Below are 57,671 nucleotides of genomic sequence, written 5' to 3' on the forward strand. Positions count from 1 at the left end.
AAAAATAAACTGATTTTTGGTTATTTTTTATAATATATATTTTTAATAATTTTTACTTCATCTAAATAAAAACAGTATCTTTTATTTTAAGTATTTTGATTTTTTAATAAATAAATTTTAAAAAAAAATTTATCTATTGTTATTTTTTCTAAATATACTTTTAAAAAAAATAAAATATAACTTTTTTATTTTTTAATCTTTTTTCAACCTATTAAAAGTTTATTTTTAATAAAATTTATTTTTTTGCTAATGTTTCTAATTATAAAAGGGCATGAAAATTCACACCCTTTTAAAATAATATTAAATCGTATATATCCTGTATTCTATATGGACTAGGAAGCTTTATTTTCAAATTTTCCCAAACTTTCGAAAAAGTTTCTTGATCCATATCCTTTATCTGGTTATATGCTTGAGATTTGTATAAAATATCCTCTCCACATTTCTTTATTGCATTTAAAATTTGAGATTTTATCTTTTTATAATTTATATCTGTTATTACAATTAAACTATAGTAATCAGCCAGCAGTTCTCTTTCAACACAATATTCGAATGTCAGCACTTTTCTTACAATTGTTCCTAGATAAGCAATCGATAAATTTTTGCTAAACATTCCACATCTCTCACCATCAACTTCAAGAAAAGGTAGAAATATATCTTGATAATGATAATCTTGAACTGATTTTGTAAAAAATAAAAAACTAGAAAAAATCGTCTTCTTTCTTACCTCTTTCTTTAAAAAACTTTTATCAACTTGGTAAACAGCTCCAACATGTGGAAAAAGGGAAACTGTCAAATCTTCTGAGTGGCAAAAATTAACTATATTTTCTTCATACGCCTTATTTGCTTTAATTTTTCTGATAAAATAATCTGCTTGAAAAAGCTCATTAGCTAAATTATCCACTTTAAACAAGGCATTAAAAACTCTATTATTGTCTAATAGAGTATTTTTTGTATCATTTGATAGTTTACTCAGTAAATTTTCAAATCTTGTGCTTTTTACAAAATTTTTTATAAACCCCTCATCTATTTGAGGTGATATCTCAATATTGCTCTCTATTAATAGAGTATTACTATCCTTTATTACCTTCCCTTTTTTTAGTTCCTTTAAGAAAAATGATAAGTACTCATTCTTAAATTCAACAAAATACTGTTTTTCAATATCATCCAAATTAAGCTTATCTAAAATTTTGTCATAATTGAAAAAATCTAGAAGATTTATAATTCCGTCTCTATTTATTCCTACAGCATTCCAAGTGCACGTATATGGTATAAATCCTCTCTCCTTATCAACCATAATACTTACAAATTGAGCAATTCCACCACCTAAAGAATGACCCGTTATAGATATTTTTTCTTTAGAAATCTTAAACTCATCATAAATTTTATTAAATACTTCCAATCCATTATAAAATTGTACCGGTTTTACACCTAATCCTATTTTCAAATCATTTTCTATAAAATCTTTATAGGCATCCTCTATAGGATATTTTTCACTTCCTCTATAGGATATTACATACTTGTCGTATTTAATATTTCTGAACACTACACTATAAAACCCTGTTGAGTCCCTTTCTAAATCGGAAGCTCTTTTGCTTTCTACATAAAATATCTCCCAATTTTGAAGAATGTCTTTAAAAAAATCATAAAATAAATGTCTAGTACTTGAATTTGAAAAATAAAATCCATTGCTATCTAGCTTTAATGAGTTATTCTCTCTATAAATTTGATCTAAATTTTTTTTATAATCCTCTTGAGAAAAATTACAGTAAGAGAGTACACTAAGCAATAGATAATCTTTAGCTCTTTGCATTACATACACCTCCTAATATTTTAAACTTTTAATAGGGATAAAAAAAGATATGTAACACCCATTCCTATTGCCGCACCTATTATGGTTTCCAAAACTGTGTGTATCTTCCCCTCTACCCTTGATTGTAAAACTAAAATTAAAAGAAATAAAGAAAGATAAAATACTCTGACATTGTGTGTCAGAAAGAATATTCCCATAAAAAGTGCTCCACCAAGAGCACTATGTCCACTAGGAATTCCTCCTCTTAAAGGAGTCCCCTTCTTAAAAATACTTTTAATCGCTATTACCAGTATCACTATAAATATAGTTATAAAGATGATAACATTTGCATAAGACTCCTTTAATAAATCAAAAAAATTAGCAAACTCACCCGCTATTCTTTTATGAAAAACCAAATATCCTACTATTAAAGCATTACTGGCTGCTATAAATACAGCACCTGCACCAACATCTTTAGCTCTCTTAGCTAAAATATTATATTCTGGTGAAACTAAATCTACAAAACTTTCTATAGCTGTATTTAAAAGTTCTGTTGCTAAAACAAGGGACATACTGATTGATAACACAATTAACTCCATTCTACTAACACCTAGAAAAATTGAGATCATCAAAACTAATATTGTACAAAATGCATGAAATTTCATATTTCTTTCTGTCCTAATAGTCTCTATTATTCCTTCTATTGCTACGTTAAAACTTTGTGTTATGTCTTGCTTACTTCCCTTTCGCTTCATCAGCTCCTCCTTAATCTCTCGTATGACCAAATCTCCCTAAAATCTCTTCTTCTCTGGCTCTCATCTCTTTTTTATCCTCGTCTTCTATATGATCATATCCTAATAGATGTAATATTCCATGTGTTAAAACATAAAAAAACTCTCTTCTAAATGAGTGATTATACTCATTACACTGTTCTTCAACTCTTTCTAAAGATATCACTATATCTCCTAATGTATCATATGGACCAATCATATAATCATCCGTTTCATGATATGCAAAAGATATCACATCTGTGGGGCGATCTTTTTCTCTAAACTCTCTATTTATTCTTTGAATCTCCTCATTTCCAACTAGTGCCACAGATATATACACAGGCTTCTCAGAATCAAATTCATCATTTAATACCTCGTAGATATATTCTTTTACCTCTTCCTCATTTATAAGCTCATTATACCCTTCTATTTCTAAAGAAAAATCTAATACTACTTCCATGCCAACTCCTTTTTTATTTTTGTCCTGGATATTTTATTCTTACATGATGAATACTCATTAAAACCTTTGTAAACGTTTTAATAATTATCTCTATCTCTTTAAATGTCAACGCTGCTTCGGATAATTGATTGTCCTCTATTTTTGAATTAATTATCTTTCTTAACATATTTTCTATCGTTATTGGAGTTTTTTCGTCTAATGACCTTACAGCCGCTTCTATAGAATCCGCTAACATAATTATAGCTGACTCTTTACTTCTTGGAATAGGACCTCCATATTTAAAATCCTCCTCTATCACAGTTGGATCCAATTGCTTTGCCTTGTTATAAAAATATGCTAACATTGTTGTCCCCTGATGTTCAAACATAACATCCCTAATCTCTCTTGGAATTTTATACTCTCTTCCCAACTCATTTCCATCCTTGGTATGAGATGTTATTATTAAAGTACTTAAAAATGGAGAAATTTTTGAGTGCGGATTTTCTCCTCCCTCTTGGTTTTCTACGTAAAACTTAGGTCTTTTCATCTTTCCTATATCATGATAATATGACGCTACTCTAGCAAAGATAGCATTTGCACCAATTGCCTCTGCCGCTGCTTCAGACAATGTTGCAACCATCATTGAATGATGGAATGTTCCTGGTGCTTTCATAGATAACAGTTTAAGTAAAGGATGGGATAAATCTCCCAGTTCTAAAAGTCTAAATGTTGTTAAGATGTTAAATGTTCTCTCAAAATATGGTAAAGCGGCTATAGCCAACATTCCTGAAAGTAAACCTGAAATAACTATCTCCCCACTTTGTAATACAACTAAGTTTTGCTCTCTTCCTATAAAATAAGTCAGTAATAGATATAGGAAGAATTTAGTTACTGCTAACTTCATTCCTAAAGCTATTAACTCCTGTCTTGTTGTCACCTTTTCTATTAAATAGGATCCCATTAAACAAACTAAAAAAGTTACGATAACAAATACAGGGTCATAACCGATAATAGGAAATAAATAAGTCATTGCCATCACTGCCGCTAAAAAGGCAAAATCTTTAGCAAAAAGTATGACCATTAAAAAATACATTGTGTCAAATGGAACAAAATATATATGGTCAGGTTTTGTAAATCTATAAACTAAAAAACTTATCGTATATATTAAAAATAAGCTTCTATAGATACTTTTATTCAATATATTTTTTTTAAATTTATTTACTAACAGTGGATAAAAGATAACTGTTAAAATAATTACATACAAAAAATTTGCCACTGAAAAACCTAGCCCTCTGTTATAAGAATAAATTCCAACAGCTTCTAAGAGTTTAGCTCTACTTTCAGTTATTATATCCCCTTTTTTAACAAGTAAAGTTCCTGCCTTTATATCTAAAATCTGATCATCTATTTGTAGTATCTTTTCAGCGATAGAGTTCTTAGTCTTTGTTTCATCATATATATAATTTGCAGTTAAAAAATTTTCCACAATTTTTTTATCAAATTCCGGAAGCTCTAAAAATAATTCATCATTTGGAGGTGATATTGTTAAACTTCCTTTTTCTCTTATAATTCCTGTTGCATACGCTTTTGTTAAAAAACCAATAACTCTTTCTTTTGTTTCTAGCAACTCTTTTTTATTTAGTTGTGTTAACTCCGCTATTAATTTCGGAGGTAACTGTTTACCTATTATATCCTCAACTCTATCTAAATATAATTTATTTTTTATGAAATTTTTCTTTAAAATCTCATCAAAAAGATACTCTGCTCCTGATATATAGACTGTTCCCGCCTGAGGTACATATATATATTCTTTTTTAGAATTTTCCATAAGATTTTTTATAATATCCTGTTTCTTATCTCTATCATTAAAAAGAATACTTTTAGGTGAATAAATATCATTTATTGCAACATCACCTACATCATATTTTTGTCTGTTAATTATATAGCCACTTTTTGAACTAATAACTATTACCATTATCATTAAAATTAGATAAAAAATCTTTTCTCTTAAGTGATAATCCTTAGTGTACAATTCAGCATCGTCCGCATTTTTCTTATTAATCTTAAAAGTTAAACTTAGACCAAATAGCTCAATTTTCTTCATATTGGTTACTCCTTTTGGGTTTTAGAAATATCTTTTAAAATCTCTTCTTTACTTAATATCTTTATATTTTTAGTAGGAATAGCATCTTTAAAATATTTTCCATAACTTTTCGTTATTACTCTATTGTCTAATATTGTAACAATCCCTTTATCATTTTTACTTCTAATCAGCCTTCCAATTCCTTGCTTAAATTTAATCACAGATTCTGGAATTTGATACTCTACAAAAGCATTTTTATTTTGTTGTGTTATATTTTCAATTATTGCCTCTGTCACTGGATCACTTGGAACCTTAAATGGCAATTTTATTAAAACCACCGAACTCAATTGTTCTCCTTTTATATCTACACCTTCCCAAAATGAATCTGTCCCAAATAAAACAGGATTTTTTATATTCTTGTATAAATTTACAAGTTGAGTTCTCGGTGCCTGTCCCTGAATTAAGAGATTCAAGCCTGCATCTTCTAACTCATCTTTTATCATATAATACATATAATTTAGGGTAGTGTATGAGGTAAATAGTATAAAACATTTTCCCGAAGTTTTCAATACCAAATTTTTTAAAAAATCTTTGATACTGTCAATAAATTTAGGATCACTTGGATTTAATAAATCTTTAGGTAAATATACTGTCATTTGATTATTATAATCAAATGGAGAGTGTATAACTTTCTCCAAAGTTTTTTCCTTTAGTCCAATGCTTTCTTTAAAATAAGAAAAATCCTCTCCTATTGCTATTGTTGCAGATGTAAAAATCATCTGTTTTAAATTTATATACAAGTTCTTATCCAACTCTCCATCTATTTTTAAAGGTGTAGCAACTAATTTGGAATTACTCTTTTTTCCATTCACTTCGACCCAATATATAAATTTATCATCATCTAATAAATTTATAAATTTTAGATTTTCAAAAAAGCTATCTAATCTGTCTATGTATCTAGAAAAATCACTTATATAACCCTCTTTATCCTCTATATCTTTAATTTTTCCCAAAATTGTTCTAACCTTCTTTAAATAAGATGATAAATCAACGATAAACTCATCTTTTAAATTATCCAATTGATTATAAAAAATAGCTTTCTCAAACTCATTCTTTTTTAGTCTATAAGTCACACTGCTCATCTGTCCCCTAGAAAAAACCTCAATTATAAAATTAAAATACGCTCTTCCTGAGTTAAATAGATTCCTATGCCTTAACTTTATATCATTCTCTAAATCTGACTCAATTCCTTTTTTTCCTTCATAATCACAGTTTTTCAAATAGTTTATGAAGATATCTAAACTTCCTGTACCTCTTTTTTTATTTTTTTCCATTGTATAGATTTGATTCATAGTCTTAGTAAAACCATATTTAGAAATTTCATATGAAAAATAATCTCTTGCAACTTTTTCTACATTATGAGCCTCATCAAAAACAGCTAATTCATACTCTGGTAAAATTGAATACTCTGTATTAAATCCAATCTCCTTTCTTATTGCTAAATCAGAAAAATACATATGATGATTAGTGATTAAAATATCCGCTTTCTTTTTTTCGTCCCTTGCCTTTAAAAAATAACACTCTGATTTGAAGGCACATTTGTTTCCGGCACACATATCACTTTCACTTTGAAAATGCTCCCAAATCGAATAATCTACTTCAAATGGAAGTTCAGCTTTATCTCCCGTTTCTGTTTTCCCTCCCCATTTTACTACCTCTTTAAATTGGGATTTTTGACTTTGACTATATTCTTCAAAATCAACAATATCGCCTGTAGCTACGTTATGTAACTTCCTATTACATAAATAATTTCCTCTTCCCTTAACTAAAACATAATTGAAGTCTCCTTGAATAACTTTTTTAGCTATTGGAATATCTTTATTTAAAAGTTGCTCCTGTAAGTTTATTGTATTGGTACTGATTACAACTCTTTTTTTATTCTTAATACTCCACTCTATCGCAGGAATTAAATAACCTAGTGTTTTTCCTGTACCTGTACCTGCTTCAACAATTACTTTTGTTTCTGTATTTAAACCTCTTTCAATAACTTCAGCCATCTCTAACTGTTCATTTCTATATTCAAACTCTTTAAATACATTCGCCAAGAGTCCCTTTTTTTCAAAATAAGGTTTTATATCTATCTTTATATTTTTCTTTTGAACCAATTCAACTATAATATATATATTCGATACATCATTATCTACTATGTAGGATCCACCATCTAATTTATTCGAATATATAGCAGCAATTTCTACATCTGGATCAGATGGATATAAGTGCCCTGATGGATGATTGTGAATAATCACTTCACCTTTTCTCATTGCTTTTAATATAGCCGGTACTGAGTACTTATTACCTCTAGCTAATACTTCGACTTCTGTCACTACTCCTTCTTCATTCGGAATCCCTCTGAAAAATACTTCGTTTCCATCGACTTTATTTATCTCTAGCCTCATTTTCTCCCTAGCATCTAAAGATATTTTTTCTTCTATATTCATTCTTATCCTTTCTTTATCTCTTATATTCTCACTACAATATAATACTCTTTTTTTGAAAAAATATAAATTATTTTTTTATTTATCTTCTTTTTTTCTGATAAATATGTTAAAATGTTTTAGGTCCATTGTAAATATTGTGTCTCTTTTTATGCTTACCTGTCAAATTAAAATACTAATACTGAGTACGATATTCATATTGACATAAATCATTATTTATGTTATTATGCTATGAAAATTTTATTTAAAATTAAGGGAGGTTTTTGATTTGGCACATTCAAAATCAGCAAAAAAGAGAGTTTTAGTAGCAGAGAGAAACAGGGAGAGAAATCAAGCTGTAAAATCTAGAGTAAAAACAATGCTTAAAAAAGTTTTAGTAGCAGTAGAAACTAAAGAGGTTGAAGCTGCAAATGCTGCTTTATCAGTAGCTTATAAAGAGTTAGATAAAGCTGTAAGCAAGGGAGTTATGAAAAAAAATACAGCATCTAGAAGAAAAGCTAGATTAGCTGCAAAAGTTAACGCTTTATAATCATGCTATTAAGATAAAACTGGGGATATCCCCAGTTTTATTTTTATTGTAAGGAGGATTTATGATTAAACTTATTGTTTTAGATGTTGATGGAACTCTTACTGATGGAAAACTTTATATATCAAACTTTGGTGATGAAATGAAGGCTTTTAATGTTAAAGATGGTCTGGGTATAACTCAGGCAATCTCTCAGGGTAAGCAGATTGCTATTATAACAGGAAAAACTTCACAAATAGTCACTAAACGTTGCCAAGAACTTGGAATAAAGGAAATTCACCAAGGAATTAAAAACAAAATAGAAACTCTTGATTCAATATTGAAGAAGTATTCTATTTCTTATGAAAATGTCGCTTACATGGGTGACGACTTAATTGATTTAGCAGTTATGAAAAAATGTAAACTAACTGGTGCTCCTAAAGATTCCGTTAAAGAGATTCTTAATATCTCCGATTTTATTTCAACTAAAACTGGAGGTAATGGGGCTGTTAGAGAATTTATAGAGTATATTCTAAAAAAAGAAAATCTGTGGGAAAACGTGGTAAATCATTTTGTTCCTACAGAACAATAAAAAATAGCTGAAATTCAGCTATTTTTTTGTAAATATAGTACATGATAAATATGAAGTTATTGGCACTGCAACTAAAATTCCTATACTTCCTGCAAAAGCTCTTACAATATCAGCTGCTACCGATTCAAAGTTTAAAATTCTGATTAAGGGAAACTCTTCTTTCTGTAAATATATAAACAATGTTGATAATATTCCACTACCTATATATGCCAATATCAACGTGTTCACCATTGTCCCTATAATATCCTCTCCTATTCGCATCCCAGATTCAAAGAGATCTTTTTTTACTATGTCTCTGTTTCTATTTTTCAACTCCGTAAGAGCAGATGCTATCGACATGGACACATCCATGACCGCTCCCATACTTCCTAATATAACTCCAGCAGATATTATCTCTCTAATTTTTATGCCTTGAAGCAGTGCTGAGTAATTTAATGCTTCTACCGAGACAAACCCTGTCATAGCCATTTTATATGAAAAATACATTGACACTATTCCAGCTATTATCACTCCTATAACAGCTCCCAATATAGCAACCAATCCTTTTTGTGAAAATCCTGTAGTTAAAAATATTGTAACTATTGAACATAGTAGCGCACATCCTGTCGAAGCCAAAATAGGTGAATACCCCTTTGATATCAGTGGCAAAAAAATATTATATATTATTCCTACTACAATTATTAAAGATATAATAGCTTTTACCCCTTTATATTTTGCTATTACAACTGTCAATAAAATAAATATCCCTACAATAAAAAATATGGAGTCTCTTTTATCTATATCCACTATATAGTATGTATCATTATTGGAATCTCCAATCTCTTTATACAGTACTACATCCTGATTCTCTCTTATAAAAATATTATATGCTTTTTCTAAATAAATTGGAGACTGAATTAAAACTTCCTTTCCTTTATCTTCTCCCTCCAAAATTTTTACTCTATATTCCTCAATCTCTTTTATTCCATCTTGTTCATTGTATCCACTTTTTTTTATATTTTCTAAATATAAAATTTTACCTTTTACATATTCCTCTTGCTCCTCTCTATCAGAGTAATTTAAGTCTTGAGAGAATATCCCCACAGAAAACATTATCAAAAATAATACAAAAAATTTTTTCATATACCCTTTCCTTTTCTCCAGCTATAAAAAAAACGAGGAAAGCTTCCTCGTTTTATTATTACTTTCTGATTCCTAATTTAGCAATAAGAGCTCTATATCCTTCGATATCTTTGCTCATCAAGTAGCTTAAAAGTCTCTTTCTCTTTCCAACCATTTTTAATAGACCTAATCTTGAGTGAAAATCCTTCTTGTGAGTTCTTAAGTGATTAGTTAAGTGGTTGATTTGTGCAGTTAAGATAGCAATTTGAACCTCTGTAGATCCTGTATCCTTTGCATCTTTTCCGTAAGCATTGATGATTTCTGCTTTGTTTATAGCCATTTTATGTCCTCCTGAATATTTAATATCTAAGCCAAGGTTTACGGGGCTTAATCGTAAATCCTAGCATAGATTATTGTTATTATAACATAATATATTATTTTAGTAAAGCCTAATTTTGGGGCTGACTATCCTTTTGTTCTTCTAAAACTGATTGAGAAGCTTTTTGTTTTAATTCTTCTCTCAATTTATTTTCTTCTTCCTTTAAATCAGCTAATTTCTCTTCGATTCTCTTTTCCTCTTCTAATCTCTCAACAGTCTTTCCTTTGAGCATCTCATCCAACTCTTCACCTGTTATAGTCTCCAGTCTTAATAATGCTTGAGTTATATTCTCTAATGTCTCTCTATTTTCAGTTAGAATCTCTTTAGCTCTATCATATGCAGTCATTACCAATCTTCTTATTTCATCGTCAATCTCTTTTGATGTTGTTTCACCATAGAGCTTTTGCTGGAACATATCGCCATCACGAGTAGCATCTAACATTATTGGTCCAAATTTATCACTCATACCATATTTAGTTACCATGGCATGAGCTAGACCTGTAGCTCTTTCTATATCATTGCTAGCACCTGTTGTTATATCACCAAAGACTACCTCTTCAGATGCTCTTCCTCCTAAAAGAGTTACAAGTTCAGATAAAAATTCATTTTTAGATTTTAAATATCGATCCTCTGTTGGAAGTGTCATTGTATATCCAAGAGCTGCCATTCCTCTTGGAATTATTGTAACCTTATGAACTGGTTCTGTATGTGGTGATAATCTTTGAGTCATAGCGTGACCTACCTCATGATATGCAACTATTATTCTCTCTTTTTGAACTGCCATTCTCGATTTTCTCTCCGGTCCTATTGTTACTTTTTCCGAAGCTTCTTCTAAATCTGACATATTTATCTCATCTCTTCCAGCTCTTGCGGCTAATATTGCAGCTTCATTTAGCATATTCGCAATATCTGCCCCTACAAATCCAGGTGTTTTTCTAGCTATTACATCAAAGTCCACATCAGACGCAAACTTTTTATTTCTTGAATGCACTCTTAAAATAGCTTCTCTACCCTTTATATCTGGTCTATCAACGACTACTTGTCTATCAAATCTTCCCGGTCTCATCAAAGCTTTATCTAAAATTTCAGGTCTATTTGTTGCTGCTAAAACAATTATTGTTTCATCAGTTCCAAAACCATCCATTTCTACTAGAAGTTGGTTAAGTGTTTGTTCCCTTTCATCATTTCCGCCACCTTGACCACTTCCTCTTTTTCTACCCACTGCATCAATTTCATCTATAAAAATTATACATGGAGAATTTTTTCTAGCCTTAGAAAATAAATCTCTAACTCTTGAAGCTCCAACTCCTACAAACATCTCTACGAACTCTGATCCTGACATGTTGAAGAATGGAACTCCTGCTTCACCAGCTACAGCTTTAGCTAAAAGTGTTTTTCCTGTTCCCGGAGCACCCAATAATAAAACTCCCTTTGGAATTTTAGCTCCTAAATTTTTAAATTTATCAGGTTCTTTTAAAAACTGAACAACCTCTTCTAATTCGACTTTTGCTTCGTCTATACCTGCTACATCCGCAAAAGTAATCTGGGACACATTCTCTCCATTTTCTTTAGCCTTAGATTTCCCCATATTAAAAATTTGTGGTCCTCCACTGCTTCCTTTATTCATTTTATTAAGCATGAAAATCCAAATTCCAATCAACAATAACATTGGGAACCAAGATACCAACATATTTAATAAGAATGGCAGTTCCTGCGGTGGTAAAGACTGAATTTGAATATTTTTACTCTCTATCAAATCAACTAGCTGTAAATCTCCTCCTAGCCTATCAGTAATCATCCTAGCCTTTATAGCAGATGCATCTTTATCAGCGGTATATCCATATATATATCCTTCTCTTTCATCCACTCTAACTATTTTACTATCTTTAACGTCTTGTAAAAAATCCGTATAACTTACGACTTTCACATTTGTTGTATCTGATTTAGAAAACATTGTTGGAAGTGATAGAATTATCGTCACTATGAACAGCAACATTACAAATCCCTTTAAATTGAACTTACCACCCAATTCTCTTGGATCATTTGAATCTTTATCCTGTTTTCCTTTATCTATGCCCTCTTTTAGTTTTTCTTTTATTTTTCTTTTTCTTTCTTCCAGCTCTTCTTTTTGCTTTTCCTCATCCGATTTTTTGTCATTGTCTTTATCAGCTTCATCATCATCGCTTCCATCTTTTTTTGGCTCCTCTTCAATGAAGTTATACAATGCCATTTTTTCATTATCTTCTCTATTCTTCATCTTGCCTCCTTATGATTAGCTTAATTCCCTTTTTATTTTCTTCACCCTTAAAACTTTCACTCTTTTTTACGCCCGAAGCCCAAACAATTTCACTGTCCTTCACTACTAATGGTATCTCTCCCCTTATATCTTTTGGAATTTTTTCATTTATAAAAATATCTTTCAATTTTTTATACGATTTCATTCCTAAAGGTTTTATTCTATCCCCATCCTTTCTCATTCTAATTTCTATAGTGTCACCTATTTTTAAATTTGTTAAAAATTCATTTTTTCCAAAGCTTCTATTGTCTTCTATAGCTTCTACAATATAATTATTAAACACAGTTTTAAACGGTATTTCTTTCATAAGTACACTACTAATTTTTTCCAACTTATCTTTTTTTTCTTTCTCTATCCAAATATATTTATATTGTTTTTGCAGTATAAACCCTTTTTCTAATTTGATTACTTTACTGCCATTACTATTCAACAAATTTATAATGTTTCCTATTTTTTCTCTTGAACCTTCTAAATTATATTTTTTTAAATATTCATTAATTATCTTTCTTTGAATATATTTCTCTTCTAAATTAATTAACTCTATATTCAAACAGCACCTATTCTCTTTTGACACTTCATATTTTTTTAAATCGACTTTTAATATACTATTTACCTCTTTAATCTCTGAAATTAAATTAAAAATTTTATCCTTAAAATTAATGTTATATCTCTTTTCGATCAAAGGTATTAAATCCAATCTTATGCTATTTCTGGTAAAATCATTTTCAAAATTTGTTTCATCTACCCTATAGTTAATTTTATTTTTATCTAAAAAATCTAAAATAGCGCTTTTATAGATTTCATTAATTGGTCTAATAATATTTTCTCTATTTTGGATTCCTTCTAAACCTTCCAAAGATGAACCTCTAATAAGTCTAAATAGAAATGTTTCGATTTGATCATCTAAATTGTGAGCTATTGCTATCTTATTTCCTGAAATATTCGTTAATATCTCTTTAAAAAACTCATATCTAACAAATCTCCCAGCCTCTTCTAATCCTATATTCTTTTCCCTAGCAACCTTCTCTATTGAAACTCTTTTTACAAAAATTGGTATATTTAGCTTTTCCGCATACTCAATACTAAATTTTTCATCTGTGTCTGAGTTTTCTCCTCTTAATAGATGATTTATATGTGCTAAAACAATTTCAAATTTTATCTCTTTTTTCGCATAATTTAGAGCTTCTAATAAAAATACTGAATCTGGTCCACCTGAAAAACCAAGAACTATTTTATCGCCTTCTCTTACTAATTTTTCATCTTTTATTTTTTTTAAAATTTTTTTTAACATTATTTTATCCTTTAAAACAGTATTTTATAGAATTATACCATATAGAGACTCTTTTTAAAACTCTTTTTACCTCTTATTTTTTAGTTAAAAACTTCAAAAACAACTTTTTTATTTGAATAATTAAAAAAAATTTCAATCTCTTTATTTTTATTATTTAGTACATCATAATTAAATTTTTCAAATTCTGTTTTTTTATATCCCTCTCTAGAGGAAGCAAAACTTTTCTCAACAATTATTTTGTTATATTTTTCTTTATTTTTATTGGAAATGAACCACTCTGGATATACTCCCGGTTTTCCTAAAAGTAGGTAATCTAATTTTAAATACTCTATAAAAATATTTTTTCCTTGAAAATTTTTCTCATCAAAGAATTTAACTAGATGATTAAAAATAGCTACTATCTTATGACCAACTCCTAGAAGATTATTTTCATCATAATATTTTGATATATCTTCAAAAAAATCAAATGGTCTTTTATAATAATTTTTTATTATATATTTTACTGAATACTTAAATTTTTCAGAATTATAGTAATAATCCAACATTTTCTCTATATTTTTTAATTTTATTAATTCATCATATTCTATAAAACAATTTGAAAGTACTTCATATGGAGGAAATTCCATATACTTATATTTATATTTTTCTATCTCTCTCGCTATTTTTGTTCCACTTAAAACTTTTAAAAAACCTAGCTGTATCATCTCAGCATCTAGATTATATACATAATCAAATGAATCTTTAAAAGTTTCATATGTATCATATGGCAATCCAGCTATTAAATCCACATGCAAATGTATATTTTTGGATATCGCTTTGATGTTATTCTTCAATCTTTCCAGCAAATTTCTTCTATTTATACTATTCATTGTCTCTTTATTAATACTTTGAACCCCTATTTCAAATTGAAAGTATCCCTCTGGTACTTTTTTTAAAAAATCTATAATTTCATCATCAAAAATATTAGCATTTATTTCAAAATGAAATGTCACTCCTTCCCTATAATTTTCTAACAAATACTCCCATATTCCTAAATATCTATCTTTCTTTAGGTTATAGGTTCTATCCACAAATTTTACTAGCTCAACTCCAGAATCTAAAAATCTTCGCAAATCACTCTTTACTCGCTCTAAAGATAGGTATCTTACGCCTTTATCTATCGAGGACAAACAATATGAACAACTAAAAGGACATCCTCTACTTGATTCATAATATAATGTTTTTATATTTTCTTTTAACTCTTCATCACTATATGGAAATGGTATAATGTCTAAATTTTCTATTGGAGATTCATCTCCCGAATATATAAACTCATCCTCTTTTAAAAAAGCCACCCCTTTTTGACTTTTATTTTCATTTGTTAAAAAATTTAAAATTACTTTCTCTCCCTCTCCCACTAAAATAAAATCAATAGCTCTATTTTCTATTAGAGATTCTTTTGCATTATAACTAACTTCTGGTCCACCAAGTGTTATCGTTATATCTGGCATTATCTTTTTTAATTCTTTTATAATAGTGAATACATACTCTTTGTTCCAAATATATGTTGAAAAAATATAATGACTCGCTTTTAATCTAAAGAGATCTGCTATTATACTTTGAATATGATTATTTATATTACTTTCGTATAACTCTATATTTAAACTGCTATATTTTTCTACATAATTTTTTAAATATCTAATTGCTAAATTTGTATGAATAAATTGGCTATTTATTCCAACTAAAACTATTTTGTTCATCTTTATATTCTCTCCTAACTGCTTAATCACTTTTTTTGAACTTCTAAGTGTTCTTTATATGTTTTTGTAAATGTATGTCTTCCATTCCCAGTTACTACAAAAAATAGATAATCTGTTTTAGCAGGATTTATGGCTGCCATAACAGAGTTATAATCTGGATTGGATATAGGGCTTGGAGGTAACCCTTTATACAGATATGTATTATATGGTGAATCTATTTTTAAATCCTTGTAGTACATTCTTCTTTTACTATAATCGTATACATAATTTACCGTTGCATCCGAACCTAAATTCATTCCCTTTTTTATACGATTGTAAAAAACTGACGCCATTAGAGGTTTTTCATCTTTTAACTGAGCTTCTCTTTCAATAATTGATGCCATAATTAGCTGTTCATAAAATTTTTTCTTATCAGGATATTTTTCTGGAGGAAATTTTTTTAAAAACTCCCCCGTCATTGCTCTTACTATCTCATTTTCATTTGTATCCACAGAAAGATAATAGGTCTCAGGGTATAAATATCCTTCATAATTTCCATTTGGTGTTAAATATGGAAAATCTTTTATATTTTGTAGAGCTTTTTTAAGCCCCTCTTCCGTTCCTATCCCTTTGTCCTGAAGTAACTTACCTATCTCTTTTATTGAATATCCCTCTGGAATTGTCAAAATAGTATATTTAACCTTTCCCTCTTCCATCATTTGTAATATATCTTTATATGAGTATTTTCCACTAAATTCATAGAAACCAGCCTTAATACTTTTTCCTGAATTTTTTTCATATTTTAAAAAAATTTTAAAAATTATTGATTTATCAATACCCAACTTGTTAAAAACACTACTTAAACTTGTGCCTTGCTTCAGATTAACTTGAATGTTATAATCTCTTTTTTCTTCTATTTTTATTGAATAGATTTTAAAAAGGGCTACTGGTATTGCCAATATCAAAAATAATAATACTAATATTTTCTTCTTCATAACACTCTCCTATTTTTATGTTGAAAAAAGCTGTACTTTGGTTTCCCTAGTTACAGCTTTACTATTTTTATTCAATTACTTTCTTGATTGCTTTGCTTTCTCTATCAAAGGTTTCTTTCCTTTTCTATCTTTTTGAAAGATATCAATTATAGTTTCAGCTTCAACGAATGGAACAGAAACAAATGAAAAATTCTCATACACTTCTACACCTTTTAGTTTTGACTCATGAACTTTAGTTTTTTTAGATATTAAATCGACCAATTTTCTAGGTGTCATTTTATCTTTCTTACCAAGAGCTATAAATAATCTTGTTTTTCCTGTTTTATCAAGTGAAACACTCTCTATATCAGAGTAGTTCGCTTCCTCTAGCTCCTCATCATAGAAATTCTTTAATATCGCTGCTATAACTTCAATCGGTGTTGTTTCTTGAGTTAGTAACTCTCTTGCCATATCGTAATACGACTCCGCATCTCCATCAGCTATAATACTTTTAACGCTATCAAATAATCTAGTTTTCTTAGCTAGTATTACATCCTTTACTCCCGGAACTTGCTCTTTTTTAATTTCCGTCTTTGTTATTCTTTGAATTTGAAGTAACTTTCTATACTCAGATGGAGTTATAAAAGTTATTGCTGTACCCTGCTTTCCAGCTCTTCCAGTTCTTCCTATTCTGTGCACATAACTTTCTGCTTCTTGAGGAATTGCATAATTTATTACATGAGTTAGATCATTTACGTCTATTCCTCTTGCCGCTACATCTGTTGCAATAAGGATATTTAGATTTTTATTTTTAAATCTTCTTAAAGTAACTTCTCTATGATTTTGACTAATATCTCCATGTAGACCCTCAACATCATAACCTCTATCTTGTAATTTCCCTACAAGTTCATTTACATCATTTTTAGTTCTACAGAATACAATTCCATAAAAATCTAATTCAATATCAATTATTCTACATAAAGCTTCAAATTTATCTTTCTCTTTTACTTCAAAGTAAATTTGTTCTGTCAGATTTGTTGTCAACTCTTTTTTCTTAACTGCTAACACTTCATGCTCTCTCATATGAGATTTTGCTATTTTTAAAATCTCTGCTGGCATAGTTGCAGAAAAAAATAGCATTCTTTTATCTTCGTTAGTTTCAGTTAAAATCTGCTCAATATCTTCAACGAATCCCATATTCAACATTTCATCAGCTTCATCCAGTATAAAATAGTCAATATTATTAAGCTTTAAAACCTGTCTATTCATCAAATCCATTACTCTTCCCGGAGTTCCAACAACAATATCAACACCCTTATTAAGTTGCCTTTTTTGTTGCTCTAATGATTGTCCTCCATAAACAGGGATTATTTTTAATTTTCTTCCATGAGCCAACGAGTTCATCTCTTCTGCTACTTGTACTGCCAACTCTCTTGTTGGTGCTAATATTATTGCCTGTATATATCCTGTACTATTCTCTATTTTTTCAAGAATTGGTAAAGAGAATGCCGCAGTTTTTCCTGTTCCTGTTTGTGCTTGACCGATTATGTCTTTATCTCCGTTTAACAATGCTGGTATAGTTAAAGCCTGTATTGGACTTGGCTGTTCAAAACCTTTTTTTTCTAGAGGTTTTAAAGTTTTTTCAGTTAAACCTAAATCTCTAAATGTTAATATTTTTTCCATATTCACTTCCTTAAATTATTTATATTCATTCATTAGATTATAACATAGATTTATAAAAATGTGTACTTTTTTTAAATTTTTATTTATTAGTTATGGGTTATTTTTTTACATGTTCTCATTCTGTAAGAACTGTTACTATATTAATGTATTGATTTTTTTTAGAAAATGTAGTATTAAAATATTAACATAATTTTATAGGAGGCGGTCTTTTATGGTTGTTGATAGAAAAAATACAAAAAGAGTAGTCATATACATTAACGACTCTCAAAAAAATAATTTACAAACATTTTTACATTCAATTGGCTTTCATTATTACACCATTCAATCTAAACTAGAGGGTAGCTGGGAGTATGGAATTAGACACTTAAATAACCATGTTTGGCCAGGCTCGGAAGCAGTTTTCCATCTTATTGTTTCAGGCTCTAAAGTAGATTTACTTTTAAAAAAGTTAAAAAGTTTTAGGTTAGGACTTCCTGATAATGTAATTATGGCTGTTCTGGTTTGTCCTCTAGATGATTTTATTTATAATATGATGAGCGTTGATATTGAACCGGATGATTCAACTGAAAAAGTTCATTGGCTAAAGGATGACGAGTAAAAAAATAAAAAGAGGAGTTAAGCGACTCCTCTTTTTCATTCTAAATATTAATGTTTACATTTATCCTTCAAACTACAATTCCCATTTTTTCCCTTTGAACAACTACATCCGCCTTCACCTTTGAGCATTTTATATAAACTTCTTAGGGCCACCCCTCCAATTACTACAACTATTCCCAATAAAATTAAAGTTTTCATTTTTACCTCCTCAATAGAAAAGTTAGAAAAATAACTTTCCAATTTGGAATACAACTGTCGACATAATATATGGCACTACCAATAGCATTCCTATTATAAATCCTGTAAATTTATATCCAAACTCTTGCTTTATAGCTCCCAATGTTACAACACAAGGAACCACTAACAATATAAACACCATAAACGAATATGCTCTCAATGGACCTAAATCATCCGTCCATAACATCTTTGTTGCCGCTACAACTCCGCTTCCCTCTGCTTCAATTTCATCTTCATCAGGTACACTAAATAGCGCTTTTACATCTAGACTTATAACACCAACTATTGAGTCTTTAATCGCTACTCCCAACCCAACAAATTGATCAAGTGTATCCTCCATAAATGTTGTTTCCTGTCCTGCTTCCTCTTCAACTTCCTGTGTATCTTTATCTCCTACTAAAACTTGAGCCATAAATCCTACCACAATCTCTTTTGCTGCCAAACTTGGTAGTATAGCTGCAACCGTTTCCCATCTATCAGCAAATCCTGTTGGCTTTAAAACCCCTTGGAACGTCTTTCCAAATTTAGCCATATACGAGTTTGCTGTATCTCCATTGTTTGGAAAATATGTCAAAGCCCACAATATCATCAGCATTCCCATTATCACTGTTGTCGCCTTTTTCAGATATGACCCTGTCCTTGTCAACGTTGATTTTACAATTACTCTTAAGCTTGGAACTCTGTACGGTGGTAACTCTATAAGTAACGCCCTTCCTTCAGCTCTAAACATTTTAAAATTTTTCAAAATTAGTCCAACTAAAATTGCTACAGTAATTCCCAGTACATATAATGTCATTACAATCATTCCAGCTTTAGCTCCGAAAAATGCTGCTGTAAACAATCCATATACTGGAAGTCTAGCTCCACACGACATGAATGGTGCCATAGCAGCCGTCAATCTTCTTGAAGAATCATCTTCTAAGGTTCTTGTAGCATAAATTGCTGGAACTGTACATCCAAAACCTAATACCATCGGAACAAATGCCTTTCCATTTAATCCTAATTTTGTCATCACTTTATCCATTAAAAAAGCCACTCTAGACATATATCCACTTTCTTCTAATATCGCTAGGAAGAAATATAGATATAACATAAGAGGAACAAACACAACAACTCCTCCTACCCCTCCTAAAATTCCGTCCATAATCAATGAAGCTAGCCAATTTGGAGTACTATCATCTATTAACATACCTACATACTTTCCAAGATAATCATTTATGAATCCATCAATCCAATCGATTAAAGGAGCTGATCCATTGAATACTGTTCCCATTAATCCCACTATTATTAAGAAAAATATAGGTAATCCTAAATATCTATTCAGTAAAACTCTGTCCACTTTATCTGTAAAATCAAGTCTTGATTTTATAGAAGTTGTAAATGTTTTTGCCAGTATCCCTTTTACCGTTCCATATCTCCCTTCCGCAAATATAGTTTCGATATCTTCATCATGATCATCTTCAAGCTGTCTAGTTATTTTTAATATACTGCTATCTTCTTCGTAATCATATTCAGATTTTAAAATTTCCAGTAGATGCTTGTCCTGTTCTAATAATTTTATCGCTAAAAAATCAATCCCAAATTTTTTAGAAGCTTTTTGTAATTTTTCATCACACTTTATTTTACATTTAACTTCACCTATAGCATCTTCTATACACTTATCAAATAATAATGTATATTTTTTATTTTTTTTAGGTGACTTTGCTATAATCAATGCTTTATCAAGTAGTTCTTGAATCCCTGTTCTTTTTGTCGCTGATGTCATTATCACATCCATTTCAACCAACTCTTCAAACTTCTTAATATCTAATTTATAATTCAATTTCTCAAATTCATCATAGAAATTTAAAGCCATAATCATTGGTTTTTCTAACTCTTTCAGTAACATTGTCAAATATAAATTTCTTTCTAAGTTTGTAGAATCAACTATATTGATTATAACATCTGGTTTTTCATTAATTATAAAATCTCTAGTTATAGTTTCCTCTAATGTATATGGACTTAAACTATAAACTCCTGGCAAATCAATACACTGAATTTTTTCACCCTTATATTCAAATTCCGCTTCTTTTTTTTCAACTGTAACTCCCGCCCAGTTTCCTACTTTTAGATTTGAACCTGCAATGGCGTTTATTAATGCTGATTTCCCTACATTCGGATTTCCTGTAAATGCTATTTTTATCATCTTTATCTCCTATCCATCTATCTCTATTTCAATATTTTGTGCATCTTTTTTTCTTATAGCGATATTTGTTGATTTAACAATAAATTCTTGTGGATCTCCCAAAGGGGCATTTCTCTCAAGTTTTATTATCTCTCCAGCTGTAACTCCCATATCGACCAGCCTTTTTTTTAGCTCGCCAATTCTCCCAATTTTGACGATTTTTGCTGACTCGCCCCTTTTTAACTCTGTTAATTTCATTCCAAGCCTCCCAACTCATTAGTTATAAATATATTTTGATTTTCAAAATATATTTCAAAAATTTAAATCACAGTAGATAACTGTGATTTAGTACTATTCATTATCAATCATTATTTTATTTGCCAATCCAAAATTCAAAACATATTTAGTGTCATTTGTTTTTACAATATAATTCCTTTGGTCATCTCTTAATAAACATATTTTATTTCCTATACAAAATCCTTTTTCTGTCAGTCTATTTCTATCTTTACCTCTTCCCTTTATCTCTTTTATAACAAATTCTTTATTCTGTTCTGCGAAAATTAATGGTGTCATAGAATAAACCTCCTAACATTTGTTGTTATTTATATTTGAATTATATTCCACTAAATAACATTTGTCAAGAATAAAACTTTAATAATCAAAGTTTTCTTTAAACAAATAGATCTTTTATACTATTTAACATTACACTTCTAATATTTGGACTATCCTTAGACAACTCTTGTATCATCTTCTTTATCTTTAAACGTTTTGAATTGTCACTTGTTTCATAAGGACAGTCATTGTGTAAAATTGGTAGTCCCAATTTCTTTGCATACCTAATCGTTTCTTTTTCCTCCACATACGCTAACGGTCTAATTACTTTTAACCCATATTCCTCCGAATAATAAGCTGGTTTCATTACTCCCATGTTTCCTTGATATAAAACATTCAATAAAAACGTTTCTACTATATCATCCTTATGATGACCTAAAACCAATTTATTTATATTTTGCTTTTTCATCTCTTTATATAACAACCCTCTTCTTACTCTTGCACACATAAAACATGGATTTTTCAACTCTTCGTTAGTTAAAATACTTTCACCTATTGTAGTTTCTATCACTTGTAATTCCACACCTAACTTCCTACAATATTCTTTTATATCGCCATATTTTCCTCCCTCTTCAACCGGATGAATATGGATTGGAAACAATTCAAAATTTATTCCCGATATCTTTTTTATTCTTATTAGGGCATTTAAAACTGTCAAACTATCCTTTCCACCCGATATTCCAACAGCAATTCTATCTCCATCTTCAATCATATTATATTCGTGCATTGCTTTTCCTATTGGACTCCATAGTGTTTTCTCAAATCCCTTATCTTGAATGAATGATAAAATCTCTCTATCATCTAGCCTATTTAAAACTATTTTTAGACCAGTTTGTCTATAAATCTTATCAATCAATTTAAGTACCCTGTTTTCAGTATAGGTAATCTCTATTTTTATTTCATCTTTTGAATTATTAATTAAAACTTTATTCTCTTGAACCTCAAAAACAAAAGCTTGAAATATATATCCGTCCAACTCTTTTATACTATCTATCTTTAACACTTTTTTCTCCTTCTTTACCTTCAGATACATATCCTAATATATAATCTAAATTTACATTTTTCATCGAATTAAATATACTCTGTTTTATCTGAGGATTTGTTTTCTCCAAAGTAGATAAAAGATTTTTAATCTCTTTTCTCTTTGAGTCAACTTTTCCAGATTCAATTGGACATCCACACGCCATTGCCTCAATCTCATTTTTTTTGGTAAAGTTTATAATATCATTTTCTTTTACATAAATTAATGGTCTTATTAACTCCAATCTTCCACTTGTTGATTTTACTTTGGGAATCATTGTTTTGGTAGTTCCTGCATAAAACATATTTATTAATGTTGTTTCTACTAAATCATCAAAATGATGCCCTAATGCCAATTTATTGTATCCTAATTCCTCTACTTTGCTATAAAGAACTCCTCTTCTCATCTTTGCACATAAAAAGCAAGGACTTTCCGGAGAGGCTTCAAAAGCTACTTCCCAAACATTCGCATCAAATATTTTGCATGGAATTCCTAATTCTTCTAAATTAACTTTGAATTGTTCTAAATCTAATGCTCCAAATCCTGGATTCATTGATATAAATGCTACTTCAAAATTTTTACTTTTGTCTCTTTTTAGCTCTTGAAATAGTTTTGATAGTAATAAACTATCTTTTCCGCCAGAGACACCTACAGCGATTTTATCTCCATTTTCTATCAAAGCAAAATCTTTTATTGCTTTTGTAAATTTTGACCATATTTTCTTTCTGTAAGTACTTCTTATTGAATACTCAACCATTTCTCTTTTTGTTTCAAAAACTTTTTCTTCCATCAATCCTCCGACAATAATAGTATAGATTTTTACTCCATTATACCATGCTCGCAAAAAAATTAACAATTCTTTTTTTTTGTGTTAAAATAAGCTATTCAAATAGATGAGGTGATTAATTTTTATGAATAATATAGAAAAAAATGTTTTAGAATTTTTAAAAAGTGGAATGGTCTATAGTGATGGAGCCATTATGAAAAATTTGGGTATCGATTCTAACGAACTTGAAAAAATATATACCTCTCTAACGGATCAGGGATATTTAGAAAGCTACGAAGATTTTCTTAAACGAAACCCTGACTATGAAAAAGGAGAAGAAGAACACTCTTGTAACAATTGTTCTTCAAGTGGATGTTCATCCAAAACTGGTTGTTCATCTGGTGGATGTTCTTCAGGTGGATGCTCGTCTAAAGATGATAAAGATATTGATTATTCTAAAATTAAAGTTTTAACAGAGAAAGCTTTTACATATACATACTAAAACTTAAAAGGAGAACTCTAAAGTTCTCCTTAGCTCAATTCTTGTTCTATTCGATACAAAAAAGTATGTAACCTATTGTAAATTCTACAGTAGCCCCAAGTAAAAATCAAAAAAATTGTAGAAATCACAACTCCCTCTTTGCTTATATTGTTATTTCTCATTGAAAATAGTAATCCAAATATAAACAACAAATAATATAAAACTGAAAATTTTCTTAAAATTTCATACAAAATTTCTGTAAAAACTCTAAAAATCGAAACCATAACCAAACTATATTTTCTTAATATCACAACTTCCCCCTTTATGATATAAACTTATAATAATGTACTCCTTTATTCACCATTTTTCAAATTGATTTTATTTATACTTATCATTGACACCAATGCTTTTCGGTACTATAATCAATTAGATAGTCTTATATTGAAGGAGTGTTCTATGAATAAAAAAGTAACTTATGTAAAAGGTCAATTTAACTGTGCTGAATCTATTATTGACTCATTTAATAAAAATAATAATACTAAAATTCCTGTTGCTTTGGGTAGTGGTATGGGCACTGGTGTTACCATTGGTAGCCTTTGTGGTGCTATCAACGCAGCTGTTCTTATCATTGGCTACCTTGAAGGTAGAGAAACTTATCAAGAGGAAAATAAAGCCAGATTTTTAGCTAATGACTTATTAAAAGAGATTAAAAATAAATTCGGCTCTGAGCTTTGTATAGACTTAAAAAAATCAAACATCAGCTGCGAGGAAATTGTTGAGTCTACCTATAAAATATTAGACGAGATCTTAAATAAAAATTAAAGGAGTAGAATAACTACTCCCTTTTGCAATTAATTTGCAACCTTTTCTTTTACTGCATCTACACCTTCACTAATCTTTTCTTTAGCTTTATTCAATTCGTCTTCCAATTTGTCCGTTGCCTTTTCAACAGTTTCTACTGCAGACTTAGTCGCGTCTTCTGCATTTTGTACTGCAACTTCTTGAACAGCTGTCGCTGTTGATGGTTGTTCCGTCATTTGTTGTGCATTTGCGTCACTAGAAACTTTATCTGCTGGAATTACTGGTGACTCTGTTGTTGTTTGTGTCGCTGGTTTTACTTCCTCTTTTTCAGTTGAACACGCCAATATAAATACGCTCAATACTAACAATGACATTAATTTTATTTTTTTCATCTTAACTCCTCCTTAAAATTTAAAGTGCTATATATTATTGTTGCTAAAAGAGTTTACTTTTCCTTTTTATTTTAAATATTTTCTATATTAAATTTTACTACTTTTTTGCCTTCTAGTCTTTATTTACAAAATCTATTTGATAAAAATATCTTCTAATGTATTCAAAAATTTTTCAGAAAATTTTGTAACCCTTTTCCTTTCATAGTCAAAACCTACAATAGTTGTGCTCCCTTCTAACACAACTTTATCACTTTCATTTTTAACAATATATATAAAATTTATTGAAGTTTTTTTTATTTCAACGCCCTTTATCGTTATTTTTAATTTATCCCCCAAATAGATCTCAGCTCTATAGTAAACGTGTGCATCTTTTTGAATTGTTCCTATGTTATCCCCTACATTTATTTCACTCACTCCTAAACTTTTAAAAAGGTCTATTCTAGCTTGTTGAAACAACAATAATGCCCTTTCATTCCCCATATGTCCACCATAATTTATATCAGATACTGTTACTTTGTAATCAACTGAAAACATCTTATATTCCTCCTTTAAATATTCTTCATCCAACATTATAACAATTATTTTCTCTCATTTGTTATTTTTCTTTTTTCTATGATATAATTAAAATCATAATTTTGAGGTGTTATAATGTTCGAATTAGCTCATAAACTTTTTAATACCCTCGGGTACATAATAGCTATTGCCTTTTTTTTCTCTAGATTTAAAAGTGCTCGTAGTATTTTTAGTAGAGAAAAATACACAAAAGTAGATACAGTTTTACTCTCTCTCACTTTTTCTAGTCTAGCAATCTTAGGAACCTATATTGGTGTAGACTATAAGGGAGCTATTGCCAATACAAGAAACATTGGTGTTGTTGTGGGAGGGATGCTTGCAGGTCCTGAAGTTGCTATAATATCAGGTATCATTGCTGGAATCCATAGAGCTTCCATCAGTGTCAGTAGATTAACAGCTATCCCTTGTGCTATTGCCACTGTTTTAGGTGGTTTTATAACCAGCTATCTATATAAAAAAGCTAACTCTAACAATCGACCTCTTTTGGGTTTTTTTGCCGGAGTTTTTGTAGAAAACTTGAGTATGCTTTTCATCATTCTATTCGCAGAGGATAAAATTCTCGCTATGGACATTGTCAAAAACTTATACCTTCCAATGATATTTATAAACGGAATTGGAGTCGCTGTCATTATCGTAATCACTGAAGAGATTTTAGAAGAAAAAGAAAGAGAAGCTGGTACACAAGCAAAGTTAGCTCTTGAAATAGCTAACAAAACTTTGCCTTTCTTCAAAAAGGGGGAATCTTTAGACAACATTTGCAAAATTCTTTTAGACTCCTTAAAAGCTGAAATTGTTGTGATAACTGACAAAGAAGTCATCATTGCCAACGCCTCCAAAAATAATAATCTTACTCTCAAAGATAGGGAAATCCAAAGTGAAGGCACAAAAAAAGTCCTAAGTTCTGGTGAAATTCTAATTTTTGATAGAAATAGCGAACTGAATGATTTTTCCTATTCGGAAAAAGGGATAAAATCTTGTATAATTGCCCCTCTTTTTCAAGACGAAAAGGTTTCTGGAACTCTAAAAATATATTTTGAAAATGATGAAAATATCACAGTTCGAAAAAAATATTTAGCTATTGGTTTATCTCAACTCATATCGACTCAGTTGGAGATTAGTAAGATGGAAAACTTAAAAACCATGGCTAGAGATGCCGAGTTGAAAGCTCTTCAAAATCAAATAAATCCTCATTTTCTATTTAATGCTTTGAATACCACTGCTTCTTTTGTAAGATTTAATCCATCTAAAGCAAGAGACATAATCATAGATTTGTCCACCTATTTAAGGTATAATCTTGAAAACTCTGCTAAATTGGTTCCAATAAAAAAAGAATTAGAACAAGTCAAAGCTTATGTGAATATTGAAAAGGCACGTTTTCATAATAGATTTGAAATTATTTATGATTTTGACGAAGAGCTGGATACAATAAACATTCCAAGTTTAACAATTCAGCCTCTTGTTGAAAATAGTATTAAACACGGTATTTTAAAACAAAGAGAATGTGGAATAGTTAAAATATCTATAAAGAAAATCTACCTCAAGTGCTTAGTTTGTATTGAAGACAATGGTATTGGTATCGACCAAGAAGTTATTAATAATATAAATAAAAAAATTGAAAAAAATATTGGTTTAAAAAATGTTCATAACCGGTTAAAACTTATATACGGTAAAGGACTACTAATCGAGAAACTTGAAAAAGGAACTAAAATTTCATTTTATATTAACCAGGAGGAATAGATGATTAATTGTATAATTATCGAAGATGAATACCCTGCTAGGGAAGAGTTAAAATATTTTATCCATAACAACAATAACTTTCAAATCAATAGGGAGTTTGAAAATCCTATTGATGCTTTAAAATACATTGAAAGTAACAAAGTTGACGTTGTTTTTTTAGATATAAATATGCCTGAACTAGATGGTATGAGTTTGGGTAAAATCATATATCGTTTCAATAAAAATATTAAATTGGTCTTTATTACTGCATACAAAGATTTTGCAATAGATGCCTTTGAAATTAAAGCTTTTGATTATATTCTAAAACCTTATTCTGAAGAAAGAATTATAAGAGTTTTAGACAATTTAGTAGAAGAATTTAAAAGAAGCGAAAATGAAAATTCAGTTAAAGATTTCAATATTAAAAAAATAACTGTAAATTTAGATTCAAAAATGGTTGTTCTTTCAACAGATGACATTCTTTATATCGAAGCGGACGAAAAAGAGACGCATATCTTTACATCATCTAACATGTATACATCCAAACTAAAAATCTCTCAACTTGAAAATATTTTATCAGAAAATACTTTTTTTAGGGGACATCGCTCTTATATTGTAAACATTGATAAAGTTGTTGAAGTGGAACCTTGGTTTAATGGTACTTATATTTTGAAGGTTTTGGATTGCAACTTTAAAATTCCGGTCAGTAGAAACAAAGTTAAAGAACTTAAAGAAATATTAACTATAAAATGATAAGAGGAGCTCTGTTGAGCTCCTCTTATATTATGCCTCCACAATCACTTTTTTGTTTACTTTTCTTAAGAATAATCCTAAAGCTAATATGGCACCTGCTATACCAACCATATACCCTACCGACTCAGACAATCTAAATCCTTCTGGTGCTATCAATATATATGTTGTAACAACAGCTGTCATAAACACTCCTGGAATTGTTGCAATCCAATGATTTTTACCTTCGTTTGCTAGATAAACTGCTCCTGCCCATAAGGCTATCGTTGCTAAAGTTTGATTCGCCCAAGCAAAATATCTCCAAATTATTGCAAAATCTATAAAACATAGCCCTATTCCTACTGCAAATAAAGGTATTGCAATTACAAATCTATTTTTTACAGGTCCCTGTTTATAATTTATTGCATCTGCAATAGCCAATCTTGCACTTCTAAATGCTGTATCTCCAGATGTTATTGGACACGCTACAACCCCTAATAGTGCCAATGCCCCTCCAACTTTACCTAAAATACTATTAGATATTGTATTTACTACAACTCCTGCTGGTCCTGCATTCATCAATCCCTCTGTACCGTTAAAAAATGTCATTGCTGCTGCTGCCCAAACTAATGCTATAACTCCCTCGGCTATCATCGAACCATAGAACACTCTTCTTCCCTCTTTTTCATTCTTCATACATCTCGCCATCAATGGGGATTGTGTTGCATGGAATCCTGATATTGCTCCACACGCAATTGTTATAAATAAGTATGGATATATTGAAGTCCCTTTTGGATGCAAATTAACCATTGAAATCTCTGGAATATTGTATCCCTTTAAAATTAATCCTCCACCAATTCCAATTCCCATTATTATTAGAGATGCCCCAAAGATTGGATAAATTTTTCCAATTAACTTATCTACTGGAAGAACTGTTGCTAACAAATAGTACGCAACTATCACTGCTATCCATGTCAGCGTATTTATACTTGTCATACTTGCTAGAATTCCTGCTGGTCCATTTACAAATACTACACCGACTAATATCAGCAATACAACTGAAAAGACTCTCATTATTTTTTTTGCATTCTCTCCCAAGTACTGCCCCACAATCTCAGCTATTGATGCACCATCATGCCGTAAAGATAACATACCTGATAAATAATCGTGAGTTGCCCCTGCAAATATACACCCAAACACTATCCATAAAAATGCTGCTGGTCCCCATAAGGCTCCTGCTACTGCACCAAATATCGGTCCTAATCCCGCTATATTTAAAAACTGAATTAAGAAAGCTTTTTTCCAATCTAACTCAACATAATCCACACCATCCGCTAAACGCACTGCCGGTGTCTCTTTTTTTTCATTTATGCCAAATACTTTTTCAACATATTTCCCATAAATTACATATCCCAAAATTAAAGCTATTAATGATCCTATAAAACTAATCATTTTAAACCTCCTTCTTTTTCTATCTTTTCTACAATAATTATAACACTATTTTAGAAAAAATATATCTCTTTTGGAATAAAACGATCGTTTTATAACTTGAAAAGCTTTATTTTATTCTCTAACTACATTTTTAAGTTTTAAAATTTTTAGTGTGACTGTTGTGAAAGCTACAATCCCCACTATTGGCGCTATAATTATACCTATAATAGGAACAAAATATATCAATGTAAATATTCCACCCCCCAGCGTGAATACTGCTCTATTTTCTCTCATAAATTTTGTACTTTCTTCAACAGAAAATTTACGTCTTTCTAGAGTATAATCCACAAAATTATAAGATATAAAGTAACTTTGTATTAAAAAAATTAAAATAGGAGTAACCAAATTTAATACTGGTACAAATCCCAATAGAAGAGCAATCAAAGTATAAATCATCTCTTTTATAAAACTTTTACTTGCTATTTTTATACCTCTCATTACAAAAAGTATATTTTCTTTTAAGGAAAATTCATACTTTATCCCATCTTGAAAACTTTCAACCTTTTCTGAAATATAGCTAAAAAACGGTGCTAATATTCCTAGTAAAAGTGTTTTAAAAAAGAAATACTCAACAGCGAACATCACTGTCCTTACTATAAAAGTTATAACCCATTTAAAAATACCTATATATTCTTGTACATTAAAAATATCCGCTATTTTATTAAAAATCCATCCACCTATATAGGATGAAATCCAATAAAAAAATAGTAAAATTATCACACCTATAAATCCACCTATGAAATATCCCCACGACAGTCTCAACTCTTTTATAGTCTTGGGAGCCTCAAAATAACTCTCTAACATTAATTTCATTTTCTTCATTACTTTACTCACCCTCTTTAAAATAAAAAAAGGCTAAAAAGCCTTTTTTTATTTATTGCTGATAGATATTTATCTCCACTCTTCTATTTAATGCCTTACCTTCAGCTGTAGCATTCGAAGCAACTGGGTTTCTATCTCCGTATCCTATACTTGAAATTCTGCTTGGTGAAACCCCCTGAGCTGATAAATAGTTTGCTACACTTTGGGCTCTTTGCAATGACAAGTTCAAATTCGAATTAGGATTTCCTGTGTTATCCGTATATCCTGAAACTTGAATTTTTGTTTCTGGATATTTATTCATAATATATGCTATTGAATTTAATGGTGCATAGAACCCTCCATTCAAAACAGCACTTCCACTTTTAAATGATGATTCTCCCGGCAATCTTAAATTTATGTTATCTTCGTTATTGGTAACTGTGATATTTGTACTATTCAGAGCATCTAAAAACTCTTTGTACTGAGCATCCTTATATGCTCCCCATCCTAATCCTGCTAAAGCTCCAATTCCTGCTCCGATTAAAGTTCCCTTCGTATCTTTTCCAACTAACTGCCCTATTAAAGCTCCTGCAGCTGCTCCTGTTGCAGCTCCACTAGTTTTTTTATTTGTCGTTGTTGCTGAGCTACACGCTCCTAATAAAGATGTTGTTAATAATAACATAGCAATTATTTTTTTGTTTCTCATTGTTGAATCCTCCTATAACTGATACTATATCCTATTATCTAATATCTCTACTCACATGTCAAGAAACTATATTATTTTTTAGTACCTTTATTTTACTTTGCTCCCAGTGCTGCCATTGTGATATAGTTATATGGCTGATTAAAATGAGGTAAGAAGAAAATATCTAATAATTTAATTTTATCTATTGTTACTTTTTCTTGTATTGCCAAAGAGAACATATGAATTCCCATAGAAATGTCCTGTCTAGAAGCTATCTGAGCTCCTAAAACCCTTCTTGTAATTTTATCATAAACTATTTTTAAAAATACTTTTTCATTATCATGCTCTATAAATCCTGGTTTTTGTAAATCTGCAAACTCTGTAGATGTAGCCTCATATCCTAAATGTAAAGCTTTTTCTAGTGTTAATCCTGTTGAAACCATATTTAACCCATAGATTGAAATTCCATTTGATCCTTGAACCCCTATACTTTCAAGCTTAGTTCCACAAATATTGTGAGCTGCAACTATTCCTGAACGAACTGCATTTGTTGCCAAAGCTATATAGTTTGTATCCTCTATCGAGTTGTCATATATTGTTGCACAATCCCCGATAGCATAAACATCATCTAAACTCGTTTTTTGAGTTAAATCAACCTTATAAGCTCCATTTTTAAATAACTCTAATGAGTCTTTTCCCAATATATTATTTGGTGTAAATCCAACTGCTAAAATAACCATATCTGCTTTATATGTCTTTTTATCAGTTACTACCTCCTCAACTTTTTCTGTTCCTTTTAATTCTAAAACTTTTTCTCCGAAATTTACTTTTACTCCATTTTGTACTAGATTCTCTTTCATCATCTCTCTAAATTCTGAATCATAATATCCCGATAAGCAACTATCACTTAAATCAACTAATTCAACATTTTTTCCACATCTTTGAAAAGCTTCAGCCAATTCAACTCCTATATATCCTGCTCCAACCACCACTATATTTTTTAATTCTTGATTTTCTAATTTTTTTATTACATCTTCAGCATGCTGATATAGTTTAACAAATTGTACATTTTTTAAATCTTTACCCGGAATCGATAGCTCTATTGGTAATGAACCTGTTGACAATATCAATTTATCATAACTCTCTGATACTTCAACTCCATTCTTATCTACTCCATACACAACTTTATTTTCAAAATCTACTTTTTTAATTTCAGTCTCCATATGAACTTTAGCACCATTACACTCTAATTTTTCCTTAGAAGAATAGAATAAACCTTCAGGTCCCGAAATTTGTTTTCCTATCCACAAAGCCATTCCGCATCCTAAAAAACTAATGTTTGAGTTTTTATCAAATACTACAACCTCTTCATTCGGATAGTTTGATAAAATTGTGTTGATTGCTGCTGTTCCAGCGTGATTTGCTCCAACTACTACTATTTTACTCATTTCTCTTGCCTCCTAAAATTCATTTTATTTGATATTCAATCAAAGTATACCTTTTCAGTATTGTAAAGTCAATTATTTTTAGAGTAAAATATAACCCATTATTCTAGTATTTTTTAATCAAAAAATAAAAAATATTTGACAATTACATTATATATTAAGAAAAAACAAAAAAAATGTTCTCGAGAACAAAAAAAGATTGATAATTAAAAAAACTAATAGTATTATATTTATAAATACTTTATTTGGAGGTTTTAGATGAATAATGAATATTTAGTTAGAATTTTATACATAATTTTAATGGGTTTTGGATTTCCGATTATGAGATTTATGAGTATGAATTTTGAAACAATTAATAATAATACAGTTAGATTTCTTTCTGGAGGAATACTTTTTATCTTAATTTGTTTATTTAAATTTAGAAAAGAATTAAAAAAGATACTCGAAACACCTACCATAATTTTTAAACTTTTATTATTAGGAATATTTATGACTGGAAATATGTATTTTTTTATAAATGGATTAAAAAACACATCAGCATTAGCTGGAAGTATTTTTGGTATTTTAGCAATGCCATTAGCTGTTTTTATGGCTGCGATTTTTTATAAAGATGAAAGAGAGCGAATTAAAAATAAAAATTTTTATACAGGAAGTTTTTTAGCAATAATAGGGTCTTTAATTTTTGTTATTTATGGAAATAAAAATAGTAATAGTACTGATTTTATTAAAGGAGCCATGTTTTTAGGAACAGCAATTCTTATACAATCTATTCAAAATCTAATTGTAAAGAATGTAGCTAAAAAATTACATACAATAGTTATAAGCGCTTCAACAGCAACTCTATCGGGATTAATTTATTTAACATTAGCTATTAATACTGGAAAAATTATTCAACTCAAAGAAGTTGGGACCGGTTTATTAGTTGGGTTAAGTTTAGCAGGAATTTATGGAATGTTAACAGGAATGTTAATGGCTTTTTATATAGTTCAAAAACAAGGAGTTGTTGTTTTTAATATAATTCAACTAATAATACCTTTATCAACAGCTATTGTGGGTTATTTTACATTAGGAGAAAAAATAAGTTTAAATCAAGGTCTTGGAGCTTTAATAGTTATTAGTGGGTGTATTATTGCTCTAAAAAAAGCAAAAAAGGAGGAGAAAGAAAAATGTATAAAGTTGGAGTCATAGGATTAGGACAAATTGCATATCATATTGATAATGATCCAAATAGAAAAATTATTTGGAGTCATATAAAAGCTTATGAAATTATTTCTAAAACTAGTATAATAGGAATTTGTGACATTAATCATGTTTTAGTTGAAAAAATAAAAACCGAATGTAAAATTCCCAAAGGTTATACTAATTATGAAAATATGTTAAGTGAAAACAGTTTTGATATTATTAGTATTTGTACACCAATTCAAACACACTATGATATAATAAAAAACTGTATTCAAAATGGAGTAAAAGCAATATTTTGTGAAAAAACACTTTCTTATTCTTTGGAAGAAGCAGAAGAAATAATAAAATTATGCCAAGAAAGTAATGTTATTTTAGGAGTTAACTATATTTTACGTTGGGATAATTTAAATATTGAAATTAAAAATTTAATTGATAATAACGCAATTGGTAAAATTTATACAATGGTTGGGTATGGTGCAACAGCTTTACACACAAGTACAAGTCATTTAATAGATTTAATGCTTTATTTTAGTAATGGAAATCCTCTATGGGTAACTGGAGAAATACAAAAAGATTTTATAAGAATTGCACATGGAGTAGAAGATTGTGGGGGAGTAGGGATTATTAAATTTGATACAGGAGCAATTGGTTTTATAAAAGGTGTGAGTAGTTCCCCTCAAAAATATATGCTAGAACTAGATATATTAGGAGAAAATGGTCGAATAAAATTATATAATAATGGACTTACTTATGATTTATATCAATATTCAACAGAAATTAATACAGCAGGGGCTAATTATGAATCTTTAAAATTAATAAAAACACAACAAAAAAATAACGAAAATGAAAGAATGATAGAAGCTATTTTAGATATAATAAATTGTTTAGAAAATGGAGGAGAACCATTAGCAAATGGAACTTCATCATACAATTCAATAAAAATTATAGAGGGAATTAAAAGTTCAGATAAAGTAAAAAATTTAATAAAATTCGTTTAGAAAAAAGAGAATATTAACAAATGTTAGGAATATTAATAATTTTGTATAAATAACAATTATAGCCCTTCTAGATTAATAATCTAATATCGTTAAAATCGAGAATGAGTTAATACTCTCACAGTTCTTTAAACCTAACTTAATACTCGTAGGATATCCCTTCCAATACGAAAATTAATGGAAAGAAGTTAAATCTATTCCATCCTCCTGCGGTATTTTGCGATATTCACCACTTTGAGTTTTTACATTATTATACTATTTCTGCTCTTTCTCAAATTTTTCAATATTTTTGTCTAAATTTTTTCTATACTTTTATTATATAATCAAAAAAAACACAGAGAAAAATATCTCTGTGTTTTTTTATTAAATCAAACCTAAAAATTGTGACACTGAAATCAATATACATCCCACTGCCAACATTGTTATAAATATTTTTAATACAAACTTTAAATACCGTTCATATGGAACGTTAAATAACTCTAATGTTCCCATTGTTGTAGCTCCCGGGTAGATTCCAGACATAAAATTTATTCCCAATGTAAATGCAGATATTAGCATTACTTGCCCACCTATCACCCCTATATTGGAATTTTGAAACAATGCCATTGCTACTGCTCCAAGTATTGGCATTGTTATTCCTGCAACTCCACTTGTCGATTGTAAAAAACATCCAATTCCAACATATGCTAGAACTGTAGCAATCGAAAATGCCCAAGCTGGTATCCCTTGAAGTGCTGATTGAATCCAATAAACAAAAGTTACTGACATCCCAGACGTTTTACTCCCCATCAGGACAGATATTCCATTTGCTATTGCTAAAACTAATACAACTCCCAGTAAATCTTTTGCGCCAGATACAAATTCCTTTACAAATTTCTCTTCAGGCATTTTATTTATAAATCCAATTAAAAGCGATCCTAAAAAAAATACAAAAGAAAATTCACCAAAATACCAATCACCCAGAGGAGTTATGTACTTAGCTCCCAATAAATTTCCTAATAATGGCATCTTTGCTAATAAATATATCGGCATATTTATAACATCTTGAAAATTAGAACCGTCTGTAAATTTAATCTCATACCAAGGCATATAGCCTAATATCAACAAAACTATAATTCCTATCAATATCATAAGTGACCAAAATCTTTTCTTTGTCAATTCTGGTAAATGCCCTTGCTCATGAGTTAAAGTTTTTACATCAATATCAGCCACAAGAGATTTATTTTTATTTTTTTTAACCTCATTTGCATACTTCACTGTAAAAAATAGTCCAACTACATAAAGAAGTACAAATAGAATCAATCTTAATACCATTCCACTTCCCAAAGAAAGTTCTGGATTCCCTATCGCCCCAATAGCCGCACCTGTTGAAAATGGATTTACAACACTAGCCATATTTCCAGCTGTTGCTCCAACTGTCAAAACAGCTAATCCTGTCATCACATCATAGCCTGCAAGAACAAATAGAGGTACTATAACAATTGAGAATGCTGGTATCTCTTCCCAAAATCCAAATACACTACCAAAAATAGCAAAAACAAACATCAAAATTGCTATCAAAGTAGTTCCAGTATATTTTTTTAATAGTGCCCCTATTCCGGCGTCCATTGCTCCTACAGAATTTATCAATCCTAAAAAAGCTCCTGCCATTAAAATTGCAATACTCACTGAACTCGATTTCTCAAACCCTTGCACTGGAGCCATTAAAATATTCCAAATCCCTGCAGGTTGAAGTCCTGCTCCCCTCACAATTTCTCCTGTATCATTAAAAATAGCGTTATAAATAACTTCATTACCATTCACAACAATTGATTGAGGAACTACCCAAGTCAGAGCTCCTGTTATTATTAAAAATATAAAAACAATAGTATATGCACTAAACATCTTTCTTTCTTTTTTCAATGCTCTCAATCTCCTCTAGTAATATTTTTTAAACTGCAAATTTTTCAAAAGCTCTCATATATATTTTCATAGCTGTTTTCATGTCCTCTAAAATTATATATTCATTAGGTTGATGCTCTGTCTTTGGACTATTTGGTAAAACATATCCAAATGCTACACAATTGTTTATAGCTCTTGCATATGTTGCTCCTCCTCCAGCTATTGGTTGTGATTCCATATCTCCAGTTATTTCCTGATAAGCTCCCATAAGTGTTCTTACAAGTTCTGAATCAAGAGGAGTATATATAGACTTTAAGTAATCATGCTGTGCATATTCAAATCCATACTCCTTTGCTTTTTCACTTAAAGCTTTAACAATCAGTTCTTTGTCATATGTAACAGGTATTCTCATATCCACACACAATATTTCATTCTCCGGTGTAAATTCAATTTTTCCTACATTAAACTTTAATTCTCCAGAGTGTTCATCTTTAACCTCTCCGAATATTGGTTCCGCAAAATCATATCCAATTAAATTCTCAACTACAAATCTACCTGACTTTGTTTCAATCCCGCTAATACTTAAAGCGTGCAAATATCTATTTATAGCATTTATTCCTGTTTCAGCCACTTGTGCATGAACACTTTTTCCTATAATTTCAATTCTATTATCTTTCTCTACATATTCATATTTTAATCTATCTAAAGCTTCTACCAAGCCCTTTGTTTTTTCAACTAAAATACTTGAAGGAACTGAATTAAAAGCGTCTCCTCCTTTAAATACCATTCCACTTTGATTTTTTGCTGTTAATTTACATTGCAGTAATCCTTTTTCTGCATAAATTAAAGGAAATTTAGAATCCGGTGTAAATCCAACTGTTGGCATCTCCTCCTTTTCAACATACTTAGGCATATCTCTCCACAAATTTTCTTCATCAGTTCCAAATATAAATCTCACTCTATAGTTCAGCTTAAAACCGCAATCTAAAAGTGTTTTCAAAGCATATATAGCTGCCAAAGTTGGTCCTTTATCATCTTGTGACCCTCTTCCATAATATTTTCCATCTTTTATTACTGGCTCAAATGGAGGATTTTCCCATTTACCTAAATCACCAGGCGGTACAACATCTAAGTGACCTAAAACTCCAACTAATTTTTCACCCTCACCTATTTCAGCATATCCGTAATATCCTTCTGGATCTATAAACGTTTTTAAACCTAACTTTTTACAAATTTCCAACATTGTTTCTAAAGCGTTTTGAATATCCCTACCAAAAGGAAATCTATCGCTATTTTCTTGTAAAAAACTTGGAATTGAAACTATTTTATCCAAATCCTTTAAAAACCTAGGAAAGTTTTCTTCCATCTTCTCATATAATTTTTCTGTTCCTTGAATTTTTCTGTTCATTTTTCCTCCTGTATAATAAAATATCTACATTATTAGATTTCCAATTTTTATTATCTGTATACACTTTCAAAACCGTAAGTGAGAATAATTATATTGTTTTTGAATCTAAAAATCAAGATTACAATATAAAAAATATTGTAATTCCGGCAAAAGATACTAAAGCACCTATTCCTTCTAATATACTAACCTTTTCCTTAAAAAATATGATGGATATAGGTATTATCAGTATTGGACTTGTTGCAGCTAAAGTACTTACAATCCCCACATTTGCATATTTCATAGCTTCTACTAATGCAGTCACCCCTAAAGTTGCAACAACAGTTCCTAAAACTATATAAATCATACCTTTTTTATTTATAACCCCTTCTTTTATATTTGACCACTCTTTTTTTAAAGAAATATAAATTATAAAAGCTAGAATTGCAGGTATTGTCCTGACTTGGATTGTTGCAAACGAATCGTAATCTATAGACCCAAGTCTTGTAAAAATAATCCCTAAGCTCTCTCCCAACATAGCTAATAAAGCGTATCCAAATCCAACTTTTGAAAATTCCTTATCATTTTTCTTTCTCAAAATAACAACAGTTATTCCAATTATCGTTAATACCACCCCTAAAATTTTAAACCCTTCCATTTTTTCCCCAAGTATAAAAAAACTTAAAATTGAAACAGCTATTGGAGTAAACGTCATCACCAATAAAGTTATTCTTGGACCTATTTTAATATATGATTTATATAAAAAAAAGTCTCCTAAAAATAATCCAAACAGTCCAGAAATAGATAAAAATTTAAATGATTCTTTTGTAACATCTAAAGGTAATACCAATCCTCTCTTTAAATATGTTATTATTCCTAAAAAAAACATAGCTACAATTAATCTTATCAAATTTACTGCTAATGTCCCCGTCTCTTTACTCGCTCTCTCTAAAAATACAGAGCTTCCTACCCATCCAAACGCTGCCGCAAGTGCTAAACCTTCACCCAATTTGATTCCCTCCCCCTTATTTTAAAGCTTTTCTTATATTCTCCATTCTTTTTCTATTCACTCCAAAATCATACCATCCTACCTGAGCCGCTGACCTTATATTTATTACTTTTTTATCTCCTTCTATCTCAAAATCTGCTATATCCTCAAATTTAAAAAATTTACTGTAAAAAGCTACTTTTAAAAAATTTCCCTTCTCCTCTAAAATTTTTCCTTGAAACTCTTCTATTACTTTTATGAGCTTTTCTTTTATATCTCCCTCTTTGTCAGCTATAGATATAGGTTCAATATAGTGTTTTTTATCTCTTGATTCACTAGAAACACAGTTTGGTGTACTTGGACATTCTTTCAACATAACTTCTTTCTCTCCCCCTCCTAACAAAATTGAAAAATAGCAAGCGAAGATCACTATTGACTTCCTCTTCATAATTTTTACTCCTTTACTTTATAGTATACTCTATTTTTTTACTAAAAAACATTTTTTTACAACAAAAAACGGAAAGAAATTATTCTCTCCGCTAATTATTCTAAAATTTTTATATCTTCCCATAAAATTAATAATTAATACATTGTAATTCAAATACTTCTTGTTTTTCTAAACAAGATGGACAAACTTTCGGTGCTTCTGTCCCCTCATAAACAAATCCACATTCCCTACACTTCCAATTTACTACATTCTCTTTTTTAAATACGTGCCCCTCTTTTATATTCTCCAATAATTTACGATATCTTTTTTCATGTACTTTCTCAACTTCCAATATCACTTTAAATGCAGCTGCTACCTGTGGAAAGCCCTCTTCAGCGGCTACTTCCGCAAATCCTGGATATAAATTCGACCACTCATCATATTCTCCTTCTGCAGCTTCTGCTAAATTCTGCATAGTTGTTCCAACTATTCCAGCTGGGTAAGATGCTGTTATTTCAACCATTCCACCCTCTAAATATGAAAAAAATCTTCTTCCATGATACTGCTCATTTAAAGCTGTTTCTTCAAATATCGCTGCTATTTGATCATAGCCTTCGCACCTTGCCTTAGCTGCATATAACGTGTATCTTTGTCTTGCTTGAGACTCCCCTGCAAAAGCCTTCAATAAATTTTGCTCAGTTTTTGTACCTTTTATGGATTTAGTCATTGATATCCCTCCTTAAAAATTTTCTCTTGAATATTGTTCAATTTTTTTTTGATTTTCCTTTTTATTTTTTTATTTATATGTTAATATTAAGAAAAATTTTACAACAGGGGGAATTTATGGACTTTTTATCAAGAAGATCAATTAGAAAATATACTTCACAAAATATTGAAAAAGAAAAATTAGATGAAATTTTAAAAGTGGCTTTAACCTCACCTACTGGAAGAAATTTAAAACCATTTGAATTGGTTGTAGTTAAAGAAAAAACTATTTTGGCTAAACTATCCCTTTCAAAATCTGTTGGATCTGCAATGTTAAAAGAAGCTGATACTGCTATTGTTGTTTTAGGTAATCCCAAAATTTCAAATACTTGGAACGAAGATGCTTCCATTGTTTCTTTCAGTATACAACTCAAAGCTTTCGATCTAGGTCTTGGAAGCTGTTGGATAAATGTTAAAGAGCGAAAAACAAGTGATAACGTTGAGTCTGAAGAATACATTAAATCTATTCTTAGCATTCCTAGCCATTTAAAAATTGTTTCTATTATTTCTCTAGGTTATCCAAATGAGAAAAAACCTCCACATACTGAAAATGATATAGACTTATCCAAAGTTCACTTGAATAGATACTAAAAAAAGCCAATCGAATTGGCTTTTTTTATACTATCTATGAGATTTTTTGTCTCCTGTCATTTGGATAACATCCCCATCTTTTAAATTATAGGCTTGTCCAAATCCTTTTACAAATCTTCCATTAGCTATATTTAATTTTACTAAATGAAAATCTTGCATTTTTCTAACAATTTTCATTCCCTCTCCAACTTTTTCCTCAAAAAGATCTAAGATAGTGTCAAACTTCTCATCTCTTTCTTTAAATTCAGCTGTTACATTATATCTTAATCTCTTTCTTACTAAAACAGAAGCCGCTTCCTTTTCGTCTTGCAAAAACATAATTTCGAACTGTGGATTATCTTTTAAGTTGTCAAAATGGTCTCCAATCTCACTGATATATATATATCCTTCTCCCTCATAATCCAAATATGGAGCATATGTTACATCAATTTCTCCATCTTTAGATTTTGTTCCTAATATAACTGATTTAAAACTTCCTCTAAACTCTTCTATCTCTTTTTTTATTTGTTCTTTATCAAACTTTATCGGCATCATCATAACTATTTTTTCTCCTTTAATTTTGTTTATCAAATTATTTAACTATATATTATAATTTTCCTCGTGTTTTGTCAAGAATATTTATACTCAAATCGTATATTTTATAAATTTCCCGCTTTATACATATTGAAGAATACACCTTTTTTGTCAATTAAACTTTGAAAGTCACCCACTTCTTTTACACCATCTTTTCCTAAAACTATAATTTTATTAAAATTTTTAAGTGTATTCAATCTATGAGCTATTGAGATTATTATTTTATCCTCAAATTTTTGCAAAATATTATCCATTATTTTTTTCTCTAAGACATTGTCTAAAGCAGAGGTTCCCTCATCTAAAAATATAATTTCTGGATTTTTTAAAAATAATCTTGCCATCGATAAACGTTGTCTTTGCCCTGAACTTAACTCTATTCCCCCTTGACCTAACTTTGTATTTTCTTTCTTTTCTAAACTTTCTACAAACTCTTTTAACTGAGCTAATTCCAATGCTTCTTCTATCTCTTTTTTAGTTGCATCTTTTTTTACCACTTTTATATTTTCTAATATTGTTTCATTCATCAAGCTATCCTTTTGATCAACTATAGCTATTTTATCTAACAAACTTTTTCTATCGACCTCATGAATACATAGTTCATTTATAAAAATTGTATTTTCTTCAGGTAAAAATGTTCTTTTTAAAAGTGAAAATATCGTTGTTTTTCCAACTCCACTTTCACCCACAAAAGCTACTTTTTCCCCTTTCTCTATGGTTATTGATAAATTTTTTATGACCTCTTGTTTATCAAATGCAAAGTTTAATCCATCTACTTTTATACTATCTATATTTTTTTCTATAACAGTATTTCCATCTTTTGAGTTAGGAATATTCATAACCTCTAAAAATCTCCCCACTCCTGTTGCTCCTCTTTGAAACACATCTACAAGCCCCATAAGTCTTAAAAGATACACTCTAAATCTATTAGTTAATAATATAAAACTTACAATAACTCCAAAACTTATTTCACCTTTTATGTGCATATATCCGCCTATGAATATAACGATTAGTTGAGTTAGCTGATTATAGAAGTTAATACCAGACATTAAAGCTGATGTGTTAAAAATATTCTTTTTCTCCACATCCAACAACTCTTTATTTTTCTTCGAAAATTTTTCTAAGCTATCCTCTTCCAAAACATTATCTTTTATAAAAAATATAGTCTTTAATGAGTCATGTATTCCAGAGGTTAATTTTGAGAATTTCTCCCTAACTACTATATATCCATATTTCAATTTTTGGTTCTGAACTACTGTAAAATATATTGCTATTGGTAATGGAATCATTGTTATTAAAGTTAATTTTAAATTGAAAGTCGCCATTAAAACTACAGCACCGGCTATTGATAATATTGAAAACAAAAAATCTTCCAACCCTCTGTAGAGTAGAGCTGAAACATTTTCTAAATCATTTGTAACTCTTGATATAATATCTCCACTTTGATTTTTCATAAAGTATGTATCTGGCTGATTTAAAATTTTTTTAAATAAATCTTCTCTCATAAAAAATTTTATTCTATTTCCCATCAACTGTCCTCTAGAACTAGAGTAGATTGATAAAAGTAATCTTATAATATAAATAATCAATAAAAAGGCTGAGAACAAAAAAAACTCTTTTAAATTTTTATTGGGAATTGAATTATCAATCAGATTTTGAACCACTATTGGTCCATATAAATCTAATATAGTCACAAAAAAACTGCTAACCAAAAAATAAGTTAGCAGCTTTCTCTCTTTTAAATAGTACTTAAAAATACTATTTAACATTTGATAACTCCTGATATAGCTCTTCTAAAGCGTCAATTACCCTAGGTGTCCCTCTTAGTATTTTATCTGATTCTATTATCATTATATTCCCTTTTTGTCCTGCTTTTGTTTGTTTTACAACTGGATTACTATTTAAAATATCATTTTTATTTTTTATAGCCATTGATCCTACAAGTATATCTGGATTTTCTGCTAATAAAAATTCTGGAGATAGGATGGGTCTTCCTCCTGGTAAACCTTTTGCTATATTCTCTATTCCTAAAGTATCAAAAATTTGTCCCGGCAACGAATTTGAACTAAATACCATCATTGGAGACGTCGAAAATAAAAATCCCCCTTTTATATTCAATGGTTTTTCTGCTATTTTTTCTTTTATAGTTTTTAATTTTAAATTATAATTATCAACCAGCTTATCTGCATTTTCTTTTTGTCCTGTCACAATACCGTATATCTCTAAGTTATTTAAAATTTGTTCAAAAGAATTAGCTTCGTTAATTATAAAATTCAACTTTCTTGCTTTTAAACTCTCTCCAAAATTTTCAGACATACTATTTAATATTACTAAATCTGGACTATATATTAAAACTTGTTCTATCGAAGGCTTCATTATTGTTCCAGCTTTTGGTAAAGTTTTTGTCTTTTCCTGTGGCCAAATTGGATTTCTTGCTGTATCCGCTATTGCCACAATATTTTTTTCTCCACCAATTAAATAAAATGACTCTACTGCCGCTGGATCTAATATTAAAACTTTTTTATATTCTTTTTCTTCTACTTTATTTCCTCTCGAATCAATGATAAAACCATTTTCTATTTTTAGAGCATAAACTAAATTACTCATTAAAATAGTAAAAATTAACATTACTCTTTTCATCTTTCCTCCTAAACTAATGGGATAACATATGGAATTCCACTTTCATCCTTTATAACTTTGGCTTTTAAATTATAAACTTCTTTTAAATTTTCTTCTGTTAATACTTCTAGTGGTGCTCCTTGATATTTTATCTCTCCATCTTTCATCATTATAAGCTCATCACAAAACATAGCTGCCAAATTCAAATCATGTAAAACAGCTACTCCTGTTAAAGATTTTTCAGATACTAAACTTTTCACCTTATTTAACAATTCAACTGCATGGTTCAAATCCAGTGCTGAAGTTGGTTCATCTAATAATAATATCTCTGGATCCTGAGTTAAAGCTCTCGCTAACAGAACCCTTTGAAACTCTCCTCCTGAAAGACTAATGGCCACTCTTTCAGAAAACCTTTCCAAACCCAAGAACTTTAAATTATCCTCAACTTTTTTTTTGTCTTCATACGAATATCCTGCCCAATCAGATTTCAAATGGGGTAATCTTCCCATCAATACAAAATCTTTTACCGACATATTTGTCATCAAATTTGATTTTTGAGGAACTAATGATACCAATTTAGCTTTTTCTTTTTTAGATAGTCGACTTGTTTCTTTTCCGTTGAATACAACCTCTCCTTCATTTGGATTCAAATATCCCAATATATTTTTTAGGAAGGTTGATTTACCACAGCCATTTGGTCCTAATATCCCTGTCATTTTTCCTTTAGCTATATTGACTTTTAACTTTTTTAAAATCTGTCTTTCCCCATATGAAAACGACAAATTATTCACTCTCACACCCATCAGTTCCCTCCTCTAGCCTTAAATGCTAAGTATAAAAAGAACGGAGCTCCAAAGAATGCTGTAACAACTCCTATTGGAATTTCTACAGGTGCTAAAAATAATCTTCCTATCGTATCACAAATTAGCAGAAAAAATCCTCCCGCTAAAGCTGCATTTGGAATCAATCTAGAATTTGACGGACCTACTAGCATTCTTATTGAATGTGGTACAATTAATCCAACAAATCCAATCATCCCCGAAAAAGCAACTGAAAATGCCACAACTAATGCTGATACAGTCAATATTTTAGCTTTTAATATGTGAACGTCAACTCCTAAAGAATTTGCTTCTTCATCACCTGATAACAAAGCGTCCAATTGATTTCTTTGCAGATAGAAAAATATCAATGAAAAAACCAATGGAAGAATTAAAAGCGATACCTTTGTCCAAGTTGCTCCACCTAAATACCCCATCAACCACATAGTTATTTTAAAAGACTCCTCGCCTATTAAATACATAGCAAAAGAGGTAAAAGCTCCTATAAAAGCAGATACAGCTATTCCTACTATCAAAAGAGTTGTTATTTCAACCTTACCGCTTCTATTGGATAGTTTAAATATAATAAAAGTACTTATTAAGCATGATAAAAATGCTAACACTCCATAAAATATATCAGGCAGTTGAAACACATATGCTATTACAGCTCCAAATGTAGCACTTGCTGCTATTCCTATTATATATGGATCCGCCAACGGATTTTGAAATACAGCTTGAACAACCACACCACTTGATGAAAGCATCATTCCTATCAATAGTGCCATCACTATTCTTGGCAGTCTTATATCGTAAATTATTGTTTTTATGTAATCTGGTGCTGTACTAATGGAAAATAACTGTTCCAATGATACAGAAACACTTCCTAATCCAATAGAAAGTGTTCCTGTTAGTATTATTCCCAGAATTAACATTAACGGTACATATTTTTTCATATTAATTCTCCTATTTTTTAGAAATTATACTTAAATCCTGCATAAAAACTTCTCTCTGCAGCTGGATTGTACTCTTTAGAATCTGAACTTATAGAGTTATAATACTTCTCATTAAATATATTATTGATTCCTGTGTATACTCTTAAATTTTCAACTGGCTTATAATTTAATGTTAAATTTGTTACAATATTTTCATTTTGCTTACCTTCTGTATTCTGATTATTCAAATAATATCCAGATGAATATACTGTATCCCAAATGACATTAACTTTCGAAGTTATTTCATAATCTAATGCAATATTAAATCTATTTGTTGGAACATCCGCTATCTCATTTCCTTCAATCATCTTATCTTGGTCTTTCAATATCTTTGTTTTAACCAAAGCATATCCCTCTCTCACTGTTAACTTTCCAAAATATTGTTCCGCATTTAACTCTAAACCATACCTTCTTGTTTTTCCAATATTGTAGTTTCTAAAATTCATTCCAGTATAATTTTCTGTCGCTATTTCATCCTTTGTTTCAGTCAAATATATTGCTCCACTCACAAAGCTTCCAAAGATATAATCTTTGAAACCAGTTTCATATGTTATATACGTTTCTGAATCCAAATCATTATTGACATATACTCCATCTATTTTATCCACTAACTGTGATGGTGTCGGAGATGTAAAACCTTTTTCTCCTTTTAAATATATATTTCCCGTCTCAGAATATAAGTAATTTCCTACTAACTCATAAGCCACATTCTCCATAGTTGTTTTTCTGTTTATAGTTGTACTTGATGTAGTTGTCCCATTTGACAAAGAATTTTTTAAGTACGCTCTATCAGTTTTATAATCCGCATATTCATATCTTACACCTTGAGTAAATTCAAATTTACCGATTGCATTTCTATTTAAAACAAATACGCTATGAGTATCTTTAGTTAAATCATTTTTATACTTCTCTGAGCTAAACATATCCATTTTGCTATCTCTTTTTAAGTTATTATTAATATAATCGTACCCTAAAATTAAACTACTTGCTTCACCATAGCTAATTTTTAATTTCGGTTTAAAGCCTACTTTTTCATCAGTATAATCCATATAATTCTTAACACTATATCCCATTTTTTCGTAATTATTCTTATTGTATATATCTGTTTTTTGGTAAAATCCAACTAAATCTAAAGTTACTTTTTCATTAAAGTTAAACTCATATTTTCCCGTAAATTCATCTTTTTTAGTATTATTGACAATTAACTCATCATATTTACCAACAAGACCATTGTTTTTAGGATTTGATAGCATACCTTTCGTAAGAGCTCTTGGTGATGTTGCATCATCTTTGTATCTTGAATATTTAAAAGTAAAGTTTTGTCTATCATCAATTTTATATTTTAAACTTCCTTCAAAATATTCCGAGTCCGATTCATCTCCATCTCTAAATCCTTTATAATCATTTTTAGTATAATTAATATTTATACCTAAATCTCCAACTGTTGTTCCATAAGAAACCTCACCTTTTTTTCCACCAAAAGTATTTAACTCTCCCGAAACTGAACCTCCTGTATAACCTGCTCCAGATTTTGTTACAATATTTATTATTCCTCCTCTTGTTCCACTTCCATAAAGGATGGCTCCGCCACCTGGAATAACCTCAATTTTTTCAATATTTTCAACTGGAACTGTATTGATTGGAGTTTTTGCATGAGATGTGTCTAATAGATTTACACTCACCCCATCTATTAAAACTTGCACGTTCGCTGTTGCTTTACTTCCTTGACCCCTCATATCGATTATAGGGTCTTTTGGATCTCCTATCAAATTTACACTTGGTACATCTTTTAGTGCTTCCGATACAGTTTGATAATTCTTTTCCTCAATGTCTTTAGCCGTAACAACTGTCACTGTGTTTGTGATATTTCTCTGTGCTGTTTCAAACCCCGTAGTCGAAATTACACTTTCACTTAATTTTACCCCTTTATTAGCTTCTTCATAAAAAAAGTCGTCATTTGAATAACTTAAAGCTGTCACTACTAGACTTAATATTGCTATTCTTTTGTTCATAATTTTTAATCCCTCTCCATTACTTTTTTATTGTTCCTAAAGTCTTCTCAACAACTGTAGTTAAAATTTCTCTAGATATATTGTTACCCCAAAATAAACCATCTTCTGTCAAAGTATAATGCTCATTCGTTTCAAATATAAAGTTATTGTCTTTCAAATTCGAGACTATCTCTTCAAAAATTACTTTTTCTTCAGGAGTTAAAAGTTCATTCACTACATTTTTACTCACTTGTGGGAACTGAAATAGTCCACTAAACTTATCCAATCTTTGTTGATAATCACTTTTTTCAACAAACATTGACATCTCTTTTTTCATCCTAAAAATAGAGATATTATCAACATTTCCTCCAGCTCCAACTCCGATTGGAAATGTATCTCCACCAAAATTTCTAGTTTTTATATACTTATATTTATCTCTTCCTTTTTTTGCTATCTTTGTTAGCTCCAAAATATAATATTCCCCATCTTTTGTCAGTTCTCTTATAAAAGCATCATGAAGTTCTCTTTCTCTCTTCAAATCCTCTTGAATTTTAACTTTTTCGTCTTTAATATCATGGGAAAGCGTGGACCCTTCATGCACCATTAATGAATAAAAACTTGAACTTCCTAAATCCAATTTTTTTATGATTCTGGCATCCTCTATAACATCCTCTATCCTCTGTTCTGGGTAGTTATAGATAATATCTATGCAGACCTCACCGTTAAATTTATCTTTCAGTTGGATTAATCTCTCCGTTACTTCATTTTTAGAATATGTTCTGTTGTAAAATTTTCTTCCTTCATCTGAAAAGCTTTGAATTCCCACAGATAATCTATTGACTCCATATCTATTCATCAACTCTATTTTTTCATCATTTAAGTTATGCAATGTTGTTTCTAAAGTAAATTCATACTCTTTAGAAAATTTTATATTTCTATTGACACTTTGAAGTATGCTTTCCAATTGTTCGCTTCTATAAACTGTCGGTGTTCCCCCACCAAAATATATTACATCTACACTTTTTTCCTTAAAGTATCTGTATTCTCCGTACCTATCAAACTCACTAACAATATAGTCTGCATAAGAATCTAAACTTTCACTCAGTTGCTCTCTATTCAAATTACAAAACGAACAAATTTTATCACAATATGGCGTATGGACGTATATTGCTCTTGGGACATCTTTTGGTTCTTCTTTTAATTTTTCTAAAAACTCTTCCTCAGTAACTCTCCTTTGAGGATAATATTTACCTATTAATCCACTCGAGTTATGGTGACTCTTATACCTTGTTTCAAAATGCATTATTTACTCACTTCCCTTTAGTTTCTATATCTATTGCTTGTGCCCCTGCCAACTTTATGTCCGACATTATATCTACTACATCCCCGTAGTCAATTCCTCTATCAGCTAGTATTGCCACTCTTTTATTTTCCATCGTTAAAACTATGTTTTTTACTCTTTCCTGTAATTCATCTTTCGTCACATCCACTATAGAACTCTCTTTTTGCTTATCTATCTTTATTTTTAATTCTCCATTATTTGCAACTAAAATTGATATCTTATCAACAGCTTCAGTTATTTCAGAGATTTCAGATTTAGGTAAATCTATCTTCATTCCTTTCATATCATCAAATGTTGTAGCAACCATAAAAAATATTAACAATAAAAATACCACGTCGATTAACGGAGTTAAATCGGGTGTTAGTTGCTTTCTCTGATAATTCATAAATCCCTTTGATTTAAACATACTACATCCCTACATCTTTCTTAAAATATTTATAAATTCCACTACATTTTTTTCCATATCAACCAATGCTTTTTCAATTTTTTTCTGATAAAAGTTATAAAATATTAAAGCTGGTATCGCCACTATTAGACCTGATGCTGTGGTTATCAATGCCTGAGAAATTCCAAAAGCTAAAACTGTTGGATCACCTGCTCCATATTTTGACATGGCTGTGAACGCTCCAATCATCCCTGTTACAGTTCCTAACAAACCAGCTAAAGGAGTAACATTCGCTGCTAAAGCTAAAATCCACATATTTTTTTCCAATTTTGGCATTTCTCTTAAAGCGCACTCTCTTGCTTTTTCCTCCAAATAATCATAAGTACAACAGTTCATTTTTTCACCGTTATATTCTATTAAAATTGTTTTCATAACTTTAGCTGATGTATTTTTAAAACAATCGCAAGTCTTTATAGCTCTCTCTCTCTCATTGTTTTTGATAAATTTTTCTAGATGATTTATTAAAAGTTCTCCATTGTCTTTTTCATTTTTGAAAAAATAATATCCTCTTTCCAATATCACACTAAGACCTGCTACAGATAAGAATATTATCACAGCCATCAACGGTCCTCCTGCTTTAATTATATCTATCATCCATTCCCTCCTAAACTTAAATATTTTGACATTCAAAGTTATTATATTGATTTTATTCTAAATAGTCAATATATTTTTTAGGCAAAGTATTTTTTTATAAATAATTTGATAATTAAAATATTTTTTGTTATAATCGTTATGGATTAACTACTTATTTTTTGGAGGAATTATGAAGTTTTTTATTTTTTCAATAGTTTTACATATAGCTATTTTTATTTTTGGTTTTTCTTTAGATTCAAATAAAAATTTTGAAATTGAAAATATTGGAAATGATTTTTCGGCTCCGGCTATCTCAGTTAATTTTAATTTTTCACAAGAAACTGATGCTTCTCAATTAAATGCTCCTTTAGAAGAGATTAAAGAAGAAATAGCCAAAGAAATAACAGAAGAGAAAACAAAAGAAATAGTCGATATACCAAAAGATGAACCTAAAAAAGAGGAACCCAAAGTTGAAGTAAAAAAGAAAGTCAGCAAACCTAAAAAATCTTTAGAAAAAAAGAAAACTGAATCTAATAAAGAAGCGAAAGCTTTACAAAATACTGACACCCCTACTAATAGCAACAATAGTGATTTAATTGAACTTTCACATGGAGTTTTTGCTGCTAAAAATCAAGGAGTTCAAGGACTTAAATATTCTTTTATTTCCCAACCTGACCCAGAGTACCCTCTAGCTGCTAAAAGAATATCTTATGGTAAAGAAGTGTCTATCAAAGTGAGATTTCTTGTCGGATTCAACGGTGAAATTGAAGATATCAAATTTTATAACGATAAAGATAATTTAGGTTTCCAAAGAGAAGTCGAAAAAACTTTAAATAAGTGGAAATTGACTCCTGTAACTTTAAATGACAAGCCAATAAAATTATACTTTTATAAAGAGTTCAAATTTAATCAAAAATAATGGGAGGATTTTAATTTTATGAAAATACTTATTACATATTCATCAAAAACTGGAAACACAGAAAAAATAGCTCAAGCTATTCATAGGGGTATTCCAACTGCTACTCTTTTACCAATCTCTGAAATTATAAACTTAGATTACGATTTAATTTTTGTAGGTGGTTGGATTGATAGAGCCACTTTTGACCAAATATCATTAACTTTAGCGAAACAAATTTTTGACAAAAATGTCGCTTACTTTTTTACTTTAGGAGCATACCCTCACTCGGATCATGCTAAAGGCTGCGTCAAAAATATTGAAACTTTGTTAAAAAATAATAACAATAATGTCCTTGGAGGTTACTTTTGTCAAGGAGCTATCGACCCAAAATTAATCTCTTGGTTATCTACACTCCCATCTGATCATAAGATGTCGCCTAATGAAGAGAGAAGACAAAGATGGGAAGATGCTAAATCTCATCCTGATCAATTAGATTTAGATAATGCTACTCAATTTGCATTAAATATCCTTTCTCAATGTAAGTAAAAATAGATTTAGCAAAAAATAAACAGCTTAAACCTCTTATAATATAAGGCTTAAGCTGTTTAAATTTTATAAACTTTGAAAACTCTCTAAACACTCTTTTATAAGTTCTTTTTTCTCATCTCTTGGAACATACACTGCAAATATTTCTTTCTCATCCTCAGCAAAAAATTTTATAGAGTAACTTTCTCTTCCAAACATTATATCCTTCACTAAGAAAATTTCTTTTATCTTTCCAACACTCAAATGTCCCCCTATCGCTGAATCTTTGTCATGAAAATTTAAAAAACCATGAGCATAGAATCCTTTTGGAAACTTATCTTGAATCTCTAAAACAAAATTTGGCGTGACAACTAATAGAAATACTTTTTCCCATTCTCTTAAAGTGTTAAATAGTTCATCTATTCTTTCTACATCATACTTTCTCACAGTTGGCGCTTCTCTTAAAACTTCAAGCATTGAAATTCCCAACTCTTTTGCGATTTTACCTAAAGATATTTTCTCATCATTCGTTAACATATCGCTTATTTTACTTTTCATAAACCCCTCCTACATCACATTCGTAAGAAGAATATATTATATTTTAAAAAGTTTGTCAATCAAATATTTTTGAAATATTCATATAGTTTTAAATTTTCATTAAATTTCACTTCCTCTATTATGTAGTTTTCACCATAATTCTCCATATCTTCATACAATTTTTTCAAAGTGATTACTTCAATACTCATAGTAAGTTTATAACTTTTTTCATCTGTTGTTTCACACTCAGTTGCCAAAATATACCCCATTGTTTTTAGCATACCCAAAATATCTCTAGTAAACTCCATTGGAATTCTTAGGTTTTCGGATATTTCCATAGCTGATATAGCCTTATCATTTTTTAGATAGTTTTCCATTAACAGCAGTAATACTTGCTCAGTTACCCTATACTTCGAAATAAAATTTATCTTTTTTATTATTCCAATTTTTCCCAAGTTATCTCTATTTTGTAAAATATATGAAAAATGTGCTCCTAGTAAAATTAAAAACCATACAATTTTTAACCATATTAAAGAAAGTAAAAGAACTGAAAAACTTCCATAAATCTTATTATATGTCGTTATTATTATCTGTAATTTTACTAAAAGCATATTACTTTGATTCAATAAAAATGAAACTATAAAGCTACTCCAGATAGTTGGCACTAGATTCACCTTTGTATTTGGTAAAACTGTATAAAAAAATATAAAAAATATCCATAGAGCCAAATACGGTGCAATTAGTTGTATAATATAGTCACTATAAAATATATCAATTTTTAAACTAGTCAATATGTTGGCTCCAATGATACTCACCGGCAACATTAGAAAAACGATAAAGTAGTCACTTACTTTTCTGAAAACACCTCTCGTTCGCCTAATTCCCCATATACTATTTAACGCCTTCTCAATCACAGAAAACATTAATACTATAACCCAGCCCAACGATAGAAATCCAACTCCTGCAATTATTCCACTTCTTGTATTTTGCAATAAATTCTGAGTTGTTTCTAATATAAGACTTACAGTTTCTTCGTTAAGTGGTGAACTTTCTGTAAGCTCTTTAAGGTAATAGTTATCTATTCCAAACCATCTTCCTATACTAAATGCTATTGCTAAAATTGGAATAAAAGATAATGTTGTAAAGTAACACAAGGTGTTAGCCCACAAATTTGAATTTGATCTCTTATAATTTTCTAAAGCTCCTTTCATTTGATTATAAAAGTGAGTCAATTGTAACTCATTAATATAATTTCTTATTTTATTTATAAATTTTAAAATCATCTCTCACCCTCCTAATCTATTCTTTTTCAATTTTACCATATTTCCTTTAATTAAGAAAATTAAAAGAACCTCCAAATAAGAGGTTCTTTTAACACGAGGGGATTATTTATTTTTATAACACTTTTTCTTTATTATATCTTTTAGACACAAACTTTCAAGAAAAAGTTTTGAAGTTTTTTTAATTTTTTATCCCTATTATACAGCTTCTTCTATATCCTTTGGAATTCCAAAGAAATATGTTATTATAAATCCAGCTACATAAGATATTCCTAGTCCAATTATATAGTAAAGAATTTTTCCTGGTACAACTAATGGAATTGCCGTTATCCCAGATGGTCCAAACGCTATTGTTTGAACTTTCGTCGCTGCTAAAAATGCTCCACCTAATCCACCAGCTATTGAAGCTGTTACAAATGGTTTTCCGAGTGGAAGTGTCACTCCATAAAGCATCGGCTCTCCAATTCCCAATATTGCAACTGGCATAGCAGCTTTTATGACATCTCTTAATTTTTTATTATGCTTTGCTTTTATATAGATTGCTGCTGCTCCACCAATTTGTCCTCCACCTGCCATACAAAGAATTGGAAATAGTGAAATACTTCCAAATTGTGTCAGTTGAACCATGTAAAACGGTATCAATCCATGATGTAACCCTACCATCAATAGCGATAGGAAAGATGACGCTAATATAAATCCACCTATTATTGCTATTGGTCCTTCACTCATTATAAAAAATGAAAATATTTTTATAATTACATCTGAAGCCACTCCTGAAAAAGGCATTATTATAAATACTGTTAATGTTCCTACTATCAATATGGCAAGTGTTGGCGTTATAATTGAATCCAAAAAATCTGGTATAATTTTTCTAAGCTGTTTTTCAACCCAAGCTAGAATTGCAACACCCATTATCACCCCTATAATTCCACCTTTTCCTGGAATTAAAATACTGCTCAGTGGTACCTCTGCATTATACAAACCTAAAGCTTTTGAAAATATATTTATATTTGAACTTATCGTTATCGCTCCAATAATTCCACCTAGAGCAGGTGTTGCACCAAATTCATTAGCTGAGTTTACACCTACAAATATTGCAAAATATGCAAATAATCCATTTCCTAAAGTTTGAAAAAAAGTTATCCACATAGGCATATCTTTTATTCCCTCTGCTGTATACACATTTTGAAAATACCCTGCTATTCCATTTAAAAGTCCCGCACCTATTATAGCTGGAATTAGTGGAATAAATATATTTGCCATTCTTCGCAATATTGAAGAGAATTTACCCTGCTTTGATTTTACGTTCTCCTTTGTCTTTTTCCACTCTTCATTGTCAACTACTATTTCCCCACAAAGTTTTTTCATCTCATCTGCTATTTTTTTACTTTTTCCCGGTCCCACAACAACTTGAATTGTATCATCCTTTATTACTTTTATTACTCCGGAAATCTCATCCAAACTTTTAAAATCTACTTTTTCAACATCTTTAACTGAAACCCTTATCCTTGTCATACAGTTATTTATAACTGCTATATTATCTTTTGAGCCCAATTTTTCAATTATCGCTTTTGCAATTGATTGATTATCCATGTTACTCTCCCATCCCTATTATTTTATTGCTTCCCTTATGAATCCACTTGATTCATTTAATCTTTCTAACGCTTTCTCTTTATTACACTGTAATAAAACCATCACAATAGCCACTTTTACTTGATTACCAGCTTTTTCTAATGCCTCTTGAGCTACCTCATAACTACATCCAGTTATTTGCATTACGTTATTTTTCGCTCTTTCTTGTAATTTTATATTAGTAATTTTTAAATCTACCATTAGATTTTCATAAACTTTTCCTATTCCTGTCATTGAAGTTGTACTAATCATATTTAAAATTAACTTTTGAGCCGTTCCCGCTTTCATTCTAGTAGAGCCTGTTAAAACCTCTGGTCCCACCTCCACCTCTATCGCCACATCTGCTATTTCCCCAATTTTACTTCCTTTATTACATGAGATTGCTATTGTCTTACAGCCCATTTTTTTTGCATACTCAATTCCACCTATTACATACGGTGTTCTTCCTGAAGCTGCTATCCCACAAACTATATCATTCGATTTTAATTCTATTCCATCCAATTCTTCTACGGCTAACTCCTTAGAATCTTCAGCCCCTTCCTGTGCTTCTATAAAGGCTTTTTCCCCTCCTGCTATCAGTCCCATCACCTTTGTCTTATCTACACCAAATGTTGGTGGACATTCAACAGCATCTAAAACTCCCAATCTTCCACTTGTTCCAGCTCCCATATATATCAATCTTCCACCATTATTAAAAGCTCCAATAACTAGCTCCACCGCTTTTTCAATCTCTGGAATAACTTCCTGAACACTTTCAGGAACTCTTTTATCCTCTTCATTTATAAGCATTAAAATCTCTTTTACATCCATACTATCCATTCTCATACTTTTTACATTTCTCGTTTCTGTCATTTTTCCTTCTAATATCTTTTCCATTTATTTCTCCACCCATCCCACTATTTTTTTACTTCTATCTATGTATTCTTTTACTTTTTTATAATCTTTTTGCATCAATCTTAGAAAAATACTATCCAATATTATCATCTGTGCCATCCTAGATGAGATAGCCGAACTTCTAAGTATACTTTCTTTGGAAACAACACCAATATTATAATCACTCAAGGAAGAAAGCGTATTTTTACCAATTGAAGTTATTGAAATAACACAGATATTCATCTCCTTAGCTATACCTACAACGTCTAAAATTTCTTGGGTTTCTCCTCTATGAGAGATTGCTATAATTAAATCATTAACGTCCATTGTTGAAAGTTTCATAAGTTGCATTTGCTTACTTTCATAGTGAACTGTATCTATTTTTATCTTCATCAATTTTAGCTCCAAATCTCTAGCTACAATTGATGACATTCCCGTACCTATTATCAAAATACGACCACTTTCTCTTATTTTTTCTATAATAGTTTCAAAATTTTTATAATCAATCACTCCTACAGTAGTATTTAAAGCTTCTACAGTTTCTGCTAATGTTTTTTTGGTTACCTCCTCCAAAGAATCTTCTAAATCTATTTCGCTATGAATTTTATTTTTTAATAAATTTTTTTTATGTTCCAAATCCCTTTCTAACTGCAACTTAAATGCTACGTATCCTGAAAAACCTATTTTTTTTATAAATTTTATAATAGATGATTGACTTACTCCAATTTTTTTAGCTAGTTCCGTTGAAGTTATTTCTCCTATTATTTTTTTATTTTTGATCACATACATTGCAATCACTTTCTCACTTTCAGACAAATTATTTTCCAAACTTTTTATAATATTTTCAATCATATATCCACCTTTCCAAACATATATTACAGTATTTATATTCCAAAAGCAAGAATTTTTTATTTTTATTATATAAAAAATTTAAGAATATTTTATTCTTGTTTAAACAAAAAAAGTGGAGAAATATTCTCCACTAAAATACTATTTTATTTTCTTGATTGTATCTATGACAGTTCCATCTCTATATTCAACAACTGCAACTATTTCATCTTCAAATTCAATATCATTTTCTTGTCCAGTCATTCCTCTAGCAATATCTCTTAACTCTTCTATCGTCTTTATCGGAAGTTTTGAATTTTTAAACTTTTCTAACAAATCTTTTCTTAAAGGATTTATAGCTATTCCCCTTTCTGTCACAAGAATGTCAACTGTTTCCCCTGGTGTAGTCAATGTTGTGACTTTATCTTTTACAACAGATATCCTTGAATTAACTAGTTGTGATACTATTATACATAATTTTGAACCTGCCGCAGTATCAGAGTGACCACCTGATCCTCCCATTATAACTCCATTAGATCCTGTTGTTACATTCACATTAAAGTTTGTATCAATCTCTGTTGCTCCCAAAATAACAACATCTAATTTGTTTACAACAGCTCCTTTATTATTTGCATTCGCATACATTGATGCTGACATTGTTATATGTGCCGGATTTTCTTTAGCTGATTTTATAGCATCTAAATCAAAACACTGAACATCAAACAAAGCTTTGAACAATCCCTCTTTATACATGTCAACAATATACCCTGTTATTCCTCCAGATGCAAAACTTCCACAAATCTCCCTTTGTTTCATTATATCTTTTAACTGTGCTGCCACAGCTAGAGAAATCCCTCCTGCACCAGTTTGAAAACTCATACCATTTTTTAAATATCCAGATTCTTCAAT

Annotated in this window: 57 protein-coding genes (1 of these 57 running past the window's edge); 12 read left to right on the forward strand and 45 right to left on the reverse strand. The window is 29.9% G+C overall.

Going from position 1 to position 57,671, the window contains the following annotated elements:
- Positions 1-289: 289 nt before the first annotated feature.
- Genes ACWI69_RS00005 through ACWI69_RS00025 form a run of 5 tightly spaced genes read right to left on the reverse strand, consistent with a single transcriptional unit; the run spans position 290 to position 7,579 of the window.
- A complete protein-coding gene (locus ACWI69_RS00005) occupies positions 290-1,810 on the reverse strand; it encodes a hypothetical protein (RefSeq protein ID WP_448819814.1) in 1,521 nt (506 codons plus the stop codon).
- Between the two features lie 20 nt (positions 1,811-1,830).
- Positions 1,831-2,544, reverse strand: a complete 714-nt coding sequence (locus ACWI69_RS00010; protein WP_448819815.1) for a diacylglycerol kinase — start codon at positions 2,542-2,544, stop codon at positions 1,831-1,833.
- 10 nt (positions 2,545-2,554) lie between these two features.
- On the reverse strand, positions 2,555-3,019 hold the full coding sequence (gene ybeY, locus ACWI69_RS00015) for an rRNA maturation RNase YbeY (RefSeq protein WP_448819816.1): 465 nt from the start codon (positions 3,017-3,019) through the stop codon (positions 2,555-2,557).
- 13 nt (positions 3,020-3,032) lie between these two features.
- Complete coding sequence (locus ACWI69_RS00020) at positions 3,033-5,102, reverse strand: HD family phosphohydrolase (protein WP_448819817.1); 2,070 nt, start codon at positions 5,100-5,102, stop codon at positions 3,033-3,035.
- Positions 5,103-5,107: 5 nt separating this feature from the next.
- Positions 5,108-7,579 carry a helicase C-terminal domain-containing protein gene (locus ACWI69_RS00025; protein ID WP_448819818.1) on the reverse strand — a complete coding sequence of 824 codons (2,472 nt, stop codon included), beginning with the start codon at positions 7,577-7,579 and terminating at the stop codon, positions 5,108-5,110.
- 265 nt (positions 7,580-7,844) lie between these two features.
- Here ACWI69_RS00025 and rpsT point away from each other — a divergent pair, with 265 nt between their 5' ends.
- Together rpsT and ACWI69_RS00035 are read left to right on the forward strand one after the other, a co-directional pair.
- On the forward strand, positions 7,845-8,105 hold the full coding sequence (rpsT, locus tag ACWI69_RS00030; RefSeq protein WP_448819819.1) for a 30S ribosomal protein S20: 261 nt from the start codon (positions 7,845-7,847) through the stop codon (positions 8,103-8,105).
- Between the two features lie 61 nt (positions 8,106-8,166).
- Positions 8,167-8,673, forward strand: a complete 507-nt coding sequence (locus ACWI69_RS00035; RefSeq protein ID WP_448819820.1) for a KdsC family phosphatase — start codon at positions 8,167-8,169, stop codon at positions 8,671-8,673.
- Positions 8,674-8,691: 18 nt separating this feature from the next.
- On the opposite strand, the gene ACWI69_RS00040 is transcribed toward ACWI69_RS00035, so the two are convergent.
- The 7 genes from ACWI69_RS00040 to ACWI69_RS00070 form a co-directional block, all read right to left on the reverse strand.
- Positions 8,692-9,795: a YibE/F family protein gene (locus ACWI69_RS00040; protein ID WP_448819821.1), complete on the reverse strand. Its 1,104-nt coding sequence runs from the start codon at positions 9,793-9,795 to the stop codon at positions 8,692-8,694.
- A 58-nt stretch (positions 9,796-9,853) separates the two neighbouring features.
- On the reverse strand, positions 9,854-10,114 hold the full coding sequence (gene rpsO, locus ACWI69_RS00045) for a 30S ribosomal protein S15 (protein WP_448819822.1): 261 nt from the start codon (positions 10,112-10,114) through the stop codon (positions 9,854-9,856).
- Between the two features lie 109 nt (positions 10,115-10,223).
- The gene (gene ftsH, locus ACWI69_RS00050) at positions 10,224-12,410 is read right to left on the reverse strand and encodes an ATP-dependent zinc metalloprotease FtsH (protein ID WP_448819823.1); all 2,187 of its coding nucleotides are present in this window, start codon (positions 12,408-12,410) and stop codon (positions 10,224-10,226) included.
- Positions 12,400-13,740, reverse strand: a complete 1,341-nt coding sequence (gene tilS / locus ACWI69_RS00055; protein WP_448819824.1) for a tRNA lysidine(34) synthetase TilS — start codon at positions 13,738-13,740, stop codon at positions 12,400-12,402. The genes ftsH and tilS overlap by 11 nt, the downstream gene beginning before the upstream one ends.
- An 80-nt stretch (positions 13,741-13,820) precedes the next feature.
- The gene (locus ACWI69_RS00060; RefSeq protein ID WP_448819825.1) at positions 13,821-15,479 is read right to left on the reverse strand and encodes a B12-binding domain-containing radical SAM protein; all 1,659 of its coding nucleotides are present in this window, start codon (positions 15,477-15,479) and stop codon (positions 13,821-13,823) included.
- Positions 15,480-15,505: 26 nt separating this feature from the next.
- The gene (gene mltG, locus ACWI69_RS00065) at positions 15,506-16,453 is read right to left on the reverse strand and encodes an endolytic transglycosylase MltG (RefSeq protein WP_448819826.1); all 948 of its coding nucleotides are present in this window, start codon (positions 16,451-16,453) and stop codon (positions 15,506-15,508) included.
- A gap of 75 nt (positions 16,454-16,528) precedes the next feature.
- Positions 16,529-18,115, reverse strand: coding sequence for a DEAD/DEAH box helicase (locus ACWI69_RS00070; RefSeq protein ID WP_448819827.1), 1,587 nt, complete (start codon positions 18,113-18,115; stop codon positions 16,529-16,531).
- Between the two features lie 211 nt (positions 18,116-18,326).
- Between ACWI69_RS00070 and ACWI69_RS00075 the strand changes: the two genes are divergently transcribed.
- Positions 18,327-18,713 (forward strand): PG0541 family transporter-associated protein, encoded by a 387-nt coding sequence (locus ACWI69_RS00075; RefSeq protein ID WP_448819828.1) that lies wholly within the window; start codon positions 18,327-18,329, stop codon positions 18,711-18,713.
- 47 nt (positions 18,714-18,760) lie between these two features.
- Here ACWI69_RS00075 and ACWI69_RS00080 read toward each other — a convergent pair whose 3' ends face one another.
- The 6 genes from ACWI69_RS00080 to ACWI69_RS00105 form a co-directional block, all read right to left on the reverse strand.
- On the reverse strand, positions 18,761-18,910 hold the full coding sequence (locus ACWI69_RS00080) for a FeoB-associated Cys-rich membrane protein (protein WP_448819829.1): 150 nt from the start codon (positions 18,908-18,910) through the stop codon (positions 18,761-18,763).
- Positions 18,911-18,932: 22 nt separating this feature from the next.
- Positions 18,933-21,134 (reverse strand): ferrous iron transport protein B, encoded by a 2,202-nt coding sequence (feoB, locus tag ACWI69_RS00085; RefSeq protein ID WP_448819830.1) that lies wholly within the window; start codon positions 21,132-21,134, stop codon positions 18,933-18,935.
- 9 nt (positions 21,135-21,143) lie between these two features.
- Positions 21,144-21,371: a FeoA family protein gene (locus tag ACWI69_RS00090; protein ID WP_448819831.1), complete on the reverse strand. Its 228-nt coding sequence runs from the start codon at positions 21,369-21,371 to the stop codon at positions 21,144-21,146.
- 93 nt (positions 21,372-21,464) lie between these two features.
- On the reverse strand, positions 21,465-21,686 hold the full coding sequence (locus tag ACWI69_RS00095) for a FeoA family protein (protein ID WP_448819832.1): 222 nt from the start codon (positions 21,684-21,686) through the stop codon (positions 21,465-21,467).
- 97 nt (positions 21,687-21,783) lie between these two features.
- Entirely contained in the window at positions 21,784-22,728 is a 945-nt protein-coding gene (locus ACWI69_RS00100; RefSeq protein WP_448819833.1) for a tRNA 2-thiocytidine biosynthesis TtcA family protein, read from the reverse strand.
- Positions 22,712-23,536 carry an ATP-binding protein gene (locus tag ACWI69_RS00105; protein ID WP_448819834.1) on the reverse strand — a complete coding sequence of 275 codons (825 nt, stop codon included), beginning with the start codon at positions 23,534-23,536 and terminating at the stop codon, positions 22,712-22,714. Before ACWI69_RS00105 ends, ACWI69_RS00100 begins: the two co-directional genes overlap by 17 nt.
- Before the next feature lie 121 nt (positions 23,537-23,657).
- Here ACWI69_RS00105 and ACWI69_RS00110 point away from each other — a divergent pair, with 121 nt between their 5' ends.
- Positions 23,658-24,014 (forward strand): hypothetical protein, encoded by a 357-nt coding sequence (locus ACWI69_RS00110; RefSeq protein ID WP_448819835.1) that lies wholly within the window; start codon positions 23,658-23,660, stop codon positions 24,012-24,014.
- 29 nt (positions 24,015-24,043) lie between these two features.
- Here the strand turns inward: ACWI69_RS00110 and ACWI69_RS00115 are convergent, their stop codons facing one another.
- Entirely contained in the window at positions 24,044-24,304 is a 261-nt protein-coding gene (locus tag ACWI69_RS00115) for a hypothetical protein (RefSeq protein WP_448819836.1), read from the reverse strand.
- Between the two features lie 145 nt (positions 24,305-24,449).
- Here ACWI69_RS00115 and ACWI69_RS00120 point away from each other — a divergent pair, with 145 nt between their 5' ends.
- Positions 24,450-24,815 carry a C-GCAxxG-C-C family (seleno)protein gene (locus ACWI69_RS00120; protein WP_448819837.1) on the forward strand — a complete coding sequence of 122 codons (366 nt, stop codon included), beginning with the start codon at positions 24,450-24,452 and terminating at the stop codon, positions 24,813-24,815.
- Positions 24,816-24,844: 29 nt separating this feature from the next.
- Here the strand turns inward: ACWI69_RS00120 and ACWI69_RS00125 are convergent, their stop codons facing one another.
- Complete coding sequence (locus ACWI69_RS00125) at positions 24,845-25,186, reverse strand: hypothetical protein (RefSeq protein ID WP_448819838.1); 342 nt, start codon at positions 25,184-25,186, stop codon at positions 24,845-24,847.
- Positions 25,187-25,318: 132 nt separating this feature from the next.
- Positions 25,319-25,720 (reverse strand): acyl-CoA thioesterase, encoded by a 402-nt coding sequence (locus ACWI69_RS00130; RefSeq protein WP_448819839.1) that lies wholly within the window; start codon positions 25,718-25,720, stop codon positions 25,319-25,321.
- A gap of 114 nt (positions 25,721-25,834) precedes the next feature.
- On the opposite strand from ACWI69_RS00130, the gene ACWI69_RS00135 reads away from it, so the two are divergent.
- Together ACWI69_RS00135 and ACWI69_RS00140 are read left to right on the forward strand one after the other, a co-directional pair.
- A complete protein-coding gene (locus tag ACWI69_RS00135) occupies positions 25,835-27,496 on the forward strand; it encodes a LytS/YhcK type 5TM receptor domain-containing protein (protein ID WP_448819840.1) in 1,662 nt (553 codons plus the stop codon).
- Entirely contained in the window at positions 27,497-28,228 is a 732-nt protein-coding gene (locus tag ACWI69_RS00140; protein WP_448819841.1) for a LytR/AlgR family response regulator transcription factor, read from the forward strand.
- 30 nt (positions 28,229-28,258) lie between these two features.
- On the opposite strand, the gene ACWI69_RS00145 is transcribed toward ACWI69_RS00140, so the two are convergent.
- The 4 genes from ACWI69_RS00145 to nox form a co-directional block, all read right to left on the reverse strand.
- A complete protein-coding gene (locus ACWI69_RS00145; protein ID WP_448819842.1) occupies positions 28,259-29,656 on the reverse strand; it encodes a carbon starvation CstA family protein in 1,398 nt (465 codons plus the stop codon).
- A gap of 111 nt (positions 29,657-29,767) precedes the next feature.
- Positions 29,768-30,517 (reverse strand): EI24 domain-containing protein, encoded by a 750-nt coding sequence (locus ACWI69_RS00150; RefSeq protein WP_448819843.1) that lies wholly within the window; start codon positions 30,515-30,517, stop codon positions 29,768-29,770.
- A 52-nt stretch (positions 30,518-30,569) separates the two neighbouring features.
- Positions 30,570-31,202, reverse strand: a complete 633-nt coding sequence (locus ACWI69_RS00155) for an OmpA family protein (RefSeq protein ID WP_448819844.1) — start codon at positions 31,200-31,202, stop codon at positions 30,570-30,572.
- A 92-nt stretch (positions 31,203-31,294) separates the two neighbouring features.
- Entirely contained in the window at positions 31,295-32,629 is a 1,335-nt protein-coding gene (gene nox / locus ACWI69_RS00160; protein WP_448819845.1) for a H2O-forming NADH oxidase, read from the reverse strand.
- A gap of 255 nt (positions 32,630-32,884) precedes the next feature.
- Here nox and ACWI69_RS00165 point away from each other — a divergent pair, with 255 nt between their 5' ends.
- Together ACWI69_RS00165 and ACWI69_RS00170 are read left to right on the forward strand one after the other, a co-directional pair.
- A complete protein-coding gene (locus ACWI69_RS00165; RefSeq protein ID WP_448819846.1) occupies positions 32,885-33,814 on the forward strand; it encodes a DMT family transporter in 930 nt (309 codons plus the stop codon).
- Entirely contained in the window at positions 33,793-34,806 is a 1,014-nt protein-coding gene (locus ACWI69_RS00170; protein ID WP_448819847.1) for a Gfo/Idh/MocA family protein, read from the forward strand. The genes ACWI69_RS00165 and ACWI69_RS00170 overlap by 22 nt, the downstream gene beginning before the upstream one ends.
- 360 nt (positions 34,807-35,166) lie before the next feature.
- Here ACWI69_RS00170 and ACWI69_RS00175 read toward each other — a convergent pair whose 3' ends face one another.
- From ACWI69_RS00175 to rbr, 5 genes are all read right to left on the reverse strand, one after another.
- Positions 35,167-36,705 carry a YfcC family protein gene (locus tag ACWI69_RS00175; RefSeq protein ID WP_448819848.1) on the reverse strand — a complete coding sequence of 513 codons (1,539 nt, stop codon included), beginning with the start codon at positions 36,703-36,705 and terminating at the stop codon, positions 35,167-35,169.
- Positions 36,706-36,733: 28 nt separating this feature from the next.
- Positions 36,734-38,092, reverse strand: coding sequence for a Sapep family Mn(2+)-dependent dipeptidase (locus ACWI69_RS00180; protein WP_448819849.1), 1,359 nt, complete (start codon positions 38,090-38,092; stop codon positions 36,734-36,736).
- A gap of 118 nt (positions 38,093-38,210) precedes the next feature.
- A complete protein-coding gene (locus ACWI69_RS00185; protein WP_448819850.1) occupies positions 38,211-39,077 on the reverse strand; it encodes a DMT family transporter in 867 nt (288 codons plus the stop codon).
- A gap of 16 nt (positions 39,078-39,093) precedes the next feature.
- A complete protein-coding gene (locus ACWI69_RS00190) occupies positions 39,094-39,504 on the reverse strand; it encodes a DUF1499 domain-containing protein (RefSeq protein ID WP_448819851.1) in 411 nt (136 codons plus the stop codon).
- A gap of 127 nt (positions 39,505-39,631) precedes the next feature.
- On the reverse strand, positions 39,632-40,210 hold the full coding sequence (rbr, locus tag ACWI69_RS00195) for a rubrerythrin (RefSeq protein WP_448819852.1): 579 nt from the start codon (positions 40,208-40,210) through the stop codon (positions 39,632-39,634).
- A gap of 116 nt (positions 40,211-40,326) precedes the next feature.
- Between rbr and ACWI69_RS00200 the strand changes: the two genes are divergently transcribed.
- Positions 40,327-40,839 carry a nitroreductase family protein gene (locus tag ACWI69_RS00200; protein WP_448819853.1) on the forward strand — a complete coding sequence of 171 codons (513 nt, stop codon included), beginning with the start codon at positions 40,327-40,329 and terminating at the stop codon, positions 40,837-40,839.
- Positions 40,840-40,869: 30 nt separating this feature from the next.
- On the opposite strand, the gene ACWI69_RS00205 is transcribed toward ACWI69_RS00200, so the two are convergent.
- From ACWI69_RS00205 to ACWI69_RS00245, 9 genes are all read right to left on the reverse strand, one after another.
- Positions 40,870-41,376 (reverse strand): pyridoxamine 5'-phosphate oxidase family protein, encoded by a 507-nt coding sequence (locus tag ACWI69_RS00205; protein WP_448819854.1) that lies wholly within the window; start codon positions 41,374-41,376, stop codon positions 40,870-40,872.
- Positions 41,377-41,477: 101 nt separating this feature from the next.
- Positions 41,478-43,178, reverse strand: a complete 1,701-nt coding sequence (locus tag ACWI69_RS00210; protein ID WP_448819855.1) for an ABC transporter ATP-binding protein — start codon at positions 43,176-43,178, stop codon at positions 41,478-41,480.
- Positions 43,168-44,049, reverse strand: coding sequence for an ABC transporter substrate-binding protein (locus ACWI69_RS00215; RefSeq protein ID WP_448819856.1), 882 nt, complete (start codon positions 44,047-44,049; stop codon positions 43,168-43,170). Before ACWI69_RS00215 ends, ACWI69_RS00210 begins: the two co-directional genes overlap by 11 nt.
- An 8-nt stretch (positions 44,050-44,057) precedes the next feature.
- Positions 44,058-44,831 carry an ABC transporter ATP-binding protein gene (locus ACWI69_RS00220; RefSeq protein WP_448819857.1) on the reverse strand — a complete coding sequence of 258 codons (774 nt, stop codon included), beginning with the start codon at positions 44,829-44,831 and terminating at the stop codon, positions 44,058-44,060.
- Positions 44,831-45,799, reverse strand: a complete 969-nt coding sequence (locus tag ACWI69_RS00225) for a FecCD family ABC transporter permease (RefSeq protein ID WP_448819858.1) — start codon at positions 45,797-45,799, stop codon at positions 44,831-44,833. The genes ACWI69_RS00220 and ACWI69_RS00225 overlap by 1 nt, the downstream gene beginning before the upstream one ends.
- A 17-nt stretch (positions 45,800-45,816) precedes the next feature.
- Positions 45,817-47,850: a TonB-dependent receptor gene (locus ACWI69_RS00230; protein ID WP_448819859.1), complete on the reverse strand. Its 2,034-nt coding sequence runs from the start codon at positions 47,848-47,850 to the stop codon at positions 45,817-45,819.
- A gap of 19 nt (positions 47,851-47,869) precedes the next feature.
- Positions 47,870-49,132, reverse strand: coding sequence for a radical SAM protein (locus tag ACWI69_RS00235; protein WP_448819860.1), 1,263 nt, complete (start codon positions 49,130-49,132; stop codon positions 47,870-47,872).
- A gap of 7 nt (positions 49,133-49,139) precedes the next feature.
- Complete coding sequence (locus ACWI69_RS00240; RefSeq protein WP_448819861.1) at positions 49,140-49,577, reverse strand: ExbD/TolR family protein; 438 nt, start codon at positions 49,575-49,577, stop codon at positions 49,140-49,142.
- 9 nt (positions 49,578-49,586) lie between these two features.
- The gene (locus ACWI69_RS00245) at positions 49,587-50,210 is read right to left on the reverse strand and encodes a MotA/TolQ/ExbB proton channel family protein (protein ID WP_448819862.1); all 624 of its coding nucleotides are present in this window, start codon (positions 50,208-50,210) and stop codon (positions 49,587-49,589) included.
- A 169-nt stretch (positions 50,211-50,379) separates the two neighbouring features.
- On the opposite strand from ACWI69_RS00245, the gene ACWI69_RS00250 reads away from it, so the two are divergent.
- On the forward strand, positions 50,380-51,108 hold the full coding sequence (locus ACWI69_RS00250) for an energy transducer TonB (protein WP_448819863.1): 729 nt from the start codon (positions 50,380-50,382) through the stop codon (positions 51,106-51,108).
- A gap of 18 nt (positions 51,109-51,126) precedes the next feature.
- The gene (locus ACWI69_RS00255) at positions 51,127-51,633 is read left to right on the forward strand and encodes a flavodoxin family protein (RefSeq protein ID WP_448819864.1); all 507 of its coding nucleotides are present in this window, start codon (positions 51,127-51,129) and stop codon (positions 51,631-51,633) included.
- Between the two features lie 66 nt (positions 51,634-51,699).
- On the opposite strand, the gene hutX is transcribed toward ACWI69_RS00255, so the two are convergent.
- From hutX to citF, 6 genes are all read right to left on the reverse strand, one after another.
- On the reverse strand, positions 51,700-52,170 hold the full coding sequence (gene hutX / locus ACWI69_RS00260; RefSeq protein ID WP_448819865.1) for a heme utilization cystosolic carrier protein HutX: 471 nt from the start codon (positions 52,168-52,170) through the stop codon (positions 51,700-51,702).
- 59 nt (positions 52,171-52,229) lie between these two features.
- Entirely contained in the window at positions 52,230-53,432 is a 1,203-nt protein-coding gene (locus tag ACWI69_RS00265; RefSeq protein ID WP_448819866.1) for a YihY/virulence factor BrkB family protein, read from the reverse strand.
- A 195-nt stretch (positions 53,433-53,627) separates the two neighbouring features.
- Positions 53,628-55,022: a PTS transporter subunit EIIC gene (locus tag ACWI69_RS00270; protein ID WP_448819867.1), complete on the reverse strand. Its 1,395-nt coding sequence runs from the start codon at positions 55,020-55,022 to the stop codon at positions 53,628-53,630.
- Between the two features lie 18 nt (positions 55,023-55,040).
- Entirely contained in the window at positions 55,041-55,937 is an 897-nt protein-coding gene (gene murQ / locus ACWI69_RS00275; RefSeq protein ID WP_448819868.1) for an N-acetylmuramic acid 6-phosphate etherase, read from the reverse strand.
- Positions 55,938-56,786 carry a MurR/RpiR family transcriptional regulator gene (locus tag ACWI69_RS00280; protein ID WP_448819869.1) on the reverse strand — a complete coding sequence of 283 codons (849 nt, stop codon included), beginning with the start codon at positions 56,784-56,786 and terminating at the stop codon, positions 55,938-55,940.
- A 138-nt stretch (positions 56,787-56,924) separates the two neighbouring features.
- A protein-coding gene (gene citF, locus ACWI69_RS00285; RefSeq protein WP_448819870.1) for a citrate lyase subunit alpha crosses the window boundary here: on the reverse strand, positions 56,925-57,671 show its 3' portion. It continues 792 nt past the right edge of the window; 747 of the gene's 1,539 nt are visible here — the last part of the coding sequence; its start codon lies beyond the right edge, outside the window; its stop codon occupies positions 56,925-56,927.

This window comes from Cetobacterium sp., assembly GCF_977044495.1.

Excerpts from the sequence above, each read along its gene's own strand:
- ftsH (WP_448819823.1), bottom strand. The coding sequence starts at position 12,410 with ATGAAGAATAGAGAAGATAATGAAAAAATGGCATTGTATAACTTCATT.
- ACWI69_RS00090 (WP_448819831.1), bottom strand. The coding sequence starts at position 21,371 with ATGAAATTAACAGAGTTAAAAAGGGGCGAGTCAGCAAAAATCGTCAAA.
- hutX (WP_448819865.1), bottom strand. The coding sequence starts at position 52,170 with ATGAAAAGTAAAATAAGCGATATGTTAACGAATGATGAGAAAATATCT.
- ACWI69_RS00035 (WP_448819820.1), top strand. The coding sequence starts at position 8,167 with ATGATTAAACTTATTGTTTTAGATGTTGATGGAACTCTTACTGATGGA.
- ACWI69_RS00010 (WP_448819815.1), bottom strand. The coding sequence starts at position 2,544 with ATGAAGCGAAAGGGAAGTAAGCAAGACATAACACAAAGTTTTAACGTA.
- ACWI69_RS00265 (WP_448819866.1), bottom strand. The coding sequence starts at position 53,432 with ATGATTTTAAAATTTATAAATAAAATAAGAAATTATATTAATGAGTTA.
- ACWI69_RS00155 (WP_448819844.1), bottom strand. The coding sequence starts at position 31,202 with ATGAGAAACAAAAAAATAATTGCTATGTTATTATTAACAACATCTTTA.
- ACWI69_RS00280 (WP_448819869.1), bottom strand. The coding sequence starts at position 56,786 with ATGATTGAAAATATTATAAAAAGTTTGGAAAATAATTTGTCTGAAAGT.
- ACWI69_RS00180 (WP_448819849.1), bottom strand. The coding sequence starts at position 38,092 with ATGAACAGAAAAATTCAAGGAACAGAAAAATTATATGAGAAGATGGAA.
- ACWI69_RS00075 (WP_448819828.1), top strand. The coding sequence starts at position 18,327 with ATGGTTGTTGATAGAAAAAATACAAAAAGAGTAGTCATATACATTAAC.
- ACWI69_RS00165 (WP_448819846.1), top strand. The coding sequence starts at position 32,885 with ATGAATAATGAATATTTAGTTAGAATTTTATACATAATTTTAATGGGT.
- ACWI69_RS00270 (WP_448819867.1), bottom strand. The coding sequence starts at position 55,022 with ATGGATAATCAATCAATTGCAAAAGCGATAATTGAAAAATTGGGCTCA.
- ACWI69_RS00095 (WP_448819832.1), bottom strand. The coding sequence starts at position 21,686 with ATGACACCATTAATTTTCGCAGAACAGAATAAAGAATTTGTTATAAAA.
- ACWI69_RS00245 (WP_448819862.1), bottom strand. The coding sequence starts at position 50,210 with ATGATAGATATAATTAAAGCAGGAGGACCGTTGATGGCTGTGATAATA.
- ACWI69_RS00135 (WP_448819840.1), top strand. The coding sequence starts at position 25,835 with ATGTTCGAATTAGCTCATAAACTTTTTAATACCCTCGGGTACATAATA.
- ACWI69_RS00080 (WP_448819829.1), bottom strand. The coding sequence starts at position 18,910 with ATGAAAACTTTAATTTTATTGGGAATAGTTGTAGTAATTGGAGGGGTG.
- ACWI69_RS00220 (WP_448819857.1), bottom strand. The coding sequence starts at position 44,831 with ATGGGTGTGAGAGTGAATAATTTGTCGTTTTCATATGGGGAAAGACAG.
- ACWI69_RS00145 (WP_448819842.1), bottom strand. The coding sequence starts at position 29,656 with ATGATTAGTTTTATAGGATCATTAATAGCTTTAATTTTGGGATATGTA.
- ACWI69_RS00190 (WP_448819851.1), bottom strand. The coding sequence starts at position 39,504 with ATGAAGAGGAAGTCAATAGTGATCTTCGCTTGCTATTTTTCAATTTTG.
- ACWI69_RS00235 (WP_448819860.1), bottom strand. The coding sequence starts at position 49,132 with ATGCATTTTGAAACAAGGTATAAGAGTCACCATAACTCGAGTGGATTA.
- ACWI69_RS00170 (WP_448819847.1), top strand. The coding sequence starts at position 33,793 with ATGTATAAAGTTGGAGTCATAGGATTAGGACAAATTGCATATCATATT.
- ACWI69_RS00200 (WP_448819853.1), top strand. The coding sequence starts at position 40,327 with ATGGACTTTTTATCAAGAAGATCAATTAGAAAATATACTTCACAAAAT.
- ACWI69_RS00060 (WP_448819825.1), bottom strand. The coding sequence starts at position 15,479 with ATGAACAAAATAGTTTTAGTTGGAATAAATAGCCAATTTATTCATACA.
- ACWI69_RS00215 (WP_448819856.1), bottom strand. The coding sequence starts at position 44,049 with ATGAAAAGAGTAATGTTAATTTTTACTATTTTAATGAGTAATTTAGTT.
- ACWI69_RS00250 (WP_448819863.1), top strand. The coding sequence starts at position 50,380 with ATGAAGTTTTTTATTTTTTCAATAGTTTTACATATAGCTATTTTTATT.
- ACWI69_RS00110 (WP_448819835.1), top strand. The coding sequence starts at position 23,658 with ATGAATAATATAGAAAAAAATGTTTTAGAATTTTTAAAAAGTGGAATG.
- ACWI69_RS00240 (WP_448819861.1), bottom strand. The coding sequence starts at position 49,577 with ATGTTTAAATCAAAGGGATTTATGAATTATCAGAGAAAGCAACTAACA.
- ACWI69_RS00120 (WP_448819837.1), top strand. The coding sequence starts at position 24,450 with ATGAATAAAAAAGTAACTTATGTAAAAGGTCAATTTAACTGTGCTGAA.
- ACWI69_RS00230 (WP_448819859.1), bottom strand. The coding sequence starts at position 47,850 with ATGAACAAAAGAATAGCAATATTAAGTCTAGTAGTGACAGCTTTAAGT.
- ACWI69_RS00125 (WP_448819838.1), bottom strand. The coding sequence starts at position 25,186 with ATGAAAAAAATAAAATTAATGTCATTGTTAGTATTGAGCGTATTTATA.
- ACWI69_RS00005 (WP_448819814.1), bottom strand. The coding sequence starts at position 1,810 with ATGCAAAGAGCTAAAGATTATCTATTGCTTAGTGTACTCTCTTACTGT.
- rbr (WP_448819852.1), bottom strand. The coding sequence starts at position 40,210 with ATGACTAAATCCATAAAAGGTACAAAAACTGAGCAAAATTTATTGAAG.
- ACWI69_RS00225 (WP_448819858.1), bottom strand. The coding sequence starts at position 45,799 with ATGAAAAAATATGTACCGTTAATGTTAATTCTGGGAATAATACTAACA.
- tilS (WP_448819824.1), bottom strand. The coding sequence starts at position 13,740 with ATGTTAAAAAAAATTTTAAAAAAAATAAAAGATGAAAAATTAGTAAGA.
- ACWI69_RS00205 (WP_448819854.1), bottom strand. The coding sequence starts at position 41,376 with ATGATGATGCCGATAAAGTTTGATAAAGAACAAATAAAAAAAGAGATA.
- ACWI69_RS00130 (WP_448819839.1), bottom strand. The coding sequence starts at position 25,720 with ATGTTTTCAGTTGATTACAAAGTAACAGTATCTGATATAAATTATGGT.
- ACWI69_RS00255 (WP_448819864.1), top strand. The coding sequence starts at position 51,127 with ATGAAAATACTTATTACATATTCATCAAAAACTGGAAACACAGAAAAA.
- ACWI69_RS00150 (WP_448819843.1), bottom strand. The coding sequence starts at position 30,517 with ATGAAGAAAATGAAATTAATGTTAGAGAGTTATTTTGAGGCTCCCAAG.
- murQ (WP_448819868.1), bottom strand. The coding sequence starts at position 55,937 with ATGGAAAAGATATTAGAAGGAAAAATGACAGAAACGAGAAATGTAAAA.
- ACWI69_RS00020 (WP_448819817.1), bottom strand. The coding sequence starts at position 5,102 with ATGAAGAAAATTGAGCTATTTGGTCTAAGTTTAACTTTTAAGATTAAT.
- ACWI69_RS00105 (WP_448819834.1), bottom strand. The coding sequence starts at position 23,536 with ATGGAAGAAAAAGTTTTTGAAACAAAAAGAGAAATGGTTGAGTATTCA.
- rpsO (WP_448819822.1), bottom strand. The coding sequence starts at position 10,114 with ATGGCTATAAACAAAGCAGAAATCATCAATGCTTACGGAAAAGATGCA.
- ACWI69_RS00040 (WP_448819821.1), bottom strand. The coding sequence starts at position 9,795 with ATGAAAAAATTTTTTGTATTATTTTTGATAATGTTTTCTGTGGGGATA.
- mltG (WP_448819826.1), bottom strand. The coding sequence starts at position 16,453 with ATGAAGAAGAAAATATTAGTATTATTATTTTTGATATTGGCAATACCA.
- ybeY (WP_448819816.1), bottom strand. The coding sequence starts at position 3,019 with ATGGAAGTAGTATTAGATTTTTCTTTAGAAATAGAAGGGTATAATGAG.
- ACWI69_RS00025 (WP_448819818.1), bottom strand. The coding sequence starts at position 7,579 with ATGAATATAGAAGAAAAAATATCTTTAGATGCTAGGGAGAAAATGAGG.
- ACWI69_RS00070 (WP_448819827.1), bottom strand. The coding sequence starts at position 18,115 with ATGGAAAAAATATTAACATTTAGAGATTTAGGTTTAACTGAAAAAACT.
- nox (WP_448819845.1), bottom strand. The coding sequence starts at position 32,629 with ATGAGTAAAATAGTAGTAGTTGGAGCAAATCACGCTGGAACAGCAGCA.
- ACWI69_RS00140 (WP_448819841.1), top strand. The coding sequence starts at position 27,497 with ATGATTAATTGTATAATTATCGAAGATGAATACCCTGCTAGGGAAGAG.
- ACWI69_RS00210 (WP_448819855.1), bottom strand. The coding sequence starts at position 43,178 with ATGTTAAATAGTATTTTTAAGTACTATTTAAAAGAGAGAAAGCTGCTA.
- feoB (WP_448819830.1), bottom strand. The coding sequence starts at position 21,134 with ATGATAAAAATAGCATTTACAGGAAATCCGAATGTAGGGAAATCAGCA.